The sequence below is a fragment of the Thermoplasmata archaeon genome, assembly GCA_038851035.1.
GTDB lineage: Archaea > Thermoplasmatota > DTKX01 > VGTL01 > VGTL01 > JAWCLH01.
Map to the genome: position 1 here is coordinate 1 of JAWCLH010000014.1, position 57,671 is coordinate 57,671.

The following is a 57,671-nucleotide window of genomic DNA, read 5'->3' on the forward strand; positions in this document are numbered from 1 at the left end:
GCTTTCTCCTTGTGAGCTTCCGCATGTATTGATATGGTTTTAGGGCTCTTATATTTGCCGAGAGGAAGTTATTTCGGGATTCGACAAATTTTTAATCGCTCCATAAAAATTATATACACCCGGCACAAAAGAGTATTGGGGGGGAATATTAAAATGGAAAAGGAGTCAATCAAATCTTTCTGGGTCCAGTCCATAACGGTCTCGCTGCTCCTGCTTGTCGGGGCGCTGCCTGCGGCTCTATACGCGGAGAACGGCACGCGGATTGGCGCGGATGTCGAGCCCGGGAACAATCAATCATCGGGCGCCTCCTACCTTGACCCTGACGAAGTGGTAATGGGTAGCCTGATGCGTACCTCTGCCGATGACAATTATGATTATTATAAAATCAACGTCCCTCCCCAAAAAGTGGTGAATGTAAGCATGTGCATCCTCGACTGGGATCCGGACAATCCGGGGAAAGTGAACTTTGACCTTTATATCTATAACTCCGCCGACTATTACTCTTATATATGGCTCAATACCACCAATCAGTGGGAGGCGGCTATAATGTTCCAGATTTCCAGCTCGACCGCCACCATTGTGATACTTGTCTTCAAATCATATTCAGGGAGCCAGCCCGGCAACTACACCATCAGCGCCTCCTACAGCGACCCGATTTTGATCGGCACCGGCACCTATCAGGGGGAGCTGACCAGCAACGGCCCCAACATCGGAAAGCTCTACAAGCTGGAGCAGCCTATCCCCGACGACAAACACCTCTTTGCCAGGCTGACCTGCCCCCAGACGGGCAACTTCGACCTCTTCGGCTACACAGTCTGGAGCTACGACGGCGCCTGGTGGCTCCAGAACGCGTCGAAGCAGAACGGCACAGGAAACAATGAGGAAATCAGGATGACGGGGTGCAACGGAACATCATATTTAATGGTCCGGGCTCGGGAGGGCTCGGGGTGCTATACACTCAGCACGGAGTTATTTGACTACACCCCCGACGACAACAACATACCCTCCAAGGCCACTCTTATCACAGACAACGAGCCTAGGAGGGACCACGTTGACCAGGGGCTCGACCCCGTGGACTGGTTCTGTGTAAACGCGAGGGCGAACAAGCCCGTCCGGAATGTACTTTTCACACTGGAGGGCGCGGGCCGCGGCAACACATACAACTTCTCGGCCCGGGACAGGGACTTTAACATTCTCAAGAGCGGCTCCACCTACTACGGTTACTACACCTCAATCAATCTGGGCGACGTCAGCGTTCCCTATGATGGGCCGATATACTTCGTCGTGAAGGCCGTCTCCCACTGGACCCAGTCTGGCGAGGACTCGTCCCAGCACTACCCCGCCTACCACGACTACACCATAAGCGTCGAGCTGCCCAACGAGGCCCCCTTCCTCAACGGCACCATTCCCGAAATCAGGATGCAGGAGGATAGCACCTACGACGGCTTGGTGCTTTCCGAGTATTTCGTTGACCCGGACGGCCACGCCCTCACCTACTCTCTCTACGGCACGGGCTACAAGACGAGGCCCACTGTGAACCAGAGCTCCGGAAGGGTCACCTTCAGGCCCCAGGAGAACTGGTCCGGGAGCGAGGTCGTCCGCTTCCGGGTGACGGACAGCGGACCGGGGAATCCGTTCTGCCTAACCGCAGTGAATGTGGTGGTCGAGCCCGTCAACGACCTGCCCTATATAATTTCACCACTCTCCGACCTCACCCTGCAGGAGGGCGAGGTCGGGTACACTTCGGAGCTGAGCACCATTTTCAAGGACATCGACGATCCCTTTGACAATTTGACCCTCAGCTCTAGAGTTGTCTGGTCCGAGGCCCGTCCCCGGAACTCGACCCTGCCAGTTGTATACGAAAAGAGCAGCAGGCACTACAAAATTGGTCCGGCGAATTTCTTTTTCGGCAGCTTCCTCCTTGAGGTCTCCTGCACCGATGGCCACGAGGGAACCATTCCAGTGATGACGAGCTTCTATGTGAACATCACCCATGTCAATCACCCACCCTCGCTCGCCCCGTCAATACCCGACCCCTATCCTGTAATCATCAGGGAGGGTGGAAAGGACGACCACCTCAATGCCTACGAGCTCTTCACCGACCCCGACACGCCTGAGGACTACGCCGCTGACACCTTGTCCTTCAGCCTGACGATTCCCTCTGGGAACAAGGTCAGGGTAAGTCTGGCGAGGGACGGGAGAATAACATTTGACGCCGGTGGGGAGGAATACCTGCCCGGCAAGAATTATGAAGAGAAACTCATTCTCACGGCCAGGGACGAGGCGGGCCTCAGGGCGATGCTGAACATCACCATAAGCATCGAGCCAGAAGACGACCCGCCCTATTTTACTAAGGTCACACCCGATGAACCGACCGTGGTGATGAAGGAGAACGAGAAGAAGAGCTTCAGCGTGGCGGCGAGCGACATCGACACCCCCGAGCTGAGCTACTCCTGGTATCTTGATGGTGCGAAGGACAAGACCGCCAGAGGGTTCACTTACATCTTCACCCCAGACTTCAATATGGGCGGAAGGACCTATAACCTTCGCGTGGACATCTCAGACAGCCAGACCACGATAAGCTTCCAGTGGAACATCACCGTTAATGAAGCTAACCGGCCTCCAAGCGCATACATAAAGACACCCCTGAATATGTCGACATTCAAGAAGGGGGCTTATGTGAGCTTCAGCGCCGAAGGCTTGGACGAGGATGGAGACAGCCTGACCTTCGTTTGGAGGGACCAGACGGGCGCCGAGCTCGGCAGGGGGCCAACATTCTCGACGAATAAGCTGCCGAAGGGTACCCAGATGGTTACGCTCGAGGTGAGCGACGGGAAGAGCACCGTGACGCAGACGGTCACGATAATAATCAGAGAACCGGGGGGTGGAGGGGGCGGAGGAGGGCTTCCCGGGTTCGAGACCGTAGTAGCGCTGGCGGCCGCGGTCGTCTGCGGCCTCATTCTCGCGCAGCGCAGGAGGCGATGAGACCGACTGCCTCCCCCTCTCGCCCACAGCTCATTCTATTACTCCGGCTTTTATATTGAATATAGGACCAATAATTATATAGCCCCAGCTCCACCTATCGTTCTCGGACAGATCAGAGGCAGGGGTGATGGAAGTGATAGTCTCAGGCAGGCCCGCAAGATTTCAGGCCGCGGTAGTGTGCCTCCTGCTCTTTGGAGCGATGGTTCCGGGGACACTTCAAGGGGAGGAGATGGAGGAGCGGGGGCGGGGCGTTGACCTAGAGCCAAACAATACTAGGGATGAGGCGATTCCGCTCTCAAACGGCGAATCTGTTGAGGGAACCCTGCTGACGAACCCCTCGATGGACCGCGAGGACTGGTACAGCATCCAGGTGCCCTACGGGAAGGTTCTCAACGCCAGCCTCTATATGGTGGACTACAACGAGACGGACCGTGGCAAGTACAATTTTCACCTCGTTCTCTATGGCCTCGACTCTTCCCGGACCACCAATCGCTGGGAAACTGTAATCGGCGTCCAGACATGGAACCCCAGCGGAAGCGGAACGATGTACATTCAGGTCGTTGTCAACATGACCGATACCAATCCGCCCGAGGTCGCCACCCAGCCGGGTAGCTATATACTGAGTGTCTCGCTTGGCGACCCTAGGGTCTACGGCGGTGGGACTGCATCTGGAAGCCTGAGCATTGAGTCACCCCCGGGTCGTGAGCTCTGGCGTATCGACACTCCTCCCGGGGATGACCAGTTGATGCAGGTAAAGGTGAAGTGCCCACAGACCGGGATATTCGGTCTGAGGGTCTACCATGTCTGGCCGGTGGATGGCGGATTCTACCTACGGAATGGCTCCTGGGCAGCGGTCGCCGGTGGAGAGCAGGTAGTGATCTGCAGCGGGCTTGGCGGGAGCTGGTACGCGATCGTCCACGCGATATCCGGATACGGCTGCTACACCCTGAGCACCCAGTACGCCGGGCAGGCGATGGACCGCGACAACTTCCCCTCCGGGGCGACCTTCGTGAATGACCTCTACCCTCACTCCGGCTTCGCGGACCAGGGAGTTGACTGGGTGGACTGGTGGTGCGTGAGCGCGAGACCGGGCAAAGCGATAACGGAGGCCTACCTAGTCTTCACTGCGGGTTACTTCGAACCAGGGAGCTATTTCCACCTCTCCGCGTGGGACAGGAACCTGAACTATATCGGCGGGGACTACATGCCCCAGCAGGGTGGAGGGGCCTATGCCAGGCTCACGGACATCACGGTTGGATACGAGGGCCCGGTCTATTTTGCGGTCCGGGCCATCGGCTGCTCCGCATCCTCAAGCAACTTCGTGCCCGGGAGGGGCTGGTACAAGCTAACCTTCACTCTTCCCAACGACCCCCCGGTGTATACCGGGGGAATTCCTGAGATTCATATGCAGGAGGACAGTGTGGACGACACCCTCGTCCTCTCCGACTACTTTACCGACCCGGAGGGACATAGCATCTCCTACAGCCTCTTCGGCTCCCTCGCGATGTACCATACAAAGCCTTCGGTTAATAAAACAACCGGCAGAGTGACCTTTATTCCTGAGGCCGATTGGTTCGGTGCCGAGGATGTCCGGTTCAGAGCCACGGATGACGGTCCGGGGAACAAGTCAACGGATGTTACCGTGAGGGTTGTTGTGGAACCTGTTAACGACCCACCCGTGACAACGGGATATTTAGAGAACGTTTATGTCTCGGAGGGGCAGCCCTGGAAGACCCCTGACCTCAGGACGATTTTCTACGACAGGGACGACCCCTCAGAGAACCTCACCTTCACGGTGGTCGTCGCTGGTCAGGACACTCGCCCACCGGGTGCGGAGCTACCGAACAGGTATGAGGAATCCATTCACGCTTTCAGACTCGGTCCCGTGGAGTACGCCTTCGGCTCCTTCGAGCTTGAAGTTCGGTGCAGTGACGGCCACCCCGGGACCACGCCTGCCTCGACGCGCTTCAACTTCACCGTTACCCATAAAAACCACCCGCCCTCTGTGAGGCAGGGCGTGGACGACCCCATCCATCTAAAAGTGAAAGAGGGAGGAAGCGATTCTAGCCTCTTCCTCCCGGACCTCTTCCTCGACCCGGACACACCGGCGGATTACGCTGGCGACAAGCTCACGTTCAGCGTTGCCGCGAGCGGCGAGAGTCGCCTCACTGTCAATATCACTGAAGATGGGACCCTAGTCATAGACACGGGGAGTGAGGAGTTTGCACCGGGTGTTGACTACCAAGAGTTCTTCCGGATAACAGCCACGGACAGGTTCGGGCTGAAGGCCACGCTGAACATCTCGGTATCCGTCGAGCCTGTGAACGACCCACCATACTTCCCCAACCCGCCAGAGGAGACCGATGTAGAGGTGGAGGAAGGTGGGAGGAAGTCATTCAGCATTATTGCCTGCGATGTCGACACGCCCGACCTCATCTACAAATGGTACATCAATGGAATTCTGGAGCCCGGAGCCAAGGGCTTCTCCTTCACATTTGCCCCAGACTTCACGATGGGCGGAAATACCTACCAGCTCAGGGTCGATGTCTTTGACAGACAAACGACGATAAGTGCGATGTGGAATATTACGGTCATCGACGTGAACCGGCCACCAACCGCGGCAATAAAGCTGCCGCTCAACATGTCTGTCTACAAGAAAGGCGCCGGAATTCTCTTCATGGGCGATGGCTCGGACCCCGATGGAGACGAGCTCACGTTCGTTTGGAAGCTGGAGAGCGGTGTGGAACTCGGGCGCGGGCGGAACATAACATACAGCCTCCTTCCAAAGGGCACCCACATCGTAACCCTGGAGGTCAACGATTCGAGGGCGAGCGCCCTGACCACGGTCACGGTCGTCGTCAAGGAGGTGGGGACTGGCGGGGGCGGCAAAGGAGTTCCGGGGCTTCAGACTCCGGTTCTTGCCCTAGCCGTCATCACCGCTATCATCATTGTCAGGGCCCTCAAGGGACGCGGACCCGGCCCGAGGAGCTTCTCCCCATTCCGCGAATGACAGGGTCGGGCCATTCAGAGTTCCCCCGGCTCGTCAGAACGGAGGAGCGTCCCTGTCCCATCCGATAGTGTGGCTCTAACAGAATGTGCGCGCAACCTCGAGGGCAATAAAAATCTATTTAAGTCCTGTTCCCCATACCAGCCCGGAAGTGGTGCAGATGCCGGACGACCTGTTTGCCCAGCTGGACGCAGAGTTGAACGAGCTCGCCGAAGACATAACGGACGACATGGGCAAGCTGAGCGAGAGGAAGGCGGCGATAAACAAAAGCCTGATTGAGAACTTCTGGAAGATATGGATAAGGTTCGACAAGAGAAAGATACACTTCACGATGGAGCCCAGCCCTGGCACCTTCGCCACCTTCGAGGAGTTCCCGGACAAGTGGAGCTTCCGTGACAACTTTCGATTCGCTGATTGCTCCTCCATATCCCTCATAGACAAGACACAGGATCAGGGCCGCACCGGCGACTCCCTGAAGGCCTGGTACTACCCTGTGGGCAAAGAGCTGCACTTCCGCCTTGTGTTCGAGTATTGCGAGGGTGAGCACTACTACAAGTACTCCGGCTGGAAGAGAATATTCGCCCAGCAGATTCTATACGACTCCCCAGTTGACAAGGTCAATCTGAACAAGATATGGGAGATTCTCGCAGGGCTTGTCAAGGTCTGGTTCGAGTCGCACCTCCGCAGGAATAGGGAGCTCCTGCTGAAGTACGTCAGGGAGAATTTCGAGAAGGGCGAGACCTTCACCCAATAACGCAGGAGATTTTCGACCCTTCTTGATTTGCTGTCCCTGGGATGGGGGCATATTCGACCAGCGAGCACCAATGTTCCCTCACCCTACCAGATCCCCGCCTGCCTCGGGTGCAGCTGGAAAGGGAGCAGGGGATGGGTGCCAGATGGGACCGGCTATTTCAACGACGCGTGCCCCGTTAGATTAACTCCGATTACGATATCAATCAAATCAACAACAATATTTATACCAACGCAAGCTTTCTCGCGCGCCGGGAGAGTGGGTGGATGAATCGCACGCCTCTCTATGAAGAGCATATCGCCCTTAATGCCAGGATGGTTGACTTCAACGGCTGGGAGATGCCGTTGCACTATGATCCTGGAATTCTGGAGGAGCATCTGGCGACGAGAAGGGCTGCTGGTCTGTTCGACGTCTCTCACATGGGCCGCTTCCTCATCACAGGGAGGGACGCCCTCGCCTTTCTCCAGTATACCCTGACCAACAACGCCGCCGCGCTTGAGCCCGAAAGGGCGCAGTACACTCTAATTCCTAATGAAAACGGCGGCGCCGTGGACGACGCGTACCTCTACAGACTCACGAAAGATGAATATCTCTTGGTCGTCAACGCCGCCAACACGAAGAAGGACTGGGACTGGCTGCAGAAGTACATCCTCCGCTTCCCGGATGTGAGGATGGAGGACAAGACGGCCGAGATCGCCATGCTGGCTTTTCAGGGCCCCGAGTCGAGGAGTGTGCTTGAAGCAATGCTTGACCAGGGCAGCCAGCTTCCGGACCCAGCCCGAAACTGTTTGAGAAAAGCAAGAATCGGGGGCGTGGAGGTCTATATCTCCAGAACGGGCTACACGGGAGAGCCGCTCTGCTTTGAGCTCTTTATTCCGAGAGAGGCAGCCCGGGAGATATGGAGGAGAATTCTGGAGCTCGGGAGGGGGAAGGGCATCTTGCCCGTGGGTCTAGGCGCCCGCGACACCTTGAGGCTCGAGGCTGGGCTACCTCTCTACGGCCACGAGCTCGGCACCGACCCCGAGGGAAAGGAGATACCGATTTTCGCCCTGACCCAGGGGAGAATGGCTGTGTCTTTTTCTCGCGAGAAAGGCGACTTCGTTGGAAAGCGTGCGCTCGCGGAGCAACTCGAGGAGCTCAAGCAGAGGGAGGCCGGGACGTTGCGAAAGCCGAAAGAGAAGCAGCTCGTGCCCCGGCGCATATACCCCATCGCGGTCATGGGCCAGGGAATCTGCAGGCGGGGAGATGAGGTCCGTGTGGGCAACATTAAAGTGGGATACGTTACCAGCGGCACGATGACGGCCTACTGCAAATTCGAAGGGAAGGGTGTGATGTCCCGAATCACCTGCGAAGTGGAGAAAAGGGCACTGGGCCTCGCCCTCCTCGACGCGGACATAAGAGACGGCCAGGTCATTCACATCAGGACAAAGACCCGCGTGATTGATGCCAGGGTCGTGAAGCGGAATCTGGGGGCCGAGGCTCCCCCCCACTCGAGACCCATTCTCTTCGAGGAGGTCGAGAGGAAGAAAGTGAGCGAGGAGAGGGAGCTATTCTCTGTGAGGGCCAGGGAGCTGGTGCAGAGGGCCGCGGAGAACACGAGGTGGCGCAGGACACAGTGCATCAACCTGATTCCATCGGAGCAGACGCCTTCGGCTCTGGTTAGAGCACTCACGATAATGGACCCGGAGGGGAGGTACGCGGAGCACAGGCTGGTCAAGGCGCTCGGGAATGTTGAGGTCTACTATTATCAGGGAACGAAATTCATAACCTGGGTCGAGGAAGCGTTTCTGGAGGAGATGAGGAAGTTCCTGAGCTGCTCCGAGGTGGAGGCGCGCGTAATCTCCGGCCAGATGGCCAACGCTGCCGTCTTCAGCGGCATAGTAGACTGGCTGAACAGGGTTGACAGGAAAAGCGAGCCGAAAAGAATTCGCAAGGTAATGAACCACCACATCGGCCGCGGTGGCCACCTTTCCTCCCAGCCGATGGGGGCGCTCAGGGACTACGTCGCTCACGATCCGATGTCGGACAGGCACGCGGTCGTGAACTTCCCAGTTCAGAAGGAAAACCCCTATAAAATAGACCTCGAGGAGACGGCTCGCCTCATGGAGGAGCACAGGCCCCAGCTGATAATTCTGGGAAAGAGCATGGTGCTCCACCCCGAGCCGGTGGTCAAGATGCGCAGGCTCGCCGATAGACTTCCCGAGAGGCCGCTGCTGATGTACGACATGGCTCACGTCCTCGGTCTCGTCGGCCCGTACTTCCAGATGCCCTTCCAGGAGGGCGCGGACATAGTGACCGGCTCCACACACAAGACCTTCTTTGGGACCCAGAGGGGAATCATCTCGAGCAACATGTCCCCGGGGACGCAGTACGAGGAGCTCTGGGAGGCGATTCAGAGAAGAGTGTTCCCGGGCTCGGTCAGCAACCACCACCTCGGGACGCTTCTTGGAAACCTCATGGCCGCCTACGAGCTCAACACCTATGGAAGGGAATACCAGAAGCAGATTCTGGACAACTCGAAGGCCTTTGCCAGGGCCCTGCACGACCACGGCGTTCAGGTGGAGGGCGACCCGTCAGTAGGCTACACCGAGACGCACCAGGTGCTCATAAGGGTGGGCTATGCGAGGGGAGTCGAGATCGCGCACAAGCTGGAGAAGAGCAACATCATCGCCAACTACCAGGCCCTCCCTGACGACGAGGGCTTCACCTCAGCCTCCGGTATCCGGATGGGGGTTCAGGAGATGACGCGCTTCGGTATGAGGGAAGCGGACTTCGAGGAGCTCGCCTCGCTTGTCGCGGACGTTGTGCTGAGGGGCACGGATGTCGGGGAGAAGGCGAGGGCACTCCGCGGGAAGTTCCTTGAGATGAAATTCTGCCTGCCAGAGAGCGAGGCGGCGCCGCTGCTGGAGGAGCTGATGGCGGAGTTCAGATAGGCTATGCGGGGGGCCGGGGAGATACCGGGACCCCACGACCCTGAGCGCTCGATGATGCAACGGGGGTCTGCCTACCCTTAATTCTCCACCATAACATTTATGGTCTGAACGCCGACGTTGTCGAGCATGTCCCTCATCTCTGCCCTGAGCCAGTAGGAGCCGTTGCTGAGGGAGTGGGTGGACCAGCTCACCCCCCATCCATTGGAGCCGTCGCTGTCCACCGCTATCAGGTGCCAGTTGACGCCGTCGCTGGAGTAGTAGAATGTGCAGTTCCTCACATCCCCGGCCCCAGAGCCCTCGCTGACCGAGATGCTCACGACACCCGAGACGAAGTCATTCTGCTGGGGGGTGATGAACGAGGGAGAGGGGGGCGTGTTGTCGAGGACTAGTACCATTTCGGTCCCGCTCTCGTTATTCCCCGCCCTATCCTGGCTACCGTATATTATAGTATGGGGGCCGTCGGGGAGCTCTCTTAGGAAGAGCTCTGTGGCTTCTATATACTTCCCGTCGACTACGAACCAGGAAGCCTCGAGACCAGAGCAATCATCCGAGGCCGTTAGGGTGAGGTTTGTTCTTGAGCTCACGTTCCACCTGTCGGTCTCCTGCGCCCTGTGCTTCGGCGAGCCGATGCTCAGGCTCGTGGAGGGCGGGGTGTTGTCGGTCAGGACTGAGACGAAGAGGTAAGCGACGTTGCCGAGCACGTCCACAGCTCTCACCTCGACGGTGTGCGTGCCATCGCTCTCTGCGGCGGTGTCCCAACGCCACTCGAAGGGGGCGCTACTGGCAGCATATCTGGGGGAACCGTCGACAAGGTAGCTCACCGTGGCCACGCCGCTCCTGTCGGCCGCCGACGCCCGGACCTGGCGCACTCCATGGGGGACCACCCCCTCCGTGAGCCCCTCGAGAGAGAGCTCGGGCGGCGTCAGATCGAGATACAGGCGGAAGCTGCCAGAGGCCGCGTTGCCGAGGTTATCGGTGGCCTGGACCGACACAATGTGGTAGCCCTCAGCCAGCCCGGACAGGGAGAATGGCTCGCGGTACTGGGTCCAGGCGCCATTGTCTATCCTGAAGCTTACCTGCCCTACGCCCGAAAGCTGGTCGGCAGCGCGGATGGAAATCGGGGTCCGGTCTGATACGTTTGTTATATCATCTGGAGTGGCGGAAGCCTTTGGAGAGCCGATTTCAAGCTCCACATCAGGCGGGGAATTGTCAAGGTTAAGCGTGAGGGTCTGGACGGGCTGGACGTTGCCGGCGGCGTCTTCCGACCTCCACTGAAGCGATCTCGCTCCATCGGCACCAGTCAGGGCGAACTCACCGGTATGTCTCTGCCACTCCTCCAATTCCGAGAAGCGGAAGTAAATGGTCTCGGGCGCAAGGGGCTCGGAGCCGTGAGTGAAGGTGATGCGGGTGATGGAGGATATATTCCAGATGTGCTCGGGGGCGGCCCGGTACTTGGGCTCTGTGAGGACGAGCGAGGCGAGAGGGGGAACCGTGTCCACGAGAAGCTCCGCCGCCTGAGACCACTCAGTCGGTGTCCCCATCGCGGTCAGGCCCCTGACCCTCCAGTAGTGCCTTCCATCAGGAAGGGGAGCTGGAGGGGTGTAGGGCGGCGATTGGGCGTGCCCGGAGAGCTCGAGCGAAAGGAAGGATGGATCGCGCGAGATCTGGACTTCATAGCCTGACGCTCCTTCCACAGGAGACCATTCGAAAGAGGGCAGGGGCTTGTTCGTCCAGGTTCCGTCTGGGGGCTGGAGACCAGAGGGCGGTGGAGGCAGATAGCTGGCGCTACAGACGGCTCCTCCGTAGCGCTCTCCGCTTGCCGCCACGAGGATGAGCTCGTCCCAGACCCTGAGACCGGGGGCGGCGAAGACCGATGATGCGCCTGGCTGGAGGGTGCCCCTAAACAGAACCACTCCTGTTCTCGTCGCGGTGGCGATGAAGTGTAGCGGACCGATGGAAGCGGGGTCGCTGGAGATATTGACCTCCGCCGTCCCGGGCATCGTGGAGTTTAGGCGCGCCACCCATGCCGTCCAAGGAGGGAGGGTGATTAGCAGCTCAGCTCCCCCCGAGCCGATGTCCTGGCTCGACTGGAGGACAGGCTGGGGGTACCTGAATCCCGGCTGCGTTCTCCACGCCAAGTAATCCCAGAAAAGCTCTTGCAAACTCTTCCCCATCTGGCTTGTGAGAGCCGCCAGCGGGTCCTTGCCTGAATGGAGCATAGTTTGGGAAAGGGATGCACCGAGGCCGCTCTCTACGAAGCGTTTCTGAAGGTACTCGTAGAATAGCCACGAGCTGGCCATGTCATCGGCGCTGCAGGACCATGAATCAATGAAGCTCCGGCTCAGGTCCCGGCCGTTATCATACGGGTTGTATAGACGGGCGGCACGCATGTCCGACAATATGGTCTCGACCGTCGGAGCGGACGGGTAGGTCTCGAGGGCCGCGGTCTGAAGGCCCTCAGCAGTTGCCATTCCTTCTCTTATGAATGCTGTGGCTTCCGAGGGCGCACCCCATTTCGCGAGCTGAATTAGGCACGCTATCTGGCGGGCGCAAAAATAGGCGTTGATAGCCCGGCCGGGGCCGAGCATCAGCGAAACTCTGCCACTCGCTTCGGTCACTCCGCCATAGCTCGAGCCGTTGGTTACCCAAACTTCGAGGAGTGGCGCGCCACGGCTAGTGTTGCCGGAAGCGAAGGGCTCCCCGAGCCTCCTGAGCTGCTTCAGCGAATACTCGATATGGGCCGCCGCCTCCATCAGGAGAGCCCTCGATACGGGGCGGCCGGCGGGGAGGGAGACAGAGCCTGAGCCGAGGGAGAGTGTGGGGCTGAAGTGCCTCCCGCTCCTGAGCCAGATCACCTGCCGCACTCCCCCCGGCTCAACCTCGAGGATATTCGGCTCGCGGGGGCTGGGCGGGGAGGAGTTCCAAGCAGCGGGGTCGTATCTGGTGAGACCGATTCTCGAGGCTGATTCCCCCACCCTCAGATAGGGGCCGGGGGATGCCGGGGGCCAGGTCGCCCTGACAGCATCGCCTCCTCCGCCCCCCCACCTGACGAAGTCCACAAGGCGGCCCTCGCTGTCGTAAAGACCGAGCTCGTCCTTGGCATCGAGCGTCAGGCCGGTTCCCGGCGGAAACTCCAGAAGCACATAGCGGAATCTGGTGCCGGGAGTCGAGGATATCCTGTAACCCCCATCGTCGTACGTCGTCAGCCTCCAGCCGCTCAAATCTGGTACGCCTTCGCCAACCTGAATCTCAACGTAGGGGGTGACCGAGCTGCCGGCCATCTCGGGCATGACCTCCGATATGAGAACGTCGGGGGCGGCTAGGGTGTCGTTCACGCCCGGCGGTGGCTTCGGGTGGGGGGTGACGACGGTCCCGGGTCTGCCCGTCAGGAGGACGGCCATGGTCGCGATGACGACAACCGCCACGACCGCTACTGCCGCGAGCTTTCTTAGGTCGATGGAGGACCGGGGGAGCGGAGCTCTCTGCGCTCCCGCATGGCCGCCCTGTGCACCGGCAGAGGGCCCGGGCGGAGCATCGGGCGGCTCCTCCTCAACCATTAAAACCTCCTCGGCCTCAGGCAAACCCTCCTCATCCCACGACACAGCTCCGCCTTTCATTTTTCCCCTCGATTACCATAATTCTGCATATATATATTAAATTCGGATGGCACAGCAAATTTATTTATTTGTTCTAAGGGGTAAGTCCTCCACCTCTCTATGCACGCGCCCTATTCTCGCAGAAATTCGCGTTCTCCCACTGGCCGTGTCCCTCACCCTCAATGTGAGCGGTGTCGGCAACGACCTGGCCCTCGTCGAAGCGCACCTCGGCTAACGCGCGCGATGCCGCGTCCGTCCCCTCTCTGATAGCGACGAAGAGCGCGGCCCTCTTGACGACGTCATACCCGCTTCGCTCGGGCACCTCCGATTGGACTGCCATGTGCCACGCGTCCTCCGAGACTTCCCAGCCGACGAGCCCAAAGAGGGAGCCGAGATTATAGTACCTATAGACTTCGTGGAAGTCAACTAGATTCGTTAAGAAAATTCTGAGGGCTTCCTGAGCTCCCTCCCTGAGCCCCAGCCGCTCGCAGGCCTCGGCGAGGTCCAAGAGCGCGTGAGCCATTAGGACGGAGCCCTGGAACGTGACCCTCGTGTCCATGTTGTCCCAGAAGCGGGGGCATGAGCGGAGAGACATCAGCATTTCGTAGTAAGCTCTCGCAAGAAGGGCTGCCTCTTCGTCCCTTCTGCAGTTCTGGAGGTGGGTGTCGGCGATTCTGCGGAAGTCCGGCTCGATGTCCGCGCCGGGCGGGCTGCAGGCAAGGCATAATGGCGCAAAGACAACTCCCGCATAGGCCCTCAGGAATTCCCAAGACTGCTCCGGCCCCCATCTAGTTCCAGGGGCCATGCAGCGACCCAGCCCATCCAGTACAGTCCTCCTTACCACGCGCTCCACGCGCTCCTGGACCTTCATGAAGCCCTGCTTCCAAATCTGCGAGATTCTGGTGCCCCGGTGTACCCTCGAGATCACTAGGCCATCCCAGCGACGGATTCCCGTCCACCGAGTGTCAGAGGAGTAATCGACACCTTGGTCCATGTAATCAGACCAGGACGAGAACTCACGTATCTCCACCCTGAAGCGCTCGTCCTCCATCTCGCCCTCCCAGCGCCTGTACTCGCCCGTGAGCTTCCGGTGGAGAAAAACTGGGGTGCTGAGCAGCTCCACGCCGACCTCCCGCAACCGCCTCCGCAGGGTGCGGAGCCTCTCGCCTTGGTCGGCCGAGGAGGCGAGTGACTCGAGGTCGCTCGCCATGGTCAGAGCGTACTCAATTCCCTTTTTTTCCTTAACATCGTCCGTGTGTGTGGAGATGATCAGGCCAACGAGCTCGGGAATCGTTCCCTCTCTGAACGCCCAGCGATCGCTCAGGGCCCTGTCCCTGCCGAAAACGATGACCCTCTCTCCGTTCAGGAGGACGAAATTGGCTGAGAGAGCGGCCTGGGGGAGCTGGAGACCCAGGAACTGGTGGCGGTCGAGCAGGATGAAGAGGTGCTTTCCGGCGGATAGCTCTCCCACTCCGCTTGCGTCGCCACCTCCCGACCTTGGTGCCCTACTCGCGAATCTCCTGCCAAAGGCTTCCCCGACGCTCCTTCCAGCCTCCCTGGAGTAGAGCCCCTCCGGGAACCAGAAACCGATCGGAGATTCAGGTTCCGGGGCGATAAGAAGCTCGTGGAGGCTGAACGCGAGGTCGGCCAAGATGCGCTGTTCTTCAGGCGCAACATGGGGTAGAAGGACATGGAACGGCGCGGTGCAGATAAGGTCGATTACTCGTTCCTCGATGAGGCGCCTGAGCGCCCGGAAGGAGCCTGGGTGCCTCTGCACTAAAAGCTGGAGCGTGGCGGGCTCGATGTCCACGGAGCAGAAGGGAGCGACTCCCGGGCTACCCCCTTCTCTCCCCATCTCTTCAAATAGCCTCCATATCTCTCTGTAGAACCCGAGCATCGCGCCCGTCCAGTTCTCGCCCTTGATAAGCCTGTCGCCCGCTTTTAGGCCTACAGGCGACCGCCTCTCCAGAAACACTGGGGTCTCCATCGGGCTCCCGGGCCTCCTGAGAATGATATCACCAGGCTGGTAGCCGTGGAAGTGGAAGCAGAGCTTGAGGTGCATTTGCACCGGTCGGCAATCCCCGCGTGCGCAATAAACCTTTTCTATAAAGGGCCCGTTTACAGGTAGCAAGAGTGGCCTGAAGATGCCCGAGCTGAGGAAGGACTACATCACGCACGGCTGGGTGGTTCTCTCGAGCGAGAGGGGCGCGAGGCACGTCGAACTGAAGACGAGCCCGGCGACACCCGATACTCCCGATGAAAAATGCCCCTTTTGCCCCGGCAGGGAGCAACAGACCCCCCCTGAGATTCTCGCCTACCGCTCGCCGGGGACGCAGCCTAACTCGCCCGGCTGGTGGATTCGGGTGGTTCCGAACAAGTTCCCCGCGCTGAAGATAGAGGGAGAAGTAAATCACAAGGTAAATCATCTTTTCAACAGAATGAATGGTGTGGGTGCGCACGAGGTTTTAATTGAGACGCCGGAGCACTGCGCCTCCATCGCTACCCTACCAGAGCACCAGGTCAACGAAATCGTCTGCGCCTACAAGGACCGCTACAACGACCTGACGAAGGACAGAAGGCTGAAGTACATCATGATATTCAAGAACCAGGGAAGGGAGGCCGGGGCCTCCCTCCCCCATCCCCACTCCCAGATAATTGCCACGCCAATGATACCGCGCAGAATAATGGACGAGCTCGAGGGAGCGAGAAACTACTACTTCTCGACCGGCGGCAGCTGCATCTACGACGACATCGTGAAACACGAGCTCGAGGAGAAGGAGCGCGTTGTTTTGGAGACAGACGCTTTTGTTGCGATATGCCCCTACGCCCCCAGATTCCCTTATGAGACTTGGATTCTGCCGAAAAGCCACGATCCGATATTCGAGGATGTTGGGGACGAGGAGAGGGGGAAGCTAGGGTATATTTTGAAGTGGGTGCTGAGAGCGATGCACGACCGTCTCAACGACCCGCCCTACAACTACTATATCCACACCGCGCCATCCGACAGGAACGATTATAGGTTCTACCATTGGCATCTAGAAATTATGCCTAGGCTCTCGCAGGCCGCAGGCTTCGAGAGGGGGACGGGCTTCTATATAAACCCCGTGACACCGGAGGAGGCCGCTGCGCTACTTAGGCAGGGACCGGCGTGACGCCTGCGGGTGCTTAGATTAAAAGAGCCAGGCCCCGCCCCTTGCACCGTTCCAAGGCGATTGGCGAATTCCTCCGCCCGCCACTCGCGAGCTAAGGCTTCGGCGCATCCACGAGCCTGAACTTGACCAGCTTCCCGTCCCTTATCTGGGTGATTTTGCCCTCACGCGCCAGCCAGCCGAGCGCCCCGTGAACCTCGTCAGACGTCAGCTTTGTCTCGTTCTGAATCATTCTGGGCGTTGCGGTCCCGATTTTGTTGAGTGCGTTCCAGACCTTGCCCGCGTTCACACCGAATGTGGTCTCTATATTCACCACTTCCTCAGCCATCTTCTCTCGCTCCCCGTCCTCTCGCTCAACGGACTGATCGGATTTAAGGGTATTGGTCAGCGAGTTCATTCGACCCGCCCCATCGCCTCCTCGTAGACCTCCAGATACCTCCGCGCCGAGGCCCTCCAGGAGAAGTCCGCGGCCATTCCCCTGAGGACTAGGGCCCTCCAGCGGTCGGGATCCCGGAAGAGAGTTCGGGCTCTCTCCACGGCCTCCACGAAAGCTGCGGGGGTGTAGTCGTCGAAAACGAATCCGTTCCCATCGGGCCTGGAGGCATCGATGACGGTGTCCGCGAGACCACCCGTCCGACGCACTATCGGAATCGCGCCGTACCTCAGGCTAATCATCTGGCCTAGGCCGCATGGCTCGTACTTGGAAGGCATCAAGAACGCGTCACAGCTTGCGTATATCCGTCTTGCGAGTCGGTCGTCGAAGTCCAGCACCACCCGCAGGTTGTCGGGGTACTCCTCGGCAAGCGCTTTCATCATGGACATATAACCCTCGTCCCCGGTCCCTAGCGCGACCATCTGTGTCCCCGGCACCAGAATTCGGGGGATGGCGGGGGCCAAGATGTCCAAACCTTTCTGGACTGTGAGCCGGGAGACGAAACCGAGAAGGAATGCATCTGGCGCCTCGGGGAGGGCGAGCTCCCTCTGGAGCGCTATCTTGTTCCGGGCCCTGAGCCCAACGGACCTGAGCCCGAAGCGCTGCGTCAGCGCCGCGTCCCTCTCCGGGTCCCAGAGGTTATAGTCCAGGCCATTTAAGATACCTCTGAGCTTGCGCGAGTGGGCGCGCAAAAACCCGTCCAGCCCTCCTCCAAACTCTGGCGTCTGAATCTCACGGGCGTAGCTCTCGCTCACCGTGTTCACAATGTCCGAGAAGAGGATGCCGGCCTTCATCAGGTTGACGGAGCCATAGAACTCAATCCCGTCGGGGTTGAAGAGTTCCCATGGAAGGCCAAGCGCATCCATGGCCTCCGGGCCAAAGCGCCCCTGGTACTCGATGTTGTGGATGGTGAATACCGTCCTAACGCTCGAGTGCCTCCCCTCCTTTTTGTAGAAGAGCTTCAGATAAGCAGGAATCAGCGCGCTCTGCCAGTCGTGACAATGGATGATGGCGGGCTCCCACTCCACTTTATCGAGTGCTTCAAGCACGGCCCTGCAGAAGAACCCGAACCTCTCCGCGTCGTCCGGATATCCATAGAGCGAGGGTCTGTCGAAGTAGCGATAGCACTCTATCAAATACGCGGGGACACCTTGCTCCAGCCGCGCTTCCTTCACGACAGCGGTCTCGACAATACCCCTCCCCATAGGCACTGCGAAGTCAGCGACATAGTCCAGAGAGGCCCTTACGGCTCTGTAGCGGGGCATCACCACCCGAACGTCGCATCCCAGCTCCTTCAGGGCTAAAGGTAGGCTCCCTGCAACGTCCGCGAGACCGCCGGTCTTGGCCAGGGGGTGAATCTCGGGCGAGACGAAGAGAACCTTCAACCCTGTCCCTCTGCCCTCGCCGCTCCTGCCGCGTCGCTGCATCGGCCGGTCCCTCGGGGTCTCAGTCGAGGTCGAGTTCAAGGGAGCCGCTCCTCTGTCTGGCCACGTGGCCCAGAACCGGCTTCGTTTCGCTTGCCTTCTGTATAATCAGCTCCATGAGACCGCTCTTCTCGCTCTTCTTCCTAGTCAGCTCGATGTCCACGAGCCTGAGGAGGTATATCTCGTTGAGGTAGTGCGCCTTCGCAGAGACCAAATGACCCCCCAGGAGCTGGTGCTCCTTGTTGGCGACGGCGGCGTGGAGATGGAGATGTGGCTTGCCGTTGACCCACGCGGTAGAACCGGAGAGTTTGACGAGCTCGTGGGGCTCCGAGAGCTCCCTCGTCACATAATCCCTCCCATCGTAATAACCGAGTTTCAGGTCCGTCAGCATCCCAACCCCGCCCAGAAAAACCCCCGACTTTATCGTTTGCTGGGCAAAGAGCCGCTCGAGGGTGGAATGGACCTCCTCGCCGTCATCGAGTTTGATGACGTACACATTCGCCTCCTTCCCGAAGTGCATGCCCCTTCCCCACGCCCGAGTGATGGTTTGCACCTATTATAATTTTGCCGTCCGGGACCGCCCGGTAGCGAAGATATTATTACGCTATCGGGAAATTGCCTCGGGGATGAAGAAAGCGCGTTGCAGGGTCTGTGGTGCGGCGGTGAGGCCGGCGAGGCTGGAGAGGCACATGAGATTCGCCCACCCCGGGGCAAGCCCGGAGATGGGCCGGGCTTCTCGCTGCGCGGAGAGGCGGAAGGGCGCCCGGCTTGCGCTCTCCGAGGGACGCAGTGGTCGCTCCCGTCTCTTACGCTTCCGCCCACTTATCCTAGCCACCGTTGGAGTCCTTATGGTCGGGCTCGTCGCGATGCTCCTGGCCCGCGTCTATGGCCCCAAACCAGGCGAGGGGGAAGAAGAGGTCGAGAACGCCGACCCGAACACGGTCAATGTCCAATTCAGGACCGACGATGGTTTCGAACTAAAGGGGACTTACTATCGCACGGGCTCCTCCGCGCCTCTAGTGATTCTCGTACACGGGCTGAATGAGGACCGCAAGGCATATAACTCTTTCATACCCCAGCTCCGCTCCAGCGGCTTCAATGTGCTTGCGTTCGACTCCCGGGGCCACGGCCAGAGCCTATACCAGAACGGGAGGAGGAGGCCGTGGACCGATGAATCGGGACTGGGCTTCACCGAGGATGACTTCAGGGCCATGCCCCTCGACATCGCCGCCGCGGAGCAGTACGCTCTGGCGTCGTTCGAGAGCGCGCCACTGGTTGCGATTGTCGGGGCGAGCATCGGGGCCAATGAGGCACTCCATTTCGCTGCGTCGCGGGAAATTCCCGAGCTCAGGGCGCTCGTACTACTCTCACCTGGACGTGATTATCGGGGTCTGGAGAGTGGCCCGCCTGCCCAGAATCTCAGCGAGCGGGGAACCGTGGCGATATTCTTCGCCGCCAGCCAGGGGGACTCCTCCTCGTCCATATGCGCACTAGAACTGCACGCAGGTTTCAAGGGGCGCCGGGAAATCGACATCCAGCCCGGAAGCGCCCACGGAACCGGACTGCTCTCCAACGCGGAACTCTGTAACAAATTGCTTGCCTTCCTCAAGGAGAACCTCTGAGTAGCGTGGTGGGCAGAGGCCCACGGCCCCGCTACTGTCGGGTAGGCAGAGGTTCTGGGTTCGCTCCCTATCGAGCGGGCCCATCCGAGCCCAATGTTTTTATAGCGCTAGTCATGTTGTAGTCCCGATGCCCGAGGAGGCCGGCGAAATCGAGCGGTTGAAGAGGGAGAAAAACGCTGTGATTCTGGCCCACAACTACCAGCGGCCAGAGGTACAGGATATTGCGGACTTCGTCGGCGACAGCCTAGGGCTGTCCATTCAGGCCTCGAGAACCGACGCCCGGGCGATAATATTCTGCGGCGTGGACTTCATGGCCGAGAACGCCGCGATTCTCAATCCTGAAAAGGTGGTCGTTCATCCCGTCCCTGAGGCGATGTGCCCGATGGCGATGATGATAGACGACGCGGGTCTGAAGGAGATGAAGGAGCAACACCCGGGCGTCCCGGTGGTCGCCTATGTTAACACCCCGGCGGAGGTCAAGGCCGAGAGCGATGTCTGTTGCACATCCTCGAACGCGGTGAAAGTGGTGCGGAGCCTCCCGGACAAGGAGGTCATATTTGTCCCGGACGCGAACCTCGGTGCCTATGTCCAGCGTTCCGTGAAGGATAAGCTCCTCCATCTCTGGCCCGGCTACTGCCCCACCCACCAGAGAATTCGGAGGGAGGACATCGCAGCGTTGAAGAGGGAGCACCCGGGTGCGCTGGCGCTAGTCCACCCGGAGTGTTTGCCGGAGGTGATAGACATCGCCGACGGCGTCTTCTCAACAGAGGGCATGGTCAGCTTCATCAAGAGTTCCCGGTCGAGGGAGTTCATCATAGGCACTGAGAGCGGGCTGATTCACCGTCTGAGGAAGATGCTCCCAGACAGGGTTTACTACGAGCTCCCCGGTGCCGTTTGCCCGACGATGAAGAAAATAACCCTCGACAAAATTTTACACAGCCTTCGTACGCTGGAGCCCCGCGTGGTCCTGCAACCGGAGGTTCTGAAGAAGGCGAGAGGGCCGATCGAGAAAATGCTCGCCGTCGGTCGTGGGGACTGAGCTATCCCTCTCCTTGTGCTTTACGGGCCTGGCAGTCCTCCCCCGTTCCCCCGAGCCGCTTTTTCGCCCTCTCCGCCGTCTTCTAAGACCATGCGCTCAGGTCAGCCTCGTCTGCCTGCCCCTCCTCTTCTTTTCCGGGCCTTCAGAGGGGCGCGAACGGGTGTGGGAGGGTTCACCAGAGGAGGGGGACCTGCGGAGCGGCCTGGAGCAGATCGCGAACTCGTCCCCGTCGAAATAGACCTCCTCGTCCGGAACCTTTCTCCGAATCTCCTCCATCTTCTCAAAGACGTCCTTCAGGCTCAGGCTCCGGTCGTCCCTCCGGATGCGAAACCAGACTTTGACCTCCGCGTCAGACATTTCCCTGCGTTCCCCGCTCCCTAACAATATTGAATTGATTGGGGTCGGTGTATTTATGCTTTACTAAGTCCCGCTCGTGGCCCCTCTCCACGCACCATCAAATGCGGCCCCTTCCGAGCACCTTGGAAGGGTTGTCGGAGTGTATCCTCCACCCCTGTTCCTCCGTGAGGGCGCCCTTTCTGAAGAGCTCCAGAGTGCGCTTGGGTACCGTCGCTGGGCCGAGCACTGCTCCCGGCCTCGCAGGGTCGTCTAGGTAATCGGTCTCGAGCATAAAGCGCGTACCCTGCGCCAGCGCCCTCTCGAGCGCCCCCTTTCCCGCTAGAATGGAAGGGAAGAGGCCGTGGTTCTCGCTCACTTTCACGATGGGCGGGGAGAAGTGCTTGATAACCCTTTCAGGGTCCGCCCCAGCCCTCCGTGCGGTTTCCGCTAGCTCCGCGAAAACCTCAGGCGTTGCGCTCTCGGTGTGGAGAATGAGCGCGCAGTCCAGCTCCCTCGCAAGCCTCATGGCGGCCTCCATCACCTCGTTGGATGCACGCCAGACCTCCTCTTCAACAGCGAAGTGTGGTCTCCCGATCTCACCGAGCGCGTGAGCCTGTCCCTCCGCCACAAGCCTCCCTGCGAGCCAGAGGGCCCCGAACATTACCTCCTTAGCCCCAACCATACCAAGAACACTTTTGAGGCGGGGTAGCTCCGCGGGGTGGGGTCCAACCGCGACCAGCACGCCCAGACCAGTCCTTTCCCTCACCCTGCGCGCCATTTCAATCGTATCCCTGAACCCCTCCCCGAAATCCTCAACAGATCGGCAAGGGCGTGAGAGGGGCTTTGTCACCAAGAGGAAACCGGTGCCGCCGAGTCTCCGGAAGTCCCTCGCGGCCTCCACCCCCAAGCCACCCGTGTCTAGATGAATGTGTGCATCAAAAACTGGGAAAGGGAGCCGCTGATTCTCAGGCGTCGGATCTTACCTCCTCCGTGGCGGGACCCTCCTACTATAGTGTGACAGTGACATAAGCCTCGTCTGTTGCGAACTCGCCGTTACTGTCCGTCACGGTGAGCTGGACCCTGTAGATGAGTTGGGAGGTGGGGTCCGGGGCTTTTGTGTATACGTGCGTTACCTTCACTCCCTCCTCCCCGGTATCGTCTCCGAAATTCCAGTAGTAATTCACGAGGGTGGCGCCCTCGTAGGCAATGGACCCCGAACCGTCGAATGTCACCACAGCCCCTCCCGTGGAGAACTTCCACTGTGCGGTCCTGTCTGGGCCAGCGTTCGCGGTCGGTGGAATTCTCACAGGTATGGTGGTCTGCAGTGATTTAACGTCTAAGGCTAGGGTTTCAATTCTCGAAATAGGTGTCTCTTTCTTGATATTGGAGTTGAGGAACGCTACGGAGACGGTGTAGTTGCCGTTTCCAGGGACTGGGTATGTGGCGACGTACTGAGCCAAGCCCTCAATTTTCGGTGTGTACACGGCTGGGGCCTCGCCTTCCCTCGCCACCTTTATCTCAAGTGCGTCGCCGGGGGTCGCCTTCTGGGAGATGCCCGCACTGTCCATGAAGGTCACGATGACCCCGATTCTGGCTTTCCCAGGCGGAACGAGGGTAGCGTTCAATTGGTTCGTGATCACATATGCGGTGGCGTTAATCCCCTCGATGATGCTTCGAACGGGAAAGATTGTCGAGGCGCGCTTTCCTTGGAACGAGACCTCTACCCGATAGTCCCCCCTACCAACCGCGAACTCACTGAAAGGGAGTCTCCTGATGCCGCGACTCCCGTCGATTTGAATGGTTCCAGCGTATGTAACGCTCCCGTTGAGCGATACCCTGAGCTCGGCGGAGCCCGAGAGGCTTGATGGCTTGCCAGCGTCCACATGGACCACTATAAACATGCCATATATCCCCTCCCCAGCTCTGGACACGGTGGTGTTGGTGTATTGGTGGGCAATGAGGTCTATTTTCTTTATCTCACCCGCGGGTCCATAATAAAAATATACTGCTCCAACGATGGGGACCATGATTACGAGCACCACGATAACGGCGTGGAGCCAGACTTTTGATGGCGTCCCCTTCGCTTGGCGCCTATGGCCTGTCGGGGTGGGCCACTGTCCCGAGACCTTCCTTTCCGCCATTCTCCCCCGGGGGACCCCCCTTTCCCTCCTTCGCCCTCCTTTACCTAGCTCCTCCTTTCCCCTCCCCTCCTCATTTTCTCCTGCCATACCCTCCATCTCCGGCCTAGCAATACCATATCCCGTGCTCAATTTCATGGTGAAAAGCTCTGTAGCGCAGGCTCCGTCTCCAGAGCAATCGCCTCAGCCCGACCATGTCCCTCCACACCCCCCCAACGTCCCTTCTTCCCTTGAACGTCGTTCAGGTGGAAGGAGATTCACTGCCTGTTCCTTTTAATAAGAACAGCTCCAATAGCCAAAGCGGCCATCAGGAAAAGCGGGTTGAAGCCCGGCAGATAGGGGCCGCCGTGCTCGTATGCGTAGAGTGGATAGGTCTGGGACACGAGCTGCTGGCCTGTCTCTCTCGCGCCGAGTGATGTCGCCCTGACAGTTATCATCGTGGGCTCGTTCTTCCAAACCGTCGGTGTACGCGGGGCCTGTGCCGTGATCTTGACAACCCTGTACTCGCCGGCGTTGACCCTGGCGATCTGTGTGGTCGATAGGGTGACGGTCCAGCCCTTTCCCACGATGTCCTTGAGATTCACAATCTCGAGCTCGTAGGAGTCGATGGCGTTGCCCTGGTTCCATACCTTGAAGCTGTAAAAGGTCTGCGAGCCGGGCGCAATTTCTCTATAAGGAGCGTCAGATTCGATCTGCAATCTGTAGTATGGAGCAACAACTATTGTGCCTGTCGTGGTTGTGGTGTCTTGGAACCCTCCCCCCTGCGCCCTTCCGGTAATCGTCAAGGTGCCTGTGGGGGTTACGGGTGTCGCCTGGGGAACTATAACGGTTACCGAGAATGACTGGGGCTGGGTGCTGGTGAAGACCATTGTGCTGGGGGTTATCGCCGCCGCCCATCCAGTATCGGTGCTGACCGTCAGGTCAACGACAACCCTCTCAACAGGGAGTTTATCGAGAGAGACCGAGCCGGTGAACGGGGCCGTACCCTGGGCGCTTTCCGAGACCCTCGCCTCAAGACTGGACGTATCCAGTCTGATGCTAAGGGCGGGCACGGGGTTTATAGCGGCTTCGCTCAATGGTATAATTCCAAGGAGCAGGACCGTGAGCATCAGGATAGCCGCCGCTCTCGCGAACAAGCCCGGCGAAACTGCCATTCCTTGCACCTCTTTACGACTGTATTGCCCATACGATATATAACCCTTTTCTACGCATTTCATCTGTCTCACCGTCCTGCCCTTAGATAATTTCTCTTCTCAGTATAAAAGGAGTTTGGTTCCGGTTTTTACCCAAGCCTCCCACGCTAGGCCTTTATGTCCCTGATGAGTTCGGGAATCTCCGCGGGGGCCTCCTCTTCCGTTTTCGGTGGCCGTTCCCCCTCCACACCCGAGACAAAACACCTTGTGAGTTGGCCTTCACGCTCGACCCTGACGAGGCCCGCCTTGGAGAGCACTCTGATATGGTAGGCGACAACCTGCTTACTCTCTCCGAGCATTCTGGCCAGCCCACTCTGGCTGGTTCCAGGGTTATTCTTCAGTGCAGAAAGGATGTCCTGCTGGATCCGCGTGAGCTCCCTCTCTCTCCTTGGAATTTTCATGTGCCTCGGGTAGAACCTCCTGTAGATTCCATCCCTAACAGAAACAATGTAGTCCTCTCTTTCAAGCACCTTGAGATGGTACGCAAGGACTCCATTTTCCAGCTCTAGGTGCTCTTGGATGGCCAGGTAGTGGGCGCCGGGATTGGCCCTGATGAACCCGAATATCTGGCCACGCGTGAAGCGGTCGAGCACCTTCTCTCTCTTTATCCGCACGAACAGAGGCACGAGAACGACCTGGACGAATGCGAGCAGACCGACTTCGGTGCCGCTGATGAATGCGACTAGGCAGACGCACACGAGGAGCAGCGGAACCCCCGCCCAGAGCCAGAGGTCCGGCACCGACTGCGCGGGCAGTGGAGAGGGTTTGTCCTTAACAACGATAGTGAGCGGTAGTCCCCTGAAGGAATTATATGATTCGGAGCTCTGGACAGTCAAAATGACAACGTACGAGCCGGGGTGCGCATCCCGAGGCAACGCGACCTCTACACTCAAGTATGCGGATTCGCCCGGCGCGACTTCGACCTCTCCCTTGTCGACGCGGAACGATATGCCCCTCAGGAGCGGGGGCTTCTCCTCAACAGACTGAGTGAAAGTGTCGGGTGTGGAGCCATAGTTGAGGAGTTTGATTCTGAAGCTCACGGTCTCCCCCGGGTAGCTCTCCCTCTGGGTCTCGTCGCAGCTCACCCTGACCCTGTTCCTCACGACGGTGACGGTCACAATGCCCTGGGCCAAAGCGGGCGGGGAGCCGTGCGACTCAGCGCGGGCAAGAACCCTGACGGGATAGTCCCCCTCCTCGGCTTCTAGAGGCGCTGTCACGAGTGCGGAGAAGGAAAGGCTGGTATTCCCAGTCACGGTTCTGCTCGAGGGTGTGATTGTGCCCGGCCAGCCGCCCGTGTCCAGCTCGAGGCCGACATCCGCCGTCTGGAACTCATTGCCCTTGATGTGCACAGTGCCCGAGAAGGAGGCAGTCATGGGGGAGGGGACCGAAGCATCTATCTTGACCTCTGGCTGGGGAATCTCCACTTGGACCTCCGGGGTCCTTGCCTCTCCGCCCGGCAGGTCCAGCAGGAACGCCGCAAGAAGGACCGCGCCCGTAAAAAAGCGCGGTGCCGACCGTGCCATCAGTCCCATCGCTGCGTTAATTGTCACTGGAGGTATATTAAGCAGATTGGTGGCCCTTTTTTACCGGCTGCGAATTACGGTCCGTGAGTTCCTGAGGGCGCGCAATTTTTAATATTTAAATACGCAATGGTGAAAAATGATGCGCATCGGGGACGTGATGACCCGCAGGGTGGTCAGGCTCAGACCGGACCACACCGTAAGGGAGGCGCTGCGAGCCTTCGCCCTCAACGGCATCACCGGCGCACCGGTGGTTGATGAGGGCAACAGAGTCATCGGAATTCTCACTGAAATGGACATACTGCGGAGGCTTGAACTGGGCTCGATAGTGGTCTCTCCGAAGGCGGCGGCGGGCGACCATAGCCAGACGGCCCCGGATGACTCCGTGTTGGAGGCGCCGGACCACCTGTGCCTCGTCTCTCTCGCGGAGGCGCTGAAGAACATCGAGGGGCTCAAGGTCTCCCAGCTGATGACCCCAGGCGCCATAACCGTCCACCCGGGGGACCGGGTAGAAGAGAAAATGGCCCTCATGATTCACCGGCGAATTCGTCGACTGCCCGTCGTCGACTCAAGGGGCGTTCTCATCGGCGTGATTTCCCGCAAGGATCTCATAAGGGTCCTATACTCCGTGGCGCTACGCCGCGGGAGGACGGGGGCGGCGGCCAGGAACCCCCGGAGGAGAAGGGGTACTAGAAATCCCCTGAAGTGGGTGGGGGGCCGGAGGACCCGATGCGCCACAGCGAGGCGGAGGGGCGGGGGATGAGGGGTGTTGCGCCGGTCGCGAGGAGGGCGGAGCCCGGGGAAAGGCGCGAGATGATTAAAAAAGTCTGCATTGTGGGTGACTCCGGTGTTGGAAAGAACACGATCGCGGGCATCGTGGCGCCTTTCGAGAGGGGCCTTGACAGGCTGGTTGAGAGAATAGGGGCCGCAGTCACGAAGTACGGCGCGGAGTTCCAGGTGGGTGCCCAGAGGCTCAGGCTCACAATTCTCGTCTGGGACGTGACGGGGAGGAGGGACTTCAGGCGGCTCTGGTCCCGGTACTACACCGGCGCCGAGGGCTTTATCGTAGTCGCTGACGCGTCCAGACCCTCCACCCTCGTCAGTCTACCCCTTTGGATAAGCGCCGTCAGGGGAGTGGGCGGGAAATCTGTCCCTATCGTGGTTGTGGTCAACAAGACTGGAGTGGTCCCGGGGGGAGAGCTTGCAGAGCTCCGCCAGCAGCTCACCCGGGCCCTCGCGGACCCCGACATTCCCATTTTTCTAGTCGACGCCGTCTCATCCTCGAAGTCAGTCCTCAAGGCCCCCTTCAGGGAGCTCGCGCGCAGGATTGCGAGGAGAGAGGCGGTGAGGGATTCAGGGGGCCTGCGGGGGAATCTGGTGAAGAGGCTTGCCGGCTCCCCAAACTAGAATGCGAGTAGAATGCGAGGCGCGGAGCGTGCGCCGGTTGGGCGGCCCACCCTCTGCTCAGTTGGAACAACTCCCCAAACCCAGATGCCCGCACCGAATTCGTCTCTGATTACCCGCTCAGGGGATGGGGAGCAGAACCACCTGAGACCTTCCCGGCGGCAGGAGCCGAAGCACTTCCTCGGGGGTGCACTCGAGCTCGCGCGCCAGCCTGCGCGCCACAGTTATGGCCTCATCCTGGCCCGGCTGGATGCCGGCGATTTTCCGTGAGTGTTTTCGCAACGCGCTTTCGGGCCCGCACATCAGAAGCCTCTCTCCCTCGTGCTCCACCCAGCCAATCGCGAGTCTGAGCTCGAGATTATGTAAGAAGTTCTTCCGACCGCGGACCACGAATGCCCCCTTGGGTAGGTACTCCCCGCTCTCGGGCGTTTTGCTCACCTGCTCCGGCCTCACCCAGTACGCGCTACCGGAGGCAAGCCCCGCGGCCCAGGCCTTCGAGCACGCGAGCGCGAAGAGGCAGGCCTCTCGAAGGGTCTGCTCCGGTAACCCCGCGCTTCCTCCGCCTCCCCTCTCCTCACCCTCCCTCCGCGCGCCGCGACTCTCTCCTTCAGCTCCCCATCTCCTCTCGGACGCCTTCACAACAACGCTCGGGGCCCCATGGAGGTCCGCGTGAGCGTAGAAGTCCCCCTCCTTCATGTGCCTCTTCACGAGCCTCTCGTTGCTGGAAGCGTCCCTTCCAGCGAGGACAAGGAAGCCCTCGCTCGATATAAACCATCTGTACCTCTCAAACCAGAACGGCTTCGTCCGCCTCTTCTTCTCCGGTCCTCCAGCCCCAGCTACGGGGCCGGGGGCTCCCGCGGCAGCCTCCCCTCTCGCCTCGAGTGAGCGGAGCTTCTCCATCGCCTCCTCCAGAGCCTTGCTGGCCCGCTGGGCCTTCTCCGAAGCCTGCTTTGCTTTCTCGAAGTGGGCCGAGATGTTCTCCCTAGCGCTCCTCCGGATATCGAGCTCCGCCTGACCCGCCTCAAGCTCCAGCACAACGGTCCCAGCGGGGGGCCTGGCCTCTCTTACGCATTCCAGACGACCAGCGGAAAGAGCCTCTTGGACCGATTCCCAGCCGCCACTTGCGTGGAGCCTCCTGAGCTCTTCCAAGAGGCGCTCAAGCTCCTCTGCCCTGCTCGATAACTCCCCCGCCACCTGCCTACCGGCCCTAGCCTGCTGCTCGCACGCCTCTATCGCCCTTCTCTGGCTCTCGATCTGCCTGCGTAGGCGCTCAAGCTCCTCGCCAATGCCCCGCCTCCTTTCCTCAAATCTCTTTTTTTTCCTCCAGTATCCCACATAGAACGATATCGCATCATTGACCGTGGCAAGGCAGCGGGAGGGACGGCCGAGGTCGATCCGGAGCGGAATCGGGGTAAAGTCAACAGGAATTTCGCCCTCAAGGAGTACAACCGGGCTCCTTCGCGAGGAGACCTCGTCGAAGAGGCTAGTGATTGCCTCGATAAGGCCTCCAGCATCGGTGGCTGGGAGCCTCGCCGCTTTCAGACTCCTCTCCAGACCGGTGCGTGCGCAGACCTCCTCCGCGTACCTTCCACCCAAGTTCACCGACACCGCGAGCGTCCGGACGAGGTCGCCTTTAGAGGCCCTGAGGAGGGCAAGGAGCTCCTTCTCCCCCAGCGTGCGAGGGTCGGTCCTTGCCGGTGGAAAAAGGTAGGGCTGGCCTCTCCTCACCCTCCGGTGTTCCCAGTCCTCCTCGCGGAGCGGCTGGACAATCGTCCCGTTCCTGACGAGCACGATATTCCCCTCGCCGAAGAGCTCGAGCACAAGCTCAGAGTCCTCGAAACCCAGCACAACTAGGCGCTCGAATCCCCTCTGCTCAACGGACCTCAGCCGTTGATTCTCTAGGTGCTTCCTAAGGAGCATCGCGAAGGCCGGTGGTGGCGGGAGCTCCTCCTGGGACCTATCGCGCGTGTAGAGCCACCGCCCCTCCTCGACCACGAGCTCCACTCTCCCCCTACCCGGTGTCCTCAACCGGAGGAATAGCTCTCGATCCGAGGGCTGGAAGACCTTCTCAACGAAGCCCCCCACGACTCCCCGGAGCTCATCGACGAGGGCCAGAACGTCGAATGCTGTCAGCTCTGTTTTGGGAGGGCTGGCGGGGGCCTCCATGGGTGCTCAAAGGCCGTCGGCTGATATCAATATAACGCCTACCTCTGCGTCCTTCCGCACTTGCGGCACTGGTAAACTCCCTCCCCGATGAGTAGGAGCCTCGAGCCGCAGGCGTAGCAGAGCCTAGTCGTCAGGACCGCGCGGGCAGGCCCAGCTCCCTTTGTGGCATCCTCTCCCAGTAATTGTGCTGAACTCCCTAGGGCAGGTCCCTCGCGCTCCCTGGCCGCCTGCATGGCCTCGATTCTCTGCTTCCGCCTGAGCGCGAATAGGTAGAATCCTATCGCCCCTCCCAGAATCGCGGCGACGAGGGCCGCGGGCCCCGCCCAGAGCATGAAACCGGAGTCTCCGGCAATCCCGCCCTTCGAGACCGGTCTAGGCACAATTACAACACTCACATTGGTGACCACAGTGTTGCCATCGCTGTCCGTTACTGAGACGGTGATATCGTCCCTTCCCGTCTTTCCAAGCGATTTTACTCTCATGAGCCCGCTGGCATCAATACTAACTTCGAGAAGGCCCCGGTCGACTCCGGTCACGTTGAACCTGAGGCCGAACTGGCCGTCCTCCCTGTCACTCGCATACATCGTCAGATCGATCTGGACCTCCCTCCCCACCTCGACCCTGAGTTCCCCGATGGCCTCAATGAAGCTCGGGGGGAAGGAAAGGAGAATCTGGATATCAACATGCCCTGCAGCCTTTCCGTCGCTTACCGTTATTCTGACTAGCTCATTCTCGAGGTTCTCGTCGTGGGGGTAGTTGAATGTCACGGTGAAGCCTTGCACTGAGGCGTAAATCGTACTGACCATGACCCTGAGCTGGCTGGGCTCATTGTCCACATCGGACACGAAGGGCCTGAGGTCTAGGGTAAGTGGTACTCCCACCGGGACCGTCTGAGGAGGAATCGGGGCAATCACGGGCGGGTCGTTGACGGAGAGTACTTTGAGCGTCAGGTTTACCATAGCCTCCAGTCCACCGGTGTCCCTCACGATGAGAAGCATCGTGCCCTCGCCACTCAAATTCGGCAAGGGATAAATTCTGAGGGTGTTGTTTTCATCGATTTCAACGGTGAGCAGCTCGGCCGGGATGTTCTCTGCCCTCCACCTAAGCGCGCTCGGGGCGTCCTCCTCGTCGAATGCGAAGGGTGCAAGGTCTAGTGTGAGGTTCGTGTCCTCGTTTGTAGTCAGGGGTGGAATCGGCAGCGTCACCGGGCGGTCGTTCACGCCCCGAATTTTAACTTGCAGCACGCCGTTAGCAGTTGCGCTGCCGTCTGAGAGCGTTAGGTTGATGCTCTCCCCGCCAATGTCTATCGGGTAGTGGAAGGTAATATTCAGGCCCTCAACCTGAGCATAGAGCGAGGTCATTGTTAGCCGGAGCTGGCCGGGGTTGTTGTCAACATCGCCCACGAATGGACCGAGGTCGAATGTGTAGAAGGTGTCCTCCGTTACATTGACGACCGGTAGCTCAGCGAAGTAGGGGGGATCATTGACCGGTGCGATGGTTACATTGATAAGCTCCGAGTCCGTGAAGACGCCGCCCCTGTCGGTAGCCCTCACTCCGATTCTTCTAGTGCCGTACCAGTCCCGTGTGCCCGAGTAGACACTCAGCCAGGTGCCGTTCACCGCCGCGTGCACCTTGGACGCCTCCTGTTCATATACCACGCTGTAGCTCAGCTCGCCGGGGTAGATGTCGTCTGTGAAGTATTCGTTTAGGTTCAGGGCGTTCTCGAGGGAACCATCCTCGGGGAAGGAAATTGCGGGGAAGGCCCTGATCTGGGTTGGCGGGCCGTTCAGGAAGAAATACCCCAGCGCCGACCAGGGGCTGAAGCGGCCCGTTTCGTAGACGGCCCGGACGCGCCAGTAATATTTCCCTCCCCTGATTTTTGAGGGGGTGTAGGAGGCTCCCTCCGGGTCGACGAGCTTCTCGTCCTCGTCGGGGCTGGAGAAAGTGGAGTTGTCGTCTATCTGCACGTGATAGTTGACGATGGGGTCGTGTGTGGTCGGGTATATCCAACACTCGAGCATCTTCATCCAAGTCAGCCGGGGCATGACGTTGTTGAAGAGCGCGCCGTCCGGAGGCCCAGTAATAATCGGCGTGAGCAGAGGGACGTTTCTCGGTGTTCCGCCGTTCGAAGTGGCCCGGCCCGCGCCCTTTCCCCCATAGCTCCCGCCCCCTGCCGAAGTCTTCCCATCGCCCTTTGTTCCCCCGACCGCGGTGATATGGACGAAGTCCGCCGGAATGGAGCCCTGAAGGCAGTAGAACGCCACCTCTGCGTCTCCGCCGTCGCCGGTGTTGCCCGTCGCCTGCCCCTCGCCCGCGCTACCGGAATAGGAGCCGCCCCCGGAGCCAGTGTAGCCCCCTCCGCCACCGCCAGCGTTGCTCCCTCCGGAGCCGCCGGTCCCGCCGTTGCCGCCCGAGCCTCCCGTGGCGTTGATGTAGGACGAGTTGAACCAGAGATAGTTGAGTGCAGTCATGCGGACGAGTGCCATGCCCCCCCTCCCGACGTTGCTCGAAGCACTCCCGCTGCCCGCGGAACCCTGATAGCTGTAATAACCTGCCCCACCCCCGCCGCCGTAGCCCCCTCCTCCACCTCCGCCGTAAGACCCTCCCTTTCCGCCTGTGCCTCCGTTGCCAGCGTTGCCCCCGCGGAGGTTGAGCGAGCTGTTGACGGCCCATATATTCTGGGCAGTAATGACCAGTGTGGCGTTGCCTCCCGCGCCCACGTTCCCCGAGGCGGTCCCGGCTCCTCCGCCGTTGTAGCCCCCGCCGCCACCGCCGCCACCGTACCCCCCTCCCCCGCCTCCTCCGTAGTTCCCGTCGCCGCCCGTTCCCCCGCTGGCCGAGTTACCTCCCGTGCAAAAGAGCGAGAGGCCGTCCAAGGTGAGGTTGTTGCATGACACGCTCATGTTGGCCTCGCCCCCCGCACCTACGTTTCCCCCCGCGGCGCCGCTTCCCCCTGTCGCGTAGGAGCTCCCTCCTCCACCGCCTGCGAAGCCACCCCCACCGCCACCGGCTGAGTAGTAGGGGTAATTCGAGACGCTGCCCCCTCTGCCTCCAGCACCTGGCGTACCTCCGTTGCCGCCTTTGAGGATAGCTGTGGCGCTTCGGATGGTCGCGTTCTCCGCCTCTACCACAAACATCGCATAGCCCCCAGCGCCCACATTATCAGAGACCGACGCGCTCTTGCCAGAGCTCTGGTAGTTTTCGCCCCCGTCGCCGCCGGCATACCCGCCACCTCCACCACCGCCACTATAATAATATTGGCTGCCGCTGGAGGTCGATCCCGCGCCGCCGTTTCCCGCGTCCCCACCCTTTCCAGCACTGCAATCTAGCATAACGTTTTCAATGAGTACCGTGCGGCCGCTGACATGTACTACGCCATCCCCCCCAGAGCCTACGAAGCCCGACACCCTTCCTCCATTGCTATAGCCACCGCCCTGCCCGCCGGTTCCCCCGCTACCGGCCTTTCCGTCCGCGGCCCGGCCCCCGTCCCTGCCAATTGTGGTGAACTTTGAGCCGCCGGAGAGCTCTACATAGGGCGTTTGCGGCCCGCCAAGTCTTATCAGGCCCCGGCCGCCCGCGGATATGTAGCCCGATAGTGGACCCGAGGTCCAGGGAGTGGTGGTCCCTCTCCCGTTCCCGCCGATGCACTTGATTTCAGACCCTCCGGTCACCCTGACGAACCCAGATGCGTTAACGCTGACTATCGCCTCTCCCCCCTGGCTCAAGTCCATCGTGGCTGCGCCGTCTGGAGCCATCAAGGTGATTTTACTGCCGCCCGAGACGTTGAAATCGATGCAATCACCAGCGATCACCGCGTCCAGGCCCGGAGTGGTCTGCGTGACGGCGACGGTGCCCCCGGAGGCGATGAAGCTCCCCCCCTCCAAATGGATTGATTTGGCGTTGAGGGTTGTGCCCTGCGGGATAATCAGAGTTCCTCCTTCTCTAATTACAATCAGCTCCCAGGTCTCGGTCCCCGAAACGCGGTACTCCGAGCTAACTATCAGATTCTGGCCCGCGGGCCGGCCACCCTCTCCAAAGACAGGGAGCAGAGGCGTCAGGGCGGTCACAGCCATCGCCACGACAGCAACCCACGCAGTATAAAGACGGCCGACGCTCATCGCGAACATCCCCTTTGACCTTTTGATACACGGCGACTGTATTTTAGATTTTCCCATGAGCAGGTAAATCTTTAAATAGTCCCCTTCAGCCAGTCTTGCATCGGCCGCGTCCACCCCACCGCCCGCGTCTGAAGCCGGAAATAGCGCGTGAAAAGCCCCATTAACTCAGCGCTTTCCGCGCGCCCACAGGCAGAGACACACTCTTATTGATGGAACATGCTATCACACCGCATACCTTCTGGGAAAAGATTATCAAATCGAACGCTGTTCACAGCACTCGCCAGGGGACTGGCAGAAGGGGGTAATGAATGGTCGAGGAGCTGAATCCGTTCAAGATAGCGCAGAAGCAACTGGAGATGGCTGCGGAGAAGTTGGGGCTGGACCAAGCGACGACCGAGCTGCTCAAGTGGCCGATGAGGGAGTTCGTTTTCACAATCCCTCTTAAAATGGACGATGGCTCGACGAGAATTCTCAGGGCCTACCGCGTGCAGTACAACCACGCGCGGGGCCCGAACAAAGGTGGAATTCGCTGGCACCCGGACGAGACGATAGACACGGTCAGAGCGCTGGCGGCCTGGATGACCTGGAAGACCGCCGTCGTGGACCTCCCGCTCGGCGGGGGCAAGGGTGGGGTCACAGTGGACCCGAAGAAGCTCTCCACCGCCGAGAAGGAGAGGCTCGCGCGGGCGTACATGAGGGCAGTGGCCCACGAGGTCGGGGTACACAAGGACGTTCCCGCGCCCGACGTCTACACCGATCCGCAGATAATGGCCTGGATGATGGACGAGTACGAGACCATCGTCCAGCACAGCCACCCCGGCGTCATCACCGGCAAGCCGATTCCGCTCGGTGGCTCGCAGGGCAGGGGCGACGCAACTGCGCGCGGAGGCATCTATGTTACCCGCGAGGCGGCCAAAAAGCTCGGCATGAAGACCCAGGGGGCGACGATGGCGATTCAGGGCTTTGGAAACGCCGGCCAGTTCGCCGCCCAGCTCGGTACCGAGATTCTGGGCCTGAAGCTGATCGCCGCGAGCGACTCCCAGGGGGGGGTGATAAACGAGAAGGGGATTGACTACAAGGCGCTCATCGAGCACAAGAACAAGACCGGCAAGGTCGGTGGCTTCCCGGGGACGAAGCCAATAAGCAACGAGGAGCTGCTCGAGCTGAAGTGCGACATTCTCTTCCCGGCGGCGCTCGAGAACGTGATAACATCAAAGAACGCGAAGAACATCAAGGCGAAAATCGTCTGCGAGCTCGCCAACGGACCCACCACGCCAGAGGCCGACGAGGTCCTCTACAAGAACGGGGTCCTCGTGCTGCCGGACTTCCTCGCGAACGCGGGCGGGGTCACGGTCTCCTACTTCGAGCAGGTCCAGAACACCTACAACTACTACTGGCCTCTCGAGGAGGTCCACAGGCAGCTCGACGCCAAGATGACGAAGGCCTTCAATGACGTCTACGAGATGTCGAAGAGGGAGAAGGTCCACATGCGCCTCGCGGCCTACATGGTCGCCGTGAAGCGCGTGGCGGACGCCTGCAAGCTGCGCGGGTGGGTCTGAGGGGCCGGGCGCGAGGGGCGGGCCCGTGAGGGCCCGCCGCGCCATCCGCCCTTCCGCCGGGGGTCGGCTGAGTCGCGCCCGGGGGCTGGGAAAGGCGGTCCCCCGCGAGCGGGTGAAAATGGTTCCCTTAAAAACCTTTTTTATACGCGTACACCTCGCAAAATATTTAATGACCAGAAGTAATGAATTAAAGGCAGGGGAGATGTTCTCATGTCTTTAGTTATGAAAATTGGGGGGAGGACGCCATAGAATAATCTGTATCGTGGTCATCCTGTCCATTTAAATCTTCCCGGGCCTGATTCATATTCCGTTTATCACTGCTGATGAAGAAATAATAATACTCTCAATAAAAGAGTTCGACATTCAGCCCCCATCTGGTCCCGACCCCTTTTCAGGTAGCTTTCCATGGGAATCTCCTATGGAATGGTGTTTGGAGATTCAGCATCGGGCCTGGAACGACCGTCTGACGATCATTTTACAGAGTCACGTAAAAGACGGTCCTTACTGGTTCGATTGGTATAGTCTGGAAAATGCTATTGGCGAGTCTGAAGCTTATGACAGCGATGATTCCTTTACCAATGTCGAATTGAGGGACTTTTACGGTGTGAGCTATGAGCTTGAAAATACTGAAGGTGACGGTTACCTTGAAATCAACCCCGATGTGACCAATTCTGATGAAATATATCATCTGGGGTTTAGATATTATGCAGATGGCGACCAGAGCGTGCTGAGGATAATGTCGATCGGCGCCGGGTCGGACTATATCCTGAGTGTTTCTACGGCGTATCCCGCAGGGGCGGACCTGGATTTTGCCCCCTGCCCCAAACTCGGCGAATATCAAATTAGGATTGTTAGAGACTTCGATTTTCAATACGATGAGGGTAAATATTTTGAGGATCGATACTATCTTAAAGGATATGCAAAACCATATAATTCTCTTTCAATGGGAAGAGCCCCAGTCGAGCGAAATTACATTTCAGAGCTGTATTATCTTACCTGGGAGAATGGCCATGATTTACCGGAGTATGGTGTAGAAACAAATTTATTTCAAATTGGAGAGCAGCGGCTGGGACGACCCTACAACACACGATATCGACAATGATGGACTTTCCGATTATATAGAAGCGGACCTTCAAACGAATCCCGAAAATGTCAATAGCCCGAATATTGCCGTGACTTGCCCCTACGGGTGGGGAACATTGAGATACGAATGGACAAAATCGGTCGCTCAAATTGTTGAATGGGAACAACTTATATATGCTGTTGACACGACAGCGGTGGTGCGGAGGGGGGCGACGGTTTCAATTTATTCAAATCCATCTCGAGATATTGAAATATTTGATTTTTATCAATGGTCTTTACTATGGGGTGCTAATGGATGGGACGGAGCTACTTTGCAGAGAACCGATACAGGGTATGAATTAACTATAGGTCTAGATTCGCCTGTAGGAATCATCCGTATCAGTAGCGGTAACTGGCACTCTCAGGATGGCCAACTGGTTTGGCAGGAGCATTCCCGGATTCTCCTGATAATCGTTTTCCAATTGCCGGCCTATCTTTTTGGGGACCCGCTTGAGTGCTACGGGTACAGAGAAGACGGAGACGCTGGCCCCGTTCCAAGTGCCAACGATAGATGCGAAAATGCGGCTTTTTATACCAATCACGATTCAACGCACAAAGAGCAGAGAACATACATTTTAAAATCCTTTAGCCTATACTCCCCCCAACGGCCGGAGTATCGGAACCCAACCAGCCGGCTTTCCTGGCGGCTGCAGCCGCTCATGGAACAACTGACCACGTTACCGCTGCACAGAGATTGGCAAGAGTGGTAAATCAGCGAATTCAGTGGACTACAGATGGTGGGGGAGCAGCTAATTGGTATGTTAGGGCCGATAATTCACATAAAGACGCTTCATATTATCTCGGTCCACATGTAATACGCCCATTTGGTGGCCAAATTAACATTCAACCTCTAGCTATATACAAAGTGCGGTGCGTAGCCAGAAATGAAAAAGATATGACGGATTTCAATGATAATAATGGTATTTATCTAACTCGAGGGCAATGCCATGATTTTGCCTGCGTGTTGACATCCTTATTAAGAGCCATTGGAATTCCATCGAGACCAGTTTCTGCCCTGGGTTCAAACCAGAATGAGGAGATGTGGCCTACATATCACATATGGACAGAGATGTGGGTTGATGAACCTCCACATAATTTTCCTGAATTTGATTTTTGGTATGTAGTTGATTGCTGTGACGAATATTCAACAGGACATTATACAGGAGAAAAACATATCGAGGAATCTATTGACCCACGGATTGACTACTATCGGAGCTACAAAATACTCAATGATGTAGATGCCGACAATACAAGGGCAATCGGAAATGAAATCTATACGGCACCCCTTACATGGACACCGGATTATATTATACCACAAGGTTGGCCAGCTCCATATCAAAATGCGGACCCATGGCAACCAAAACCTGATACAGGAGATGATCCAATCACCTATATCACTGTACCAAGAGTTAGTTTAACAGATATCAAGAGCACATATACGAAAGATTCCACAGACATCGAGATTTATCAACTAAATACCGATGGTGTCCTTTTGAGAAATGACTATGATTACTATAGAATTCCGGCTGAGACTGTTGGTGATAGCAAAATACTAAGTTTCACTTTCGGGAATCTGGCACAGGGAGACCCTGCCCAGAACAATGCGGCGATCTGGATAAGCGACAGCGCTTATCCCAGAAACGGGAATTCTCCCAATGCAAAGATCAATCTCGTGGGAGAGTCTACCACTTACCAATTGATGGGTGGTAAAGATTATTACATCTGCATAACAGCAGGGGTTCTACAATCGCAAGTTTCTAATGGTAACCATTATTATTATACAATAACATTGACACCGGTCTGATATGGAAATCAACCTATTATTCCAATAATGTACGATAGTATTTATTAATATAAAAAATTGTGTGATTGCTGTGGCTGTAATCAAGGAATCAAGCGCCATGGTCCGCGTGGGCTTCGTCCTCCTGACTTTGCTCTTTAGCCTCAACGCTAATGGCCTTAGCACCCGGAGGGATGGGGCAGAAGATTTTCAATACGGAGAAATGCTCAACACTACAGCCAATAGTAAGGGCCTATTTCTTTCGCAATATAGCGAGCTGGACGAGAACTGGGTCAAAATGCCTTTTGAAGAGCCATATGCGGATGGTTTCTGCAGAATGGCTTACAATAGAGCATTAGGAGAGTTCGTCCTTTTTGGGGGAGATAATGATGATTATAATAATATTACATGGATATATAATCTTACCTTAAATAAATGGAATAAAATGAATTGTAGCAACAATCCCGTAGGAAGATGGGGACATGCAATGGCGTATGATGAAAAAAATGATAAAATCATTCTATTCGGCGCAAGTGAATACTGGGATTGCTCAACGTTTATCTATGATCTAAGAACAAATATATGGACCGAAAAAAAACCCCAGTTCCACCCGAATCCTACTTTTAGACCATCAATGGTCTATGATTCTATTCATGAAGAACTGATTATGTTTGGCGGCGCAAAGGACCCTCTTTTCTGGGAATTCTCTGACGAGACATGGACGTATAATACTAAATCGAATCAATGGACCAAACGGATCGTTGATGCCGCCCCTCCACCCCGGTTTGAGCATGCCATGGCATTTGACCGTGACACCGGAGTAGTTATTCTATTCGGTGGGTGCATTTGGAAAGATTATTCCCATTCCCTGATACCTTTCAATGACACATGGACATATAATTTGACCCAGAACGTCTGGACCAATATGACCCCATCTATATCCCCTCCCAAACTGTACAACCCCCATCTGTCCTACGAAATGGTATATGACGAATATTTGAAAAAGATGGTCCTGTTCGGAAACGACGAGACCTGGACCTACGATGTGAAGAGTAATGTCTGGACCAACATAACCAGTGAAATAAGGCCGTATGCGCGCGGCCTCCACGCATTCGCCTATGACCCGGTCAACAAGGCGGCCGTTCTTTTCGGGGGCTGGAACAGCTCCGCACGATTCGGCGATGTCTGGATATTTGACTCGGTCAACAGATCGTGGAGCTGCAGGAAGATGGTTCAATACCCCCGCCCACGAAATAGGCATACCATTGGATATGACGAACGGAATCAATTGGTTGTTATTTTTGGCGGTTTTGATGAATGGAGAGGCATAATAACTTTAAACGATGTCTGGACCTATGAAACTAGCACCAATACATGGACATATATTCCAGCACCCGACCCGCCGCCCACAAGACATGACCATGGGATGGTCTACGACTGCAGAAATGGTGAGTTCATTATCTTCGGCGGTGAACATCGGGAGATCAGTCCGAAGATATACATCAGTGAATCAGTTCTAAACGACACCTGGTCCTTCAATCTCTCGACCAGGACCTGGAAGAATTTAACGCCGATTATTTCCCCCAAGTCTCGATGTCACCATCTCATGGTATATGACTCCAGCCATCACGAGATTGTTCTCTATGGCGGGATAGGCCAGTGGGATGCTTTATATCGGGACACATGGATTTTCAACATCAGCACCTGTACATGGAAGGAGGTTACTCCAGCCACCTCACCATTTTGGGACCCACATCATGAAACCATCGCCTTCGCATTCGACCCGCAGAGTAATTTGTGCGTGATGATAGGAAACTACACATTTGGCATATGGCTCTACGATTATTATAATAATATATGGATTCAGAGGACCAATCCTTTTTCTCAAATTCGTGGAATATATAGAGCGATAATTGATTCAAAACGGAATCAATTAATATTTGAGGTTAACGGAGATGAGCCAACCGAGATGTGGACCTATGACGTTAGGAACGATAGTTTGAGGAAAATCTGGGGGAGTTCGCAGTTCATTGGAATTGTGGGATGGTGGTATCCGGCCTATGATGCACTGAACGACGCCATCGTGTCGTTTTGGGGCTATGATGTCTACATTGATTTCCGGGGGTATATTTCATCCGGCGTGTATACCTCACCATCATTCTGGGCGGGTGGAGAGGCATACTTCGGTCGAATAAGTTGGGAGGGCACGGTCCCGGAGGGCACATCAATAAAGCTCCAGCTCCGGTCCGCGAAGACGCTGGAGGAGCTGGAGCGGGCCCCGTTCGTCGGTCCCGACGGCTCCGCGGGCACTTTCTATCGTCGGAGCGGAGAGGCCGTAAGCAGCGCTCACAACGGCTCCTCCCGGTTCCAGTACAGAGCGTATCTCGAGACCTCCAGCCACACCCTCACTCCGGTGTTGAAGTCCGTGACAATAAACTACAACATCATCCACAATCTTACTGTTCTTCTCCCGGCCACGGGCGATGTCTGGACGGGCGAGAAGGAAATCGCCTGGCTGGCGAGCGATGCCGATAACGACTCCCTTTCTTTCGATATCTATCTGGAGAGGGGGCCCGAAATCGCGGCACTGGTGACTGGCCTGCCGAACGAAACAAGAAAGTGGCTCTGGAACACCAGCGAGATTCCAAATGGAACCTACAGAATTCTTATCGTTGCCCGGGACAACAACCCGTCGATTCCTCTGAGTGTCAGCGCGAGCTCCGAGGAATTTGCGATACGCCATCCCTCCCCTCCGAACCATCCTCCGCTTGTGACTCTCGTATTCCCGCCCAATAACTCAATAATAAATTCCACAACGGCGGAGCTGATGTGGAACGGCACGGATTTCGATGGCGACGCATTGAATTACTCGGTTTACCAATCAGAAAATCCAGTATTCGACAACACGACCGGGGTCATTAAGACAAATGAGACCTCTGTTGTTCTGGAGGGCCTAAAGGACTTGACCACATACTACTGGTCGGTGGATGCATGGGACGGGAAGGCCGGCTGCACGGGCTTCCCCCTGGAGGTCTGGAGCTTCACGGTCCGGCTGCCCCCGGCCAACCGGCTGCCCAGAATCGCTCCCATCCCGGCACTTTCCGTGATGGCCGGCGAGGAACTGATTTACAACGTAACGGCAACGGACGAGGATGGTGATGCGCTCGTTTTCTCCCTGATTCAAGGCCCTTCGAACCTTTCAATCGATTCTGGCACGGGCAGGCTGCGCTGGAAGCCGGAGCCATCTGACGCCGGGAGCCACAACGCGACGGTCCGGGTTTCGGATGGAAGGGGTGGTGAGGACGAACAGAGTTTCTCTATAACCGTTCTTCCCCCTCCTCCCCCCCAGAAGCCCACATGCAGAATCACCCACCCTGCCAACGGGACGAGGGTGAGCGGCCGCATCCAGGTACGCGGTACTGCGGCTGACGGAGCCCTGGCCCTGGTCTCAGTCCAGGTAAGAGTCGACGGCCGCACCTGGCTTGAGGCAGAGGGTCTGCACAACTGGTCCTGCTCGCTCGACACAAAGAAGCTGAGCAACGGGAGGCATTGCGTTGAAGCGAGGGCGTTTGATTCCAAGTTCTATTCTGAAGCGGCCTCCATCGACCTTCTGGTGACCAACCCGGGGCCCGGCGTCTCGATGGATCGGCCTCCATGGACTCTTCCACTGGTCATTATGGCCGCCACTATCACCGTGGGAATATATTTGGCGGTCCGCAGGAGAACAAGAGAATAATTGAGAATCGCTCCGAGCACCTCGTGCACGGGGGGCTCAGCCGGCACCGCCGTTTGCGCCTGGGGGTATTATCAAATCCTTTCCTTCCTGACCTTTGGAGAACTAGTAAATTGTATATCCTGCCCGCCCCCGGGAAAGGCTTTTAAGCCGCGCCGCCCAATTCTCGGGCATGGCGGAGGGAAAGCTGCCCCAGCACAGGCACTGCACCGTCTGCGGAAGGGCGATAAGGCTCAGGGAGCAGTACTGCTCGGCGGAGTGCGAGGCCGAGTGGACCAGGATGTCGAGGACGAAGAAGAACCTCCAGATGGTGCTCTACATCTCAATGACCGTGATGATTGTCGTCCTTGTGCTCTCGATGGCGATGGGGGGTCGGTAGAGGATGGGCGCCCCGCGGCGGAGACGCCCGACTAGGGTCTGCGTCGGCGGAACTTTCGACAGACTCCACATCGCCCACAGAGTTCTCCTGACGAGGGCCTGGGAGGCCGCCGCCGGCGTCCGGTGCGCCGCGCCGCTCCTTCCGCCGAAAAGGGGAGCGCGCGGGCCCCGGGGACCCAGTTATCCGCGGCCGAAAAGGCGGGGCGTGGTAGTGGTCGGGGTGGCCTCGGACAGAATGGCGGCTCGCAAGGGGCGGGGGGCGGTCCAGAGTTACGCGGTCAGGGCCGCGGCCGTGTCTCGCTTCCTGAGGTCGATAGGGGCCGATTTCAGGGTCGTGAGGCTGGAGAGCCGAGAGGGGGCCGCGGCCACAGAGGACTTCGACGCCATTGTTGTTTCGGAGGAGACGGAGCCCGTGGCCCGCCGGATAAACCGCCTCAGGCGCGCGAGGGGCCTCAGGCCTCTGGCCATAATAACCGTCCCGATGGTCCCCGCCGAGGACGGCCTCCCCGTGTCCTCCTCGAGAATTCGCTCGGGCGAGCTCGACCGGGAGGGGCGGCTGAGGAGGCTCAGGGTCGCCGTCGGCTCCACAAACCCGGTGAAGCTCGCCGCGGTCAGGGCGGCGCTGAAGCGGGTCTTCAGGGGCAGGAGGGTGAGCGTCAGGTCGGTCCGGGTGAGCCCCGGCGTCCCGGCCGAGCCCATCGGGAATGATGTAATCCGGGGAGCGGTGAACCGCGCGAGGGAGGCGCTCCGCCGGAGCCGCGCGGACCTCGGGGTGGGCATCGAGGCGGGCCTTTTCTGGTTGCGGGCCCTGCGCGATTTTCTCGACGTCCAATATTGCGCAATTGCGGACAGGGGCGGAAGGGTGACGCTGGGCCACGGCCCCGGCTTCAGATACCCCCCGGCGGTGATTGAGAGGGTTCGCGCGGGCGAGACCGTGGGCGGGGCGATGGGCGGGATAACCGGGATAAAGCGCATCGGCAGGAAGGGGGGCGTGGTGGGCTATCTCTCGAGAGGGGCTCTGGACAGGAGGAGGCTGACCGAGAGCGCCGTGATTGCCGCCCTCATACCGCGCCTGAGCCCGGGGCTCTACTCCGGCCCCTGAGGGCCCCCGGGCCTGTCCCCCTCCCCCTTCACAGCGCTCCGGGGTGCGGGCCCGGCGCGCGTGGCTCTGGATGCCCGGCGGCCGCTCCTCTGCGACTCGGCGACCAGATACTCCAGAAATCGCTCGAGGTGCTTTGAGAGCTCGGCGTTGTCCGTGAAGCCGCAGGCGCTCAGGTCGAGCGAGGCGAGCAGCGCCCTCTGGCCGTCGCTGATGACGTCCGTGACCAGAAGGGAGTCGTTCCGGATGACCCTGACACTGTCCCTGACCCTCTGGAAGGGGGTCGTGATGACCGTGACGCTGACTCCCCTCTGAATAGCGTTCGTGAACTTTTTTCCCAGATACTCCCTGATTTCCGAGAAGCAGGGGGTGCAGATGACGAACGAGCTTGTGGCGACGTCCAGCAGCTCCCGGATTTTCGCGAGGACCCTTTCCTTCCCAGTGATCGTGTAGATCAGCTGCGGCTCTCCCCTGTCCGCCACGATTTCATGCAGGAGCTCGAGCTTGTCGAAGGTCTCCGAGATTCCCGACTGGACCCTCTCCCGGATTCTCGAGGGGGGCTCCGGCTTGTAAATGACGGGCCTCCCGCTGGTCGCGACGGCGAAGCCCTTCTGCCTCAGCGCCTGCAGCACCTTGTAGGCCGAGGTCCGCGGAATCCGGGCCGTCGAGGCTATGCTCTCAGCGTCTCCGTAGCCCCGCGCCACGAGGGCGATGTAGCTCATCGCCTCGTAGGGCGAGAGGCCGAGCAGACCGAGCCTCTCCGAGGCCTCCCTGAACTCCTCTGCTAGGTCAATGGAGCTGGCGAGCTCGGCCACACCCCTCTCCTTCAGAATCCGACGCATCTCCTCGACTTTCATAAGTAGTAGTAAACGCTACAATAAATTTAAGTGTTCTCAGGGTTCTCCGCAGGCGGGATGAGAGGATGGGGAAGAGGCCGGTGATTGACAGGACGCGCTGCATGCACTGCGGGGCCTGCGTAGGCTCCTGCCCGGAGAACGCCGCGACCCTCGAGGAGGTCTGGGTGGAGTTCGGCGAGGGCTGCACGGGCTGCGGCATCTGCTCGAGGGCCTGCCCCGCCGGAGCGATTTCGATGGAGGGCTCCGGATGAGCGCGGAGCGGAGCGTGGAAGTGCTCGTCGTCGGTGCAGGGCCCGCGGGCAGCGTCAGCGCGAGGCACGCCGCTCGCGCAGGAGCGAGGACCCTGATAATAGAGAAGAGGCAGGAGATCGGCTCGCCGGTGCGCTGCGGCGAGGGCATCGCGCGCGCCTGGCTCGAGGAGCTGGGCATTCGCCCCGATAAGAGATGGATATCGCACGAGGTCAAGGGGGCCAGAATCATATCACCCGCCGGGCACGTCGTGACGCTGACCGAGAAGCTGGCTGGCAACGAGTGCGGCTATGTGATCAAGAGGGACGAGTTCGACAGGACGCTGGCGGAGGAGGCGGCGGACGCGGGCGCGGAGGTCATGGTCAAGACGAGCGCCGTGGGCGTGATTCGCGAGGGAGGGAGGGTGGCGGGCGTCAGGGCTAGGCATATGGGCGAACTCATCGACATCCACGCCAAAGTGGTCATCGGAGCCGACGGCTTCGAGTCGCAGCTCGGCAGATGGGCTGGGATAGACACGTCGCTGAAACCCTCAGACATAAATGTTTGCTTTGAGTATACCCTGAAGGGCGTCGACATCAACCCCGACTTCAACGACTTCTACATCGGTTCCTGCGCGCCCGGTGGATACATCTGGGTCTTCGTGAAGGGCCCGGATAGCGCCAACGTGGGCATCGGGGTCCAGCTGAGCAAGATAAGGCCGGGGGAGAGGGGGGCGGCGAAGCGCTACCTCGACGCCTTCATAGCGAAGCACCCGGAGCTGGCGAAGGGGAGCCCCATCAGGGAGATCGCGGGCGCGGTCTCCTGCTGCCAGCCGCTCGAGAGCGTCGTGGCGGACGGAATTATGCTCGTCGGCGACGCGGCCCGGCAGATTGACCCCCTGACGGGCGGCGGCGTGGCGAACGCCTGCCGCGCGGGGAGGGTTGCGGGCGAGGTCGCGGCCGAGGCCGCGCGAACGGGCGACGCGAGCCGTCAGTTCCTCCAGAAGTACGAGAGGGGCTGGAGGAGAATCTTCGAGGACCAGATGTACAGGAACTGGATGGCGAAGGAGAAGCTCGTCACCCTTTCAGACGAGACATTCGACAAGGCCTGCGAGGTGCTGGCCTCAGCGGAGCTGGAGAGGGTCAACACAATAGAAATCCTGCGCCTCATCCAGAAGAAGTACCCAGAGCTCGTGAAGGAGTTCGAGGATCTGATCCACTGAGCCATCGAGGTCGCGCCGTGGAAGAGGGCGCATGTGCCCGACCTCGTGGGGTGAGTGAGATGACGAGCGTCGGGCACGAGAGGCGAGCCCCGATAGGGGCGAGCCTGCGGGCGGCGAAGCCGCCCGCGCGCGCAGTTATTTTTGTGCACTTTTAGGAAGTTGGGAGGGGGAAGAGGGCGCATGTGCCCGACCTCGTGGGGTGAGTGAGATGACGAGCGTCGGGCACGAGAGGCGAGCCCCGATAGGGGCGAGCCTGCGGGCGGCGAAGCTGCCCGCGCGCGAAGCATTCTTTTTGTGCACTTTTTCTTTGGAACAATAGCCTAGATAAGAAAAAGTGTGCCGCAGGCCGGACTTGAACCAGCGACCTCAAGATCTCCGCCCTGAGGCTGTGCGCAGGACTTCAGTCTTGCGCTCTCCCAGCTGAGCTACTGCGGCCCGCGCAGCAAAAAGAGGTAGGGATAGAAATACCTTATGGAGCCTGCGACCATCTCCTGGGAATGAAGAGCCCGGTCAGCCCCAGACCTCCTCGGTTGAGCGGGTGGGAGGGAGACTGATGAATTCGGGCCAGAGTTGCGGAGACCATCCCGGACCTATTTAAAAAGAGAATATGGAGTCCTCCCACTCCTGATTCATCCACGGCTCCCCTGTGGTGTGGGACCACCGGGCCTTGAAGCACTTTCCACCCGCCACGAACTCGATTGTGATGATAATCGTGTAGCTGTCGTACTGGTCGCCCCTGAAGGTCAGGGCGTCGAGTCTATGGGGCGGCGCGAACGCCGGCACCGAACTCACCCTGTACTCCCTCTCACCCATCTCTGAGTCTTTGGAGTCCACGACCTCAACTCGGAGAATCACCCTCTCCAGGGCGAGCGTGCCCGCGTTACGGAGCTCGGGGTCAATGTTGATTCGGTTCAGCACCCCCTCGTTGTAAAAGACCCTCACCTTCAGCTCCGTGCGCGGGATGACTACGAAGTAGAGTAGCGGCGGCAGGACGATGAGGAGGGCGACGAGCGCCACCGCCCTCCGCCTCCTCTTCTTCAGCACCGCATCATCGCTCACCGTCATCATCCCCCTAAAAGGCTCCAGAGCAGGGAGGCCACCGGGAGCGGCACGAGAAGATGGTCATCGCCCCTCGAGGCCCCGAGCGCGAGGCCATTCGAGAATAGCTGCATCCCGAGCGGGAGCGGGCCGCGGCTGCGCGAATCGAGCAGCACGAGCCTCCCCTCCCCATCCCCCCCTCCGGGACCAAAGCTGGTTCTGACGGAGAGCTGCAGGGTGTCCGCGCTGAGCCCGCAGAGGCTGAAGGTCGGGTAGGAGCCGAAGACGAGAGACGAGCCCAGGTCCAGGGACTTCAGAGCCTCCGCGTAGAGGCCCAGCGCCCTTATCCTCAGACCCTCCCGATACGGGAGGTCCCGGACGCGCAGGTACAGCTCCTCGACACCGTCCGAGCGAATTCTGTAGAACCCGCCCGAGTGCCGCGCGCTCAGGACCCTGCCCGCGTCCTTCACCTCGACCTGGTAGGAGCTCCTCTGGCCAGTCGCCCGGCCGTCGAGGTCTATGAAAATGTCCAGGTCCGCCCTGTCGCTCTGAAGCGAGAGCTCCGGTAGAATCTGCGTCGGCGGGTCCCGCGCCTCGAAGGATGGCGGGGGGTCCAGGGAGGCGTTGAGCGAGAGGGGGAGCTGGTGCAGAAGGACGGTGCTGGAGCGCCAGAAGTCCCTGACAAGCCTGGAGTTTTTTATGAAAAGGTGCTCGAGGTTAGAGGTCGCCTTATAATCTATACCGACCCGCTCGCCCATGCATCCCCGGACGTCCATCTCCTCCGGCAGCGCCGAGCCGAAGGCTAGGAAGCGCGTGCTCATTGGGGGGAGGCGCGAGAGGGAGACGAGGAACGGCCCGAGCGCGGAAGAGGCCCTAAGCGCGAGCCCCGCCGCTAGTACCTCACGGCCGTAGGTTGCGTTCTGAGAGACGGTGCCATTAATAGAGAGGTCCAGAGCGGAGGGGAGACCTGTGAGGTAGGCAAGGATGTCCCTCCCCGCGACATTCTCCATGTCGAGAGCCATCCAGTCGTGGCGCGGGTGGAAGCCTTTTATTGCGATGGAAAAGCCGAGCTCGTCGCCCTCGCTCCGGCTCGAGAGCGAGGTCTCCCGGCCCAGCCTGAGGAAGAGGCGTGTGCTAAAGCATGTGGTGTTCCTTCCCTGCGGCTGGAGCTGCCTGGAGGCTATTCCGTGGACCCAAGGGGCCTCGACCAGCCTCCCCCTCTGGATGTCGCCTATCAGGGTGGTGTCGGAAAGGGCGCGGATGATTATGGTGGAGTTCCGGCCGAGGCCGGAGACCTGCTCCTCAATGAATCCGGAGATTCGTTCCGCCACATTGAGGATGTCCTCGCCGAGCTCGGTTACCGCGAAAACCGCGGTGGAGAAGCCCACGATGCTCGTGGCGCCCATCAGGTCCGGTATCTCTAGTCCCCAGCCACCCAGAAGGGTGCCCATGCCGAGCGAGAGCTCCGCAGGCATCGGGTCAATGACGAGCCTAGCGGCGAAGTCTTCTGTGGTGTTGTCGATGTAGACCCGAAGGGGCTCGTCCGTCCTCAGGCCGAGCTCGACCCTCCCGTTCTCTCCCGTGGCAAGGCCGAGCCGTGTCAGGCCGGAGAAGGAGGCCCCGAAGGAGGTGCCGCCCCCGCCGGACCTGACCACGATGTGGTTGCCTCTGAGCGAGTAGAGCTCGCTGTCGGTCGCGAGAATTCCCAGTCTCTCCACGGGGCGCTCGGGGGGCGTCTCGATGACGAGCTCCTCCGGGCTCTGGCGCACACTGATGCTCTCGGGCAGGCCCTCGACCGATATGCCCAGAAAGTGCTCCCTGACCCAGCCAGTGTAGACGAGGCGCTCTATGCTCTCGCTCGTCGAGACCCTCAGGGTCCTGTTCGAGGGCGACTGCTCGAGCACGAAAACGGAGGGCAGGGGCAAGACCTCCAGCGTAGCGTTGGACCTGCGGGGCTCGTCCACGAAGAGCGCCGTCAGGCCCTGCTTCGTCGAGCTCCTTAGGTTTATGAAGGTTCCGTTCCTGAAGTCGCCGTCGAGGCCTGCGAGGCCCGAGAGGCGGGCGCTGAAGGAGATGTTCATCACCGAGCCGGCCGACGTGGGGAGGGAGAGGTTGTAGAAGGATAGAAAATTTCCCTCCCTTAGTATATAGGGCCCACTCGCGAGCCAGAGCTCGAGCCCGCCCAGGCGCTGCTCTTGCGGCATGGAGAGCGAGACCCAGCCATCCCTCTCTGGCATCCTGAGGACGTTCTCAGGAATCGACCTCAGGGTCCGGGCGATGGTCGCGAACTTGCCTGCGAATCGGACCATGACGCTGTCGATCAGGCGCGCGACGAGACCCATCCCCGGCTCGTTGTTTATGATGAGCGGGGAGGCGCCCCCGACCTCGAAGGTCCCACGGAACTCGATGAGCGTGGGGACGTCTGTGAGTAGGACGTGCATGTGCTTGTACTCGCTTCTGTCCTTGCTGTAAAACTCCCATTCATTGTACTCGAAGCGAGCTATCCGTGCCGAGGCCTCGAAGCGCGCGTAGTTCCCCTCCGCAGAAGCGTTGTCCAGCCTGAGGACCATGGACTCCGGGGCGCTCTGGATGGAGAGGGTTCCGTAGGTCAGGTTCCCCCTGTCCACCGAGACCTCGGCTTCGACACGGCAGGGCGCGTCCGCGCTCCAGCGGAGGTGGTTGAAGGGCATGTTAAAAGCGGGGCTATCCAACCAGACCGACATCTTCTCCGGCACAGCGAAGAAGCCGGGGGCGGTGCTGAGGTCGATTCTGAGCCAGCTCCTCTCGACGAGACTCCGCGAGACCGCCTTGGCGTATCCGAGCATCATCGAGAGGCTGTCGAGGGGACCCGTGGAGATACTGATGTTGTAGGGTCCAGATATGTCACCGATGAGGGATGCGTTGCCTAGCGTGAAGTTTTGTAGCAGTTCCCCGAGAATCTCGCGCAGGCTCCCGTGGGTGTTGACCTTGTCCGCGGTGACCGAGGCTTCGAAACGCTGGGGCAAATCCGTGAAGTTGAGGCTGATTATCCAGATATAGTTGAGGCCCTGATATGTGAAGGACTTCAGGAACGAGACCTCTACAGGCAGGGGGGCGGCGGGGCCGGCGAGCCTCTCGATCTCCGCCCTTATGCCCCCGCTGAAGTTGAACTGCCAGTCCGAGAACTCGGGCGGTATAATGCTGACCAGGTGCGGCCTTTCAAATGTGTAGTTCTCTATAGTGACGGAGAGTCGGGCCCGGAGCTCGCTCCCCGAGGCGTTCCCGGTCGAGAGGTTCCCATCGGCGTCCACTTCCACCCACCTCTCCCAGTCCACGATGTGGACGCCGCTCTCGTCCACCCTGAAATCCAGCGTGGGCCGGAGGCTCCCCCTGCTCCAAGTCCTCAGGCCTCCGTGCAGCGTGGAGACCCAGTAATTGAGGGGGCCCTGAAGGAGCCACTCGAGTATCGAGGTGCCGTTGAGGTCGGTGTTTGATTCCGCATCCGTGAAAATGCCGGGAGGGGTGAAGGAGGGCATTTCCGGCTCGACCAGCTCGTACTCGAGTGAGGGCAAGACCTTCTCCATCTTCAAGGGCTGGATGGCATCTATCGCCCCATGCGCCTCCCTGAGAAGCGCCGGGGAGTTGTAGAGGGAGCGCATCGTGGCCTGGAGGGCCGTAAGGGCCTCGAGGACGCCGTAGGTTGTTGAGGGCATGGGGGGCTCAGGCGGCCCAGCCGCTAGAAGCGGCAAGAGAGGGGTCACGATCACCGAAACCACCGTGGCCAGAATAATTAAGCGGAGGCGCGGGAACCCCCCGCGCCGCCTGCCCGGAAAGCTCAAGAATCGACAATCGCCCCTCCCCGTGTACCCTTTCCGCTCCATGCGCCAAAAACCCATCCGGTCAATTATCGTTATAGAAGCGTATTAAACATTGTGGTGCGGTCGCTCAGGGGCCGCAGGGCGCCCGCGTGAGCACCCTCGCTCCCGAAGTGGTCACGAGAACGTCCTGCTCCACCCTCACTCCGCCCAGCCCCGGAATATAGACCCCGGGCTCCACCGTGAAAACCATACCCCTCTTCATCACATCTTTCGAGAATGGGCCGGCCGCTGGAGCCTCGTGGACCTCGAGCCCCAGTCCATGGCCGGTTGAGTGGACGAAGTACTTCTCTAGCCCTCGGGCCTCGAGAGCGCGCCTGCAAGCCCTGTCCACTGCGCTGAGCCTCTTCCCCGGCCCAACGGCCCTCACGCCTGCCCTGAGCGCCGCAAGAACCGCTCCGTGGGCCATCAGGAGGGACCGTGGAGGAGTTCCAACGGCAATCGTCCGGGTGATGTCGGAGCAGTATCCCCCCACATATACGCCGAAGTCGCAAACCACCATCGTGTCCCTGATGACCGTCATATCGCTGTCATGGTGGGGGTAGGCGGCGTGAGGCCCCGCGGCGATGATCGTCGGGAACGCGAGCGCCTGCGCGCCCTCCGAGCGAAGGAGGCGGTCGAGCTCTCCCGCCGCCTCTAGCTCCGTTATTCCATTTTTCAGAATCGATGGCAGCTCCCTCGCCCCCCTGTCCGCGATGGCGCAGGCCTTTTTTATCAGCGCCAGCTCCTCATCGCTCTTTATGGCGCGCATCTTCTCCACTACGTCGAGCTGCGTCTGCTTGAGGCTCCCCAGCCCCTCGATTCTCCTGTCAACGAGAACTCTCCCGGCGCCGAGCCCTTTAAGAATTCGCCTCAGCGCAACCGGCGCGGTCCTGCCCTCCGACCTCCTTCCGGGGAGGCGCCCCCAGACCCTGACCGAGCCCACGGCGCACTCCGCCTCTGTTCTGTTTTTCTCGAGGAAGGACGTGAGAGCGAGGGGGGCTTCACCGTTCGTGAAAACGAGATAGGTTGGCGGAGCTGCGGTGTATAGATGGGAGCAACAGAGGTATCGGATATTCGCTGGGTAGTGGACAACAAAGGCCCGGGCGCGCGACTTCTCGATGGCAAGTCCGATTCTCCTCCACCGACGGTCGTACTCCAAGCGAAGACCTCCGCCCCCGGATGGGGCGGGAAGGTTATTAATGGTTGGGCAGGGAACCCCGTTGGCCCGGGCTTGCGCAACCTATATATCTAACCATCTATTAGTGGCCAGTGCAATGGACTTCAGCGAGTGGGAGAAGTACTACAAGCAAATCCTGCTCGACTTCGGCTACGACCGCTCTAAGGACGAAGAGGCGGCAGAGGTTCTGGCCGGGCTCTCAGAGGGCCACGAGCTAGCCGGCCCCGAGGAGCTGAGGAAGCAGCTTTCCGACAGGGAGGTTTGTGTGTTCGGTGATGGACCAAGCCTCGGGGAGGCGCTCGAGAGCAAGCAATTCCACGGGACTCTCGTGGCGGCAGACGGCGCGACCTCGGCCCTGATGGCAAAGGGAATCGTTCCGGACATTATTGTGACGGACCTTGACGGCAAAGTCGAAGACCAGGTAGCCGCAAACGAGAGGGGCGCGATAGTGGTCGTCCTGGCACACGGGGACAACATCCCGGCGCTGAGAGAGTGGGTGCCTAAGTTCAGGGGCAAGCTCGTTGTCACCAGCCAGTCCGCTCCAGTGAAGCACCTGCACAACTTCGGGGGCTTCACGGACGGTGACCGGGCGGTCTATCTTGCGGACCACTTTGGCGCGAGAAGGATAACACTCGTCGGTTTCGACTTCGCGAGTGACCGCGGTCCTCCATACACAGACCCCGACGAGCTCGACATGAGCGACAGAGCGAAGGTGAAGAGACGAAAGCTGACCTGGGCCAACGTCCTGATCGCTATGCTCGACAACCCGGCGATTGAGTTTTTCAAATAATTTACATTACCTCGTTTCAAATCAGTTATTAATTAAAATCAACTCATAGCCCCCTCATCCACTCTGGCCTGAAGGCCTTCTCCCTCAGCGCGAGGTCTATCTGCTCCAGGACCTTTTGTTTATCGCCCAGAAGGGTGCCACCAATCGGGGCATAGTTTGAGGCGTGGTTCGCCCTGAATACGCAGTTGGATACTTCCAGCCCCTCGACCACCCTTCTCAGCTCCATCAGCGATTCGGCGGGGCCGAGCGGCGTCAGCCGCCCCGCCTCGACCTCCCTGCATATCGGCGCTGGCTCGACGAGCATCAGCGTCAGGGCGGCGGCGTATTCCGGGTCCATCGCATTCAGCACGCGGGCGGTCTCCCGTGCGTGCTCCTCAGTTCTCTCCCTTCCTCCGAGGCCGAGAATCCAGATGACCGATAGGGCGATGCCAGCTCCTCTGACCTTCGTGGCTGCGTCGATCATGTCCTCGGAGCTCGCCCCTTTCCTCACCGCTTTCAGTATAGTGTCGGAGCCGCTCTCCAGACCGAGATACACAATTCCCAGCCCAGCCTCTTTGAGCGCCTTCAGCTCCTCACAGGTCTTTCTCTTGATATTCATTGGGGAGCCGTATACGCCCACCCTCTCCAACCTCGGAAAGTACCTGCGGAGCATCTCCAGAATTCGCAGGAGGCGGGGTGCGGGAATCGTGAGAGCGTCGCCGTCAGCTAGGAATATGCGTTTGGTGTCCCTAAAAAATGGAAGGACCGCCCTCACATCCCTCTCGAGCTCCTCGAGGGACTTCACCCTAAATTTCTTGTCCAGATAGGAAACGCAAAAAGTGCACCTGTTGTATGAGCAGCCGATGGTAGCCTGGAGAATCAGGCTGGTTGCCTCCGATGGTGGGCGGTAGACGGTACCCTCGTAAATCGAATTGAGCGGGTCTGGGAATCGCATTGGTGGAGAGAGAGGGATGGGCGTTATTAACCTGTCGCCCTCGCGCGGGGGTTCCGCGGCCCAGGGGCGGGAGGGGATCTGGGCTCCTGCGGCCCGCGCGCGGCCACCCAAGCAACGGCTCGGGTTCCACCGAAAATATTATATTTTAGGGTGCCCTAAACCTCCTCCAGAGGGGAGCGATGCCGAAGGAGGAGACTGAGGAGTACCTGGAGGCCATCCTAGACATTGGAGGGAGCGACGGTACAGCCAAGACCTCGGCGCTGTCCAAGAGGCTGAGGGTCACCCCGGCCAGCGTCACCGAGGCTCTCCAGAGGCTCTCCAGGGACGGCATGGTCCGCTACACGCGCTATAAAGGTGCCTCCTTGACCCCCCGGGGCCGGAGGCGCGCCGAGAAGCTGAAGCGCAAGCACAGGCTCCTCGAGGTTTTTCTGACGAGGGTCCTGCGCATGATGCCTCGGAGGGCCCATGTCGAAGCCTGCCGAATGGAGCATTCCCTATCTGATGAGACTGAGCGAGCCCTCTGCCGGAGCCTCGGGGGCCCGGAGAGCTGCCCGGACGGCAACCCGATACCGGCGTGTGACGTGGGCGAGCCAAGGTGTTCGGAGTGCACGCAAGCCGGCGGCGCTGCGAAGGAGCGAGCCAAGCCCACCCCATTGACCTCTCTCAAGCCTGGCTCCAGCGCTAAGGTGGCGTTCATCAATGGAGGGAGAGGTGTGGTACGGAGGCTGGCCGAGATGGGACTCACGCCCGGCTCACCCGTGCGCCTCCTCCGTGAGGCGCCGCTGAAGGGCCCCGTGGAAGTGGAGGTTAGGGGCTGCTGCCTCGCGATCGGGCGAGGAATCGCCTCGAGGATTTTCGTGGAGACATGAGTCCTGGGGGAGCGCCGGATGGAGGGAGAAGGGAGTGTGAGGGACGAGACCATCCGGCTTGGCGCAGGAGATGAGCTCGTACTCGCGCTCGTGGGCAACGCGAACGTCGGAAAGAGCGCCATATTCAACCAGCTCACGGGGCTGGAGCAGATCGTCGGGAATTGGCCGGGGAAGACGGTCGAAGTGGCCGAGGGTACTCTCGACCACCACGGCAGGAGAATTCGGGTCTACGACCTCCCGGGGACCTACTCTCTCTCCCCATTCTCGTCGGACGAGGAGGTCACCAGGTGTTTCCTGCTCTCCCGCAAAGCGGACGTCGTCGTCAATGTTGTGGACGCCACAGCTCTCGAGAGAAACCTCTACCTGACCCTGCAGATTCTAGAACTCGGTGTGCCGGTCGTCCTCGCGCTCAACTTCGCTGATGTCGCGAGAAAAAAGGGTGTGGTGATTGACGCAGCGAGGCTGTCGGAACTCTTGCAGATTCCCGTTGTCACTACGGTGGCGGTCAGAGGGCAGGGAATCCACGAGCTCGTCGACGCCGCGCTGGAACAGATAGGAAAAACGCATCCAATGCCCAGCCCTCGCTACGGTCCGGAGGTGGAGAAGAGGCTCCAGAAGCTGGAGAGCCTGCTCAACAGGTTGGTAGTCCACTACCCAGCGAGGTGGGCCGCACTCAGGCTTCTTGAGGGCGACGAGCGGCTTCTCGAGGAGCTGTCCTCGAAATACCCAGAGATACGCAGGGCCGTGGAGGTTCTCTCCGAGGAATGCTCCGCGATTCACCGGGAGCCGTGCCCGACGGTCATAGCTTCCGAGAGATACGCCTTGGTGGGTAGAATTGTCGCTGAGGTGCAGACTCTGATAATGCGCGATAGGCGCTCCAGGGCGGAGAAGCTGGACGCGATGAGCATGCACCCCGTCTGGGGGTACGTGATAATGCTCGTCGTGATGCTCTCGATACTTTTTCTGATTTCGCGGGTTGGAGGGTGGGTTGCATCAGCAATCGAGGATGGCTTCGAGGCACTCAACCCCCACGTGGGGGGCTTCTGGAGCGAGCTCTTCTGGAATGGGGCGGTGCTCGGCCTCTCGGCCGCTCTCGGCGTAGCGCTGGGCTTCCTCCTCCCCTTCTACCTCATCCTGAGCGCCCTGGAGAACTCGGGCTATTTGCCTAGAATAGCCTTCATCATGGACCGCCCCTGCCATTTCGTGGGGCTTCATGGAAAGGCGAGCATTCCACTCATTGTGGCCTTCGGGTGCAACGTGCCCGCCACTGTGGGCTGCAGAATTATAGAGACGCCGCGTGACCGTCTCATCGCGACCTTCCTCTCCACCCTTGTCCCCTGCTCCGCCAGAACCGTTGTCATTTTGGGAATCGTCGGGACCTACATGGGCCCAGCCTGGGCGATGGGGCTCTATCTTTTCGACTTCTTGCTGATATTCAGCCTTGGACGCGTTATGCACGCGCTCATGAGAGGACACTCGCGCGGAATAATCATGGAGATTCCGCCGTTCAGGACCCCCCTCCCGCGTGTGGTCGCGAAACAGGCCTGGACCCGCTTCCGGCCCTTCCTCACGATAGCGATCCCCCTGATTGTGGTGGGCAGCACGGCAATAGAGCTTCTCAGGCTGCTGGGGTGGCTCGACGACATCACCTCCGCCATGACCCCCGTCACAGTCGCCTGGCTCGGCCTGCCCGAGTTCACAGGTGTACTATTCATTTTAGGAATTCTACGAAAGGAGGCTGGCGTCGCCCTTCTCGCGGCCATGGCCGGCACGTCGGACATCCCATCGGTGATGACCCCCCTCCAAATGCTCGTTTTCACCCTGGTCATGATGATCTACATCCCTTGCATAGCAACCATCGCTGCTCTCGTGAAGGAAGAGGGCTGGAGGTTTGCGACCCTCGTGACACTCATAGAAATCGGCCTCGCCCTTCTGATTGGAGGGCTCGCCTTTAGAGTACTGGCGCCATTCTTATGAGAGCCCGGCAAAGCTTATTTCCAGCAAGCCATTGACGTCCTGATACGAATGCGAGTGGTTGTAATAGGGGGCGGCGCCGCAGGAAGCACCGCGGCCCAGTTCGCTCGGAAGACCAGCCGAAGGGCAGAGGTGATTCTGGTCAATCTCGAAAGGCACACAATGTACTCCCGCTGCGGCCTCCCCTACGCCATTTCAGGAAGAATTCTGTCCTTTGACGACCTGATAGAGTTCGACGAGGGGTGGTTCAGGAGGGCAGGCATAGAACTCAAACTCGGAACGGAGGCATTCAGCATCGACACTTCAAAGAGAACAGTAGCGGTGAGACCAGTGGGGGAGGATGGTGGCGAGGAGCTCAATTATGATTCTCTCGTCATCGCCACTGGCGCCTCGCCCCGGATGCCACCGGTCGAGGGGGCCCTGCGCTCTGGAGCACCTCTCGAAGGCATCCATCTCCTGCGAACCATCGAGGACGGAAGGGCGATTGCCGACCGCGCGGTCCGGGGCGCGCGCGCAGTTGTTGTCGGTGCGGGCTTGATAGGTCTTGAGATGGCAGAGGCGCTGTGTGCAAGGGGGGTGGAGGTGGCCATGATAGAAATTCTCCCAGAAATCCTTCTCGCCTCTCTGGATCCGGACATGGCGGCCGCGGCGAGGGAGCTCATTGAGAAAAGCGGTGTTGCAATGCACTGCGGCCACCGGGCTGTGGCAGTGCTCGGGGAAGGGCGAGTGCGGGGGGTTGTCATCGAGAATGTCTCGACGGGCGAGAGGAGAGAGCTTCTCGCGGACCTTCTGGTTTTCTCGACGGGCGCCAGTGGGAACACCGGGCTCGCGAAGAATGCGGGGTGCGAGATCGGGCCGACTGGGAACATAAAGGTAAATTCGAGATGTGAGACTTCGGTCAAGGGCATCTACGCCGCGGGCGACTGCACAGAATATATCGATTTAATAACGCGCGCCCCTGTGGCCGTGGGGATGGGCACGGTGGCGACCCGGCAAGGCATCGTGGCGGGCACGAACGCCGCCGGTGGAGCGGCCGAGATGCCGCCCGGCATCCTAAACACCCGCGTGAGCGAGGCCTTCGGAATGCAGCTCGCCGCCGTGGGGCCGACAGAGGAGCAGCTCAGACGCGCTGGAATCGAGCCGGTCGCCGGAAAGTTCACAGGCTCCACCCTTCCGTCCTACTTCCCAGGTGGAAAGCCGCTCACCGTCAAAGTGCTGGCCCATCCCGAGAGCGGGAGGCTTCTCGCAGCGCAGATAGTCG

At 59.4% G+C, this 57,671-nt stretch carries 38 protein-coding genes and 1 tRNA gene (1 of these 39 running past the window's edge); 21 read left to right on the forward strand and 18 right to left on the reverse strand.

The window, feature by feature from the left end:
* Positions 1 to 153 precede the first annotated feature (153 nt).
* The 4 genes from QW379_05735 to gcvT all read left to right on the forward strand — a co-directional run bounded on the left by QW379_05735 (position 154) and on the right by gcvT (position 9,676).
* A complete protein-coding gene (locus QW379_05735; GenBank protein MEM2869903.1) occupies positions 154 to 2,985 on the forward strand; it encodes an Ig-like domain-containing protein in 2,832 nt (943 codons plus the stop codon).
* A 127-nt stretch (positions 2,986 to 3,112) separates the two neighbouring features.
* Entirely contained in the window at positions 3,113 to 5,995 is a 2,883-nt protein-coding gene (locus tag QW379_05740) for a hypothetical protein (GenBank protein MEM2869904.1), read from the forward strand.
* Between the two features lie 148 nt (positions 5,996 to 6,143).
* Complete coding sequence (locus QW379_05745) at positions 6,144 to 6,746, forward strand: hypothetical protein (GenBank protein MEM2869905.1); 603 nt, start codon at positions 6,144 to 6,146, stop codon at positions 6,744 to 6,746.
* A 263-nt stretch (positions 6,747 to 7,009) separates the two neighbouring features.
* Entirely contained in the window at positions 7,010 to 9,676 is a 2,667-nt protein-coding gene (gene gcvT, locus QW379_05750) for a glycine cleavage system aminomethyltransferase GcvT (GenBank protein MEM2869906.1), read from the forward strand.
* Between the two features lie 77 nt (positions 9,677 to 9,753).
* On the opposite strand, the gene QW379_05755 is transcribed toward gcvT, so the two are convergent.
* Both QW379_05755 and QW379_05760 read right to left on the reverse strand, forming a co-directional pair.
* A complete protein-coding gene (locus QW379_05755; GenBank protein ID MEM2869907.1) occupies positions 9,754 to 13,293 on the reverse strand; it encodes an Ig-like domain-containing protein in 3,540 nt (1,179 codons plus the stop codon).
* A 97-nt stretch (positions 13,294 to 13,390) separates the two neighbouring features.
* Complete coding sequence (locus QW379_05760) at positions 13,391 to 15,334, reverse strand: hypothetical protein (GenBank protein ID MEM2869908.1); 1,944 nt, start codon at positions 15,332 to 15,334, stop codon at positions 13,391 to 13,393.
* A gap of 82 nt (positions 15,335 to 15,416) precedes the next feature.
* Between QW379_05760 and galT the strand changes: the two genes are divergently transcribed.
* Positions 15,417 to 16,424 carry a galactose-1-phosphate uridylyltransferase gene (gene galT, locus QW379_05765; GenBank protein MEM2869909.1) on the forward strand — a complete coding sequence of 336 codons (1,008 nt, stop codon included), beginning with the start codon at positions 15,417 to 15,419 and terminating at the stop codon, positions 16,422 to 16,424.
* Between the two features lie 91 nt (positions 16,425 to 16,515).
* On the opposite strand, the gene QW379_05770 is transcribed toward galT, so the two are convergent.
* The 3 genes from QW379_05770 to QW379_05780 form a co-directional block, all read right to left on the reverse strand.
* Positions 16,516 to 16,749: a winged helix-turn-helix domain-containing protein gene (locus tag QW379_05770; GenBank protein ID MEM2869910.1), complete on the reverse strand. Its 234-nt coding sequence runs from the start codon at positions 16,747 to 16,749 to the stop codon at positions 16,516 to 16,518.
* Between the two features lie 65 nt (positions 16,750 to 16,814).
* The gene (gene glgA, locus QW379_05775) at positions 16,815 to 18,281 is read right to left on the reverse strand and encodes a glycogen synthase GlgA (GenBank protein ID MEM2869911.1); all 1,467 of its coding nucleotides are present in this window, start codon (positions 18,279 to 18,281) and stop codon (positions 16,815 to 16,817) included.
* 19 nt (positions 18,282 to 18,300) lie between these two features.
* Complete coding sequence (locus tag QW379_05780; protein ID MEM2869912.1) at positions 18,301 to 18,831, reverse strand: DUF296 domain-containing protein; 531 nt, start codon at positions 18,829 to 18,831, stop codon at positions 18,301 to 18,303.
* Between the two features lie 73 nt (positions 18,832 to 18,904).
* Between QW379_05780 and QW379_05785 the strand changes: the two genes are divergently transcribed.
* Together QW379_05785 and nadA are read left to right on the forward strand one after the other, a co-directional pair.
* Positions 18,905 to 19,900, forward strand: a complete 996-nt coding sequence (locus QW379_05785; GenBank protein MEM2869913.1) for an alpha/beta fold hydrolase — start codon at positions 18,905 to 18,907, stop codon at positions 19,898 to 19,900.
* Between the two features lie 127 nt (positions 19,901 to 20,027).
* Positions 20,028 to 20,939 (forward strand): quinolinate synthase NadA, encoded by a 912-nt coding sequence (gene nadA, locus QW379_05790; GenBank protein ID MEM2869914.1) that lies wholly within the window; start codon positions 20,028 to 20,030, stop codon positions 20,937 to 20,939.
* Between the two features lie 96 nt (positions 20,940 to 21,035).
* Here nadA and QW379_05795 read toward each other — a convergent pair whose 3' ends face one another.
* The 5 genes from QW379_05795 to coaT (QW379_05815) all read right to left on the reverse strand — a co-directional run bounded on the left by QW379_05795 (position 21,036) and on the right by coaT (QW379_05815) (position 26,138).
* The gene (locus QW379_05795) at positions 21,036 to 21,296 is read right to left on the reverse strand and encodes a hypothetical protein (GenBank protein ID MEM2869915.1); all 261 of its coding nucleotides are present in this window, start codon (positions 21,294 to 21,296) and stop codon (positions 21,036 to 21,038) included.
* Positions 21,297 to 21,393: 97 nt separating this feature from the next.
* A complete protein-coding gene (locus QW379_05800; protein ID MEM2869916.1) occupies positions 21,394 to 22,203 on the reverse strand; it encodes a TatD family hydrolase in 810 nt (269 codons plus the stop codon).
* Positions 22,204 to 22,282: 79 nt separating this feature from the next.
* On the reverse strand, positions 22,283 to 23,503 hold the full coding sequence (locus QW379_05805; protein ID MEM2869917.1) for a PKD domain-containing protein: 1,221 nt from the start codon (positions 23,501 to 23,503) through the stop codon (positions 22,283 to 22,285).
* A gap of 167 nt (positions 23,504 to 23,670) precedes the next feature.
* Positions 23,671 to 24,567: a choice-of-anchor T family protein gene (gene coaT / locus QW379_05810; protein ID MEM2869918.1), complete on the reverse strand. Its 897-nt coding sequence runs from the start codon at positions 24,565 to 24,567 to the stop codon at positions 23,671 to 23,673.
* Between the two features lie 146 nt (positions 24,568 to 24,713).
* Entirely contained in the window at positions 24,714 to 26,138 is a 1,425-nt protein-coding gene (coaT, locus tag QW379_05815) for a choice-of-anchor T family protein (GenBank protein MEM2869919.1), read from the reverse strand.
* A 127-nt stretch (positions 26,139 to 26,265) separates the two neighbouring features.
* Here coaT (QW379_05815) and QW379_05820 point away from each other — a divergent pair, with 127 nt between their 5' ends.
* Together QW379_05820 and QW379_05825 are read left to right on the forward strand one after the other, a co-directional pair.
* On the forward strand, positions 26,266 to 26,889 hold the full coding sequence (locus QW379_05820) for a CBS domain-containing protein (protein ID MEM2869920.1): 624 nt from the start codon (positions 26,266 to 26,268) through the stop codon (positions 26,887 to 26,889).
* A complete protein-coding gene (locus QW379_05825) occupies positions 26,886 to 27,533 on the forward strand; it encodes an ADP-ribosylation factor-like protein (GenBank protein ID MEM2869921.1) in 648 nt (215 codons plus the stop codon). The genes QW379_05820 and QW379_05825 overlap by 4 nt, the downstream gene beginning before the upstream one ends.
* A 117-nt stretch (positions 27,534 to 27,650) precedes the next feature.
* Here QW379_05825 and rqcH read toward each other — a convergent pair whose 3' ends face one another.
* Together rqcH and QW379_05835 are read right to left on the reverse strand one after the other, a co-directional pair.
* Positions 27,651 to 29,696, reverse strand: coding sequence for a ribosome rescue protein RqcH (gene rqcH, locus QW379_05830; GenBank protein ID MEM2869922.1), 2,046 nt, complete (start codon positions 29,694 to 29,696; stop codon positions 27,651 to 27,653).
* A 38-nt stretch (positions 29,697 to 29,734) separates the two neighbouring features.
* Positions 29,735 to 33,814 (reverse strand): hypothetical protein, encoded by a 4,080-nt coding sequence (locus tag QW379_05835; GenBank protein ID MEM2869923.1) that lies wholly within the window; start codon positions 33,812 to 33,814, stop codon positions 29,735 to 29,737.
* Between the two features lie 308 nt (positions 33,815 to 34,122).
* Between QW379_05835 and QW379_05840 the strand changes: the two genes are divergently transcribed.
* From QW379_05840 to yjjX, 6 genes are all read left to right on the forward strand, one after another.
* The gene (locus tag QW379_05840) at positions 34,123 to 35,373 is read left to right on the forward strand and encodes a Glu/Leu/Phe/Val dehydrogenase (GenBank protein ID MEM2869924.1); all 1,251 of its coding nucleotides are present in this window, start codon (positions 34,123 to 34,125) and stop codon (positions 35,371 to 35,373) included.
* A 604-nt stretch (positions 35,374 to 35,977) separates the two neighbouring features.
* Positions 35,978 to 36,475, forward strand: a complete 498-nt coding sequence (locus QW379_05845; GenBank protein MEM2869925.1) for a hypothetical protein — start codon at positions 35,978 to 35,980, stop codon at positions 36,473 to 36,475.
* A gap of 915 nt (positions 36,476 to 37,390) precedes the next feature.
* Positions 37,391 to 38,299, forward strand: coding sequence for a transglutaminase-like domain-containing protein (locus tag QW379_05850; protein ID MEM2869926.1), 909 nt, complete (start codon positions 37,391 to 37,393; stop codon positions 38,297 to 38,299).
* A 901-nt stretch (positions 38,300 to 39,200) separates the two neighbouring features.
* Positions 39,201 to 42,011, forward strand: coding sequence for a kelch repeat-containing protein (locus QW379_05855; GenBank protein MEM2869927.1), 2,811 nt, complete (start codon positions 39,201 to 39,203; stop codon positions 42,009 to 42,011).
* 169 nt (positions 42,012 to 42,180) lie between these two features.
* Positions 42,181 to 42,387, forward strand: coding sequence for a DUF2116 family Zn-ribbon domain-containing protein (locus QW379_05860; GenBank protein MEM2869928.1), 207 nt, complete (start codon positions 42,181 to 42,183; stop codon positions 42,385 to 42,387).
* 3 nt (positions 42,388 to 42,390) lie between these two features.
* Positions 42,391 to 43,488, forward strand: a complete 1,098-nt coding sequence (gene yjjX, locus QW379_05865) for an inosine/xanthosine triphosphatase (GenBank protein ID MEM2869929.1) — start codon at positions 42,391 to 42,393, stop codon at positions 43,486 to 43,488.
* Here the strand turns inward: yjjX and QW379_05870 are convergent.
* Positions 43,473 to 44,342 (reverse strand): helix-turn-helix domain-containing protein, encoded by an 870-nt coding sequence (locus QW379_05870; GenBank protein ID MEM2869930.1) that lies wholly within the window; start codon positions 44,340 to 44,342, stop codon positions 43,473 to 43,475. The genes yjjX and QW379_05870 overlap by 16 nt on opposite strands.
* A 20-nt stretch (positions 44,343 to 44,362) precedes the next feature.
* On the opposite strand from QW379_05870, the gene QW379_05875 reads away from it, so the two are divergent.
* Together QW379_05875 and QW379_05880 are read left to right on the forward strand one after the other, a co-directional pair.
* Entirely contained in the window at positions 44,363 to 44,593 is a 231-nt protein-coding gene (locus QW379_05875; protein MEM2869931.1) for a 4Fe-4S binding protein, read from the forward strand.
* A complete protein-coding gene (locus QW379_05880; GenBank protein MEM2869932.1) occupies positions 44,590 to 45,792 on the forward strand; it encodes an NAD(P)/FAD-dependent oxidoreductase in 1,203 nt (400 codons plus the stop codon). The genes QW379_05875 and QW379_05880 overlap by 4 nt, the downstream gene beginning before the upstream one ends.
* Positions 45,793 to 46,129: 337 nt before the next feature.
* Here the strand turns inward: QW379_05880 and QW379_05885 are convergent.
* The 4 genes from QW379_05885 to QW379_05900 all read right to left on the reverse strand — a co-directional run bounded on the left by QW379_05885 (position 46,130) and on the right by QW379_05900 (position 51,825).
* Positions 46,130 to 46,227: transfer RNA gene (locus tag QW379_05885), tRNA-Phe, on the reverse strand.
* Positions 46,228 to 46,386: 159 nt separating this feature from the next.
* Positions 46,387 to 46,851: a hypothetical protein gene (locus QW379_05890; protein ID MEM2869933.1), complete on the reverse strand. Its 465-nt coding sequence runs from the start codon at positions 46,849 to 46,851 to the stop codon at positions 46,387 to 46,389.
* Positions 46,852 to 46,856: 5 nt separating this feature from the next.
* Positions 46,857 to 50,690 (reverse strand): hypothetical protein, encoded by a 3,834-nt coding sequence (locus QW379_05895; protein ID MEM2869934.1) that lies wholly within the window; start codon positions 50,688 to 50,690, stop codon positions 46,857 to 46,859.
* A gap of 64 nt (positions 50,691 to 50,754) precedes the next feature.
* Entirely contained in the window at positions 50,755 to 51,825 is a 1,071-nt protein-coding gene (locus QW379_05900; protein ID MEM2869935.1) for a M24 family metallopeptidase, read from the reverse strand.
* A 115-nt stretch (positions 51,826 to 51,940) separates the two neighbouring features.
* Here QW379_05900 and QW379_05905 point away from each other — a divergent pair, with 115 nt between their 5' ends.
* Positions 51,941 to 52,633 carry a 6-hydroxymethylpterin diphosphokinase MptE-like protein gene (locus QW379_05905; GenBank protein ID MEM2869936.1) on the forward strand — a complete coding sequence of 231 codons (693 nt, stop codon included), beginning with the start codon at positions 51,941 to 51,943 and terminating at the stop codon, positions 52,631 to 52,633.
* A 43-nt stretch (positions 52,634 to 52,676) separates the two neighbouring features.
* Here the strand turns inward: QW379_05905 and QW379_05910 are convergent, their stop codons facing one another.
* Positions 52,677 to 53,567: a radical SAM protein gene (locus tag QW379_05910; GenBank protein ID MEM2869937.1), complete on the reverse strand. Its 891-nt coding sequence runs from the start codon at positions 53,565 to 53,567 to the stop codon at positions 52,677 to 52,679.
* 179 nt (positions 53,568 to 53,746) lie between these two features.
* Here QW379_05910 and QW379_05915 point away from each other — a divergent pair, with 179 nt between their 5' ends.
* The 3 genes in view from QW379_05915 to QW379_05925 are tightly spaced (at most 48 nt apart) and all read left to right on the forward strand, a layout consistent with a single transcriptional unit that may run on beyond the window.
* Positions 53,747 to 54,436, forward strand: coding sequence for a metal-dependent transcriptional regulator (locus QW379_05915; GenBank protein MEM2869938.1), 690 nt, complete (start codon positions 53,747 to 53,749; stop codon positions 54,434 to 54,436).
* A gap of 18 nt (positions 54,437 to 54,454) precedes the next feature.
* Positions 54,455 to 56,413 carry a ferrous iron transport protein B gene (gene feoB, locus QW379_05920; GenBank protein ID MEM2869939.1) on the forward strand — a complete coding sequence of 653 codons (1,959 nt, stop codon included), beginning with the start codon at positions 54,455 to 54,457 and terminating at the stop codon, positions 56,411 to 56,413.
* Positions 56,414 to 56,461: 48 nt separating this feature from the next.
* Positions 56,462 to 57,671 carry the 5' portion of an FAD-dependent oxidoreductase gene (locus QW379_05925; protein MEM2869940.1) on the forward strand. It continues 173 nt past the right edge of the window, so only the first 1,210 of its 1,383 coding nucleotides appear in the window; the start codon lies at positions 56,462 to 56,464; its stop codon lies off the right edge, out of view.

Excerpts from the sequence above, each read along its gene's own strand:
- QW379_05735 (MEM2869903.1), top strand. The coding sequence starts at position 154 with ATGGAAAAGGAGTCAATCAAATCTTTCTGGGTCCAGTCCATAACGGTC.
- QW379_05740 (MEM2869904.1), top strand. The coding sequence starts at position 3,113 with ATGGAAGTGATAGTCTCAGGCAGGCCCGCAAGATTTCAGGCCGCGGTA.
- gcvT (MEM2869906.1), top strand. The coding sequence starts at position 7,010 with ATGAATCGCACGCCTCTCTATGAAGAGCATATCGCCCTTAATGCCAGG.
- QW379_05755 (MEM2869907.1), bottom strand. The coding sequence starts at position 13,293 with ATGAAAGGCGGAGCTGTGTCGTGGGATGAGGAGGGTTTGCCTGAGGCC.
- QW379_05760 (MEM2869908.1), bottom strand. The coding sequence starts at position 15,334 with ATGCACCTCAAGCTCTGCTTCCACTTCCACGGCTACCAGCCTGGTGAT.
- galT (MEM2869909.1), top strand. The coding sequence starts at position 15,417 with ATGCCCGAGCTGAGGAAGGACTACATCACGCACGGCTGGGTGGTTCTC.
- QW379_05770 (MEM2869910.1), bottom strand. The coding sequence starts at position 16,749 with ATGGCTGAGGAAGTGGTGAATATAGAGACCACATTCGGTGTGAACGCG.
- glgA (MEM2869911.1), bottom strand. The coding sequence starts at position 18,281 with ATGCAGCGACGCGGCAGGAGCGGCGAGGGCAGAGGGACAGGGTTGAAG.
- QW379_05785 (MEM2869913.1), top strand. The coding sequence starts at position 18,905 with ATGAAGAAAGCGCGTTGCAGGGTCTGTGGTGCGGCGGTGAGGCCGGCG.
- nadA (MEM2869914.1), top strand. The coding sequence starts at position 20,028 with ATGCCCGAGGAGGCCGGCGAAATCGAGCGGTTGAAGAGGGAGAAAAAC.
- QW379_05795 (MEM2869915.1), bottom strand. The coding sequence starts at position 21,296 with ATGTCTGACGCGGAGGTCAAAGTCTGGTTTCGCATCCGGAGGGACGAC.
- QW379_05805 (MEM2869917.1), bottom strand. The coding sequence starts at position 23,503 with ATGGCAGGAGAAAATGAGGAGGGGAGGGGAAAGGAGGAGCTAGGTAAA.
- coaT (MEM2869918.1), bottom strand. The coding sequence starts at position 24,567 with ATGGCAGTTTCGCCGGGCTTGTTCGCGAGAGCGGCGGCTATCCTGATG.
- coaT (MEM2869919.1), bottom strand. The coding sequence starts at position 26,138 with ATGGGACTGATGGCACGGTCGGCACCGCGCTTTTTTACGGGCGCGGTC.
- QW379_05820 (MEM2869920.1), top strand. The coding sequence starts at position 26,266 with ATGATGCGCATCGGGGACGTGATGACCCGCAGGGTGGTCAGGCTCAGA.
- QW379_05825 (MEM2869921.1), top strand. The coding sequence starts at position 26,886 with ATGAGGGGTGTTGCGCCGGTCGCGAGGAGGGCGGAGCCCGGGGAAAGG.
- rqcH (MEM2869922.1), bottom strand. The coding sequence starts at position 29,696 with ATGGAGGCCCCCGCCAGCCCTCCCAAAACAGAGCTGACAGCATTCGAC.
- QW379_05835 (MEM2869923.1), bottom strand. The coding sequence starts at position 33,814 with ATGAGCGTCGGCCGTCTTTATACTGCGTGGGTTGCTGTCGTGGCGATG.
- QW379_05840 (MEM2869924.1), top strand. The coding sequence starts at position 34,123 with ATGGTCGAGGAGCTGAATCCGTTCAAGATAGCGCAGAAGCAACTGGAG.
- QW379_05850 (MEM2869926.1), top strand. The coding sequence starts at position 37,391 with ATGACGGATTTCAATGATAATAATGGTATTTATCTAACTCGAGGGCAA.
- QW379_05855 (MEM2869927.1), top strand. The coding sequence starts at position 39,201 with ATGACCCCATCTATATCCCCTCCCAAACTGTACAACCCCCATCTGTCC.
- QW379_05860 (MEM2869928.1), top strand. The coding sequence starts at position 42,181 with ATGGCGGAGGGAAAGCTGCCCCAGCACAGGCACTGCACCGTCTGCGGA.
- yjjX (MEM2869929.1), top strand. The coding sequence starts at position 42,391 with ATGGGCGCCCCGCGGCGGAGACGCCCGACTAGGGTCTGCGTCGGCGGA.
- QW379_05870 (MEM2869930.1), bottom strand. The coding sequence starts at position 44,342 with ATGAAAGTCGAGGAGATGCGTCGGATTCTGAAGGAGAGGGGTGTGGCC.
- QW379_05880 (MEM2869932.1), top strand. The coding sequence starts at position 44,590 with ATGAGCGCGGAGCGGAGCGTGGAAGTGCTCGTCGTCGGTGCAGGGCCC.
- QW379_05895 (MEM2869934.1), bottom strand. The coding sequence starts at position 50,690 with ATGGAGCGGAAAGGGTACACGGGGAGGGGCGATTGTCGATTCTTGAGC.
- QW379_05905 (MEM2869936.1), top strand. The coding sequence starts at position 51,941 with ATGGACTTCAGCGAGTGGGAGAAGTACTACAAGCAAATCCTGCTCGAC.
- QW379_05910 (MEM2869937.1), bottom strand. The coding sequence starts at position 53,567 with ATGCGATTCCCAGACCCGCTCAATTCGATTTACGAGGGTACCGTCTAC.
- QW379_05915 (MEM2869938.1), top strand. The coding sequence starts at position 53,747 with ATGCCGAAGGAGGAGACTGAGGAGTACCTGGAGGCCATCCTAGACATT.
- feoB (MEM2869939.1), top strand. The coding sequence starts at position 54,455 with ATGGAGGGAGAAGGGAGTGTGAGGGACGAGACCATCCGGCTTGGCGCA.